General features: G+C 65.7%; 57 protein-coding genes and 3 tRNA genes (2 of these 60 running past the window's edge). 29 read left to right on the top strand and 31 right to left on the bottom strand.

Annotated elements, in window-relative coordinates:
• From ASF31_RS12170 to lipB, 4 genes are all read right to left on the bottom strand, one after another.
• Positions 1 to 474, bottom strand: partial view of a hypothetical protein gene (locus ASF31_RS12170; protein ID WP_235551329.1) — the 5' portion only. 114 nt of this gene lie to the left of the window's left edge; only the first 474 of its 588 coding nucleotides appear in the window; its start codon is at positions 472 to 474; the stop codon falls past the left edge of the window.
• 48 nt (positions 475 to 522) lie between these two features.
• Positions 523 to 1,017, bottom strand: coding sequence for a peptide-methionine (R)-S-oxide reductase MsrB (gene msrB / locus ASF31_RS12165; protein ID WP_055754873.1), 495 nt, complete (start codon positions 1,015 to 1,017; stop codon positions 523 to 525).
• Positions 1,018 to 1,090: 73 nt separating this feature from the next.
• Positions 1,091 to 2,575 carry a hypothetical protein gene (locus ASF31_RS12160; RefSeq protein ID WP_055754872.1) on the bottom strand — a complete coding sequence of 495 codons (1,485 nt, stop codon included), beginning with the start codon at positions 2,573 to 2,575 and terminating at the stop codon, positions 1,091 to 1,093.
• Positions 2,576 to 2,702: 127 nt separating this feature from the next.
• Positions 2,703 to 3,419 carry a lipoyl(octanoyl) transferase LipB gene (gene lipB, locus ASF31_RS12155; protein ID WP_055754871.1) on the bottom strand — a complete coding sequence of 239 codons (717 nt, stop codon included), beginning with the start codon at positions 3,417 to 3,419 and terminating at the stop codon, positions 2,703 to 2,705.
• Positions 3,420 to 3,484: 65 nt separating this feature from the next.
• On the opposite strand from lipB, the gene ASF31_RS12150 reads away from it, so the two are divergent.
• The 7 genes from ASF31_RS12150 to ASF31_RS12120 all read left to right on the top strand — a co-directional run bounded on the left by ASF31_RS12150 (position 3,485) and on the right by ASF31_RS12120 (position 8,908).
• Complete coding sequence (locus ASF31_RS12150) at positions 3,485 to 3,736, top strand: FliM/FliN family flagellar motor switch protein (RefSeq protein ID WP_017505209.1); 252 nt, start codon at positions 3,485 to 3,487, stop codon at positions 3,734 to 3,736.
• Positions 3,737 to 3,822: 86 nt separating this feature from the next.
• Positions 3,823 to 3,907 (top strand) — tRNA-Leu (locus ASF31_RS12145).
• 65 nt (positions 3,908 to 3,972) lie between these two features.
• On the top strand, positions 3,973 to 5,391 hold the full coding sequence (mgtE, locus tag ASF31_RS12140; protein ID WP_055754870.1) for a magnesium transporter: 1,419 nt from the start codon (positions 3,973 to 3,975) through the stop codon (positions 5,389 to 5,391).
• Positions 5,392 to 5,469: 78 nt separating this feature from the next.
• A complete protein-coding gene (locus tag ASF31_RS12135) occupies positions 5,470 to 6,615 on the top strand; it encodes a glycoside hydrolase family protein (protein WP_156356033.1) in 1,146 nt (381 codons plus the stop codon).
• 43 nt (positions 6,616 to 6,658) lie between these two features.
• Entirely contained in the window at positions 6,659 to 7,828 is a 1,170-nt protein-coding gene (locus ASF31_RS12130) for an isovaleryl-CoA dehydrogenase (protein ID WP_055754868.1), read from the top strand.
• 30 nt (positions 7,829 to 7,858) lie between these two features.
• Positions 7,859 to 8,044: a DUF3008 family protein gene (locus tag ASF31_RS12125; RefSeq protein ID WP_055754867.1), complete on the top strand. Its 186-nt coding sequence runs from the start codon at positions 7,859 to 7,861 to the stop codon at positions 8,042 to 8,044.
• A gap of 99 nt (positions 8,045 to 8,143) precedes the next feature.
• Positions 8,144 to 8,908, top strand: a complete 765-nt coding sequence (locus tag ASF31_RS12120) for an exopolysaccharide biosynthesis protein (RefSeq protein WP_200918632.1) — start codon at positions 8,144 to 8,146, stop codon at positions 8,906 to 8,908.
• Positions 8,909 to 9,159: 251 nt separating this feature from the next.
• On the opposite strand, the gene flaF is transcribed toward ASF31_RS12120, so the two are convergent.
• Both flaF and flbT read right to left on the bottom strand, forming a co-directional pair.
• On the bottom strand, positions 9,160 to 9,525 hold the full coding sequence (flaF, locus tag ASF31_RS12115) for a flagellar biosynthesis regulator FlaF (RefSeq protein WP_039247294.1): 366 nt from the start codon (positions 9,523 to 9,525) through the stop codon (positions 9,160 to 9,162).
• On the bottom strand, positions 9,485 to 9,907 hold the full coding sequence (gene flbT, locus ASF31_RS12110) for a flagellar biosynthesis repressor FlbT (protein WP_045811316.1): 423 nt from the start codon (positions 9,905 to 9,907) through the stop codon (positions 9,485 to 9,487). The genes flaF and flbT overlap by 41 nt, the downstream gene beginning before the upstream one ends.
• A gap of 156 nt (positions 9,908 to 10,063) precedes the next feature.
• Between flbT and ASF31_RS12105 the strand changes: the two genes are divergently transcribed.
• The 8 genes from ASF31_RS12105 to ASF31_RS12070 all read left to right on the top strand — a co-directional run bounded on the left by ASF31_RS12105 (position 10,064) and on the right by ASF31_RS12070 (position 16,096).
• On the top strand, positions 10,064 to 10,507 hold the full coding sequence (locus ASF31_RS12105) for a hypothetical protein (protein WP_055754931.1): 444 nt from the start codon (positions 10,064 to 10,066) through the stop codon (positions 10,505 to 10,507).
• Between the two features lie 12 nt (positions 10,508 to 10,519).
• Positions 10,520 to 10,714, top strand: a complete 195-nt coding sequence (locus ASF31_RS12100; protein WP_055754865.1) for a hypothetical protein — start codon at positions 10,520 to 10,522, stop codon at positions 10,712 to 10,714.
• 63 nt (positions 10,715 to 10,777) lie between these two features.
• Positions 10,778 to 11,638 (top strand): MoxR family ATPase, encoded by an 861-nt coding sequence (locus tag ASF31_RS12095; RefSeq protein ID WP_017505219.1) that lies wholly within the window; start codon positions 10,778 to 10,780, stop codon positions 11,636 to 11,638.
• A 73-nt stretch (positions 11,639 to 11,711) separates the two neighbouring features.
• Positions 11,712 to 12,515, top strand: coding sequence for a hypothetical protein (locus ASF31_RS12090; RefSeq protein ID WP_055754864.1), 804 nt, complete (start codon positions 11,712 to 11,714; stop codon positions 12,513 to 12,515).
• 94 nt (positions 12,516 to 12,609) lie between these two features.
• Entirely contained in the window at positions 12,610 to 13,251 is a 642-nt protein-coding gene (locus tag ASF31_RS12085; RefSeq protein ID WP_017505221.1) for a YfbR-like 5'-deoxynucleotidase, read from the top strand.
• Between the two features lie 4 nt (positions 13,252 to 13,255).
• Positions 13,256 to 14,188, top strand: coding sequence for a hypothetical protein (locus tag ASF31_RS12080; protein WP_055754863.1), 933 nt, complete (start codon positions 13,256 to 13,258; stop codon positions 14,186 to 14,188).
• An 87-nt stretch (positions 14,189 to 14,275) separates the two neighbouring features.
• A tRNA-Ser gene (locus ASF31_RS12075) sits at positions 14,276 to 14,365 on the top strand.
• Positions 14,366 to 14,533: 168 nt separating this feature from the next.
• Positions 14,534 to 16,096 carry a carboxylesterase/lipase family protein gene (locus ASF31_RS12070; protein ID WP_055754862.1) on the top strand — a complete coding sequence of 521 codons (1,563 nt, stop codon included), beginning with the start codon at positions 14,534 to 14,536 and terminating at the stop codon, positions 16,094 to 16,096.
• On the opposite strand, the gene ASF31_RS12065 is transcribed toward ASF31_RS12070, so the two are convergent.
• From ASF31_RS12065 to ASF31_RS12055, 3 genes are all read right to left on the bottom strand, one after another.
• Complete coding sequence (locus ASF31_RS12065; protein WP_055754861.1) at positions 16,093 to 17,079, bottom strand: alpha/beta hydrolase; 987 nt, start codon at positions 17,077 to 17,079, stop codon at positions 16,093 to 16,095. The genes ASF31_RS12070 and ASF31_RS12065 overlap by 4 nt on opposite strands.
• Positions 17,080 to 17,175: 96 nt before the next feature.
• The gene (locus ASF31_RS12060) at positions 17,176 to 18,462 is read right to left on the bottom strand and encodes an MFS transporter (protein WP_055754860.1); all 1,287 of its coding nucleotides are present in this window, start codon (positions 18,460 to 18,462) and stop codon (positions 17,176 to 17,178) included.
• 88 nt (positions 18,463 to 18,550) lie between these two features.
• Positions 18,551 to 19,387, bottom strand: coding sequence for a 2-keto-4-pentenoate hydratase (locus tag ASF31_RS12055; protein WP_055754859.1), 837 nt, complete (start codon positions 19,385 to 19,387; stop codon positions 18,551 to 18,553).
• Positions 19,388 to 19,522: 135 nt separating this feature from the next.
• Here ASF31_RS12055 and ASF31_RS12050 point away from each other — a divergent pair, with 135 nt between their 5' ends.
• A complete protein-coding gene (locus ASF31_RS12050; protein ID WP_055754858.1) occupies positions 19,523 to 20,572 on the top strand; it encodes a LacI family DNA-binding transcriptional regulator in 1,050 nt (349 codons plus the stop codon).
• Positions 20,573 to 20,610: 38 nt separating this feature from the next.
• Here the strand turns inward: ASF31_RS12050 and ASF31_RS12045 are convergent, their stop codons facing one another.
• Positions 20,611 to 21,273, bottom strand: coding sequence for an RpiB/LacA/LacB family sugar-phosphate isomerase (locus ASF31_RS12045; RefSeq protein WP_055754857.1), 663 nt, complete (start codon positions 21,271 to 21,273; stop codon positions 20,611 to 20,613).
• 172 nt (positions 21,274 to 21,445) lie between these two features.
• Between ASF31_RS12045 and kduI the strand changes: the two genes are divergently transcribed.
• The 4 genes from kduI to ASF31_RS12025 all read left to right on the top strand — a co-directional run bounded on the left by kduI (position 21,446) and on the right by ASF31_RS12025 (position 25,940).
• Positions 21,446 to 22,291: a 5-dehydro-4-deoxy-D-glucuronate isomerase gene (gene kduI / locus ASF31_RS12040; RefSeq protein ID WP_055754930.1), complete on the top strand. Its 846-nt coding sequence runs from the start codon at positions 21,446 to 21,448 to the stop codon at positions 22,289 to 22,291.
• A 22-nt stretch (positions 22,292 to 22,313) separates the two neighbouring features.
• On the top strand, positions 22,314 to 23,072 hold the full coding sequence (kduD, locus tag ASF31_RS12035; RefSeq protein ID WP_055754856.1) for a 2-dehydro-3-deoxy-D-gluconate 5-dehydrogenase KduD: 759 nt from the start codon (positions 22,314 to 22,316) through the stop codon (positions 23,070 to 23,072).
• 21 nt (positions 23,073 to 23,093) lie between these two features.
• Entirely contained in the window at positions 23,094 to 24,137 is a 1,044-nt protein-coding gene (locus ASF31_RS12030) for a sugar kinase (protein WP_055754855.1), read from the top strand.
• Positions 24,138 to 24,296: 159 nt separating this feature from the next.
• Positions 24,297 to 25,940: a pectate lyase gene (locus ASF31_RS12025; RefSeq protein ID WP_055754854.1), complete on the top strand. Its 1,644-nt coding sequence runs from the start codon at positions 24,297 to 24,299 to the stop codon at positions 25,938 to 25,940.
• A gap of 11 nt (positions 25,941 to 25,951) precedes the next feature.
• On the opposite strand, the gene ASF31_RS12020 is transcribed toward ASF31_RS12025, so the two are convergent.
• Genes ASF31_RS12020 through uxaC form a run of 3 tightly spaced genes read right to left on the bottom strand, consistent with a single transcriptional unit; the run spans position 25,952 to position 30,336 of the window.
• Positions 25,952 to 27,451 (bottom strand): UxaA family hydrolase, encoded by a 1,500-nt coding sequence (locus tag ASF31_RS12020; protein ID WP_055754853.1) that lies wholly within the window; start codon positions 27,449 to 27,451, stop codon positions 25,952 to 25,954.
• A gap of 3 nt (positions 27,452 to 27,454) precedes the next feature.
• Positions 27,455 to 28,924 carry a mannitol dehydrogenase family protein gene (locus ASF31_RS12015; protein WP_055754852.1) on the bottom strand — a complete coding sequence of 490 codons (1,470 nt, stop codon included), beginning with the start codon at positions 28,922 to 28,924 and terminating at the stop codon, positions 27,455 to 27,457.
• A complete protein-coding gene (uxaC, locus tag ASF31_RS12010; protein WP_055754851.1) occupies positions 28,921 to 30,336 on the bottom strand; it encodes a glucuronate isomerase in 1,416 nt (471 codons plus the stop codon). Before uxaC ends, ASF31_RS12015 begins: the two co-directional genes overlap by 4 nt.
• A gap of 210 nt (positions 30,337 to 30,546) precedes the next feature.
• On the opposite strand from uxaC, the gene ASF31_RS12005 reads away from it, so the two are divergent.
• Both ASF31_RS12005 and ASF31_RS12000 read left to right on the top strand, forming a co-directional pair.
• A tRNA-Thr gene (locus ASF31_RS12005) sits at positions 30,547 to 30,622 on the top strand.
• 21 nt (positions 30,623 to 30,643) lie between these two features.
• Complete coding sequence (locus ASF31_RS12000) at positions 30,644 to 31,270, top strand: TetR/AcrR family transcriptional regulator (RefSeq protein ID WP_055754850.1); 627 nt, start codon at positions 30,644 to 30,646, stop codon at positions 31,268 to 31,270.
• Here the strand turns inward: ASF31_RS12000 and ASF31_RS11995 are convergent.
• The 3 genes from ASF31_RS11995 to ASF31_RS11985 are packed head-to-tail and all read right to left on the bottom strand — an operon-like array spanning position 31,267 to position 34,199.
• Positions 31,267 to 32,031, bottom strand: coding sequence for an A24 family peptidase (locus ASF31_RS11995; RefSeq protein WP_055754849.1), 765 nt, complete (start codon positions 32,029 to 32,031; stop codon positions 31,267 to 31,269). The two genes, ASF31_RS12000 and ASF31_RS11995, sit on opposite strands and share 4 nt — an antisense overlap.
• A 33-nt stretch (positions 32,032 to 32,064) precedes the next feature.
• On the bottom strand, positions 32,065 to 33,933 hold the full coding sequence (locus ASF31_RS11990; RefSeq protein ID WP_055754848.1) for a ferrous iron transporter B: 1,869 nt from the start codon (positions 33,931 to 33,933) through the stop codon (positions 32,065 to 32,067).
• Positions 33,933 to 34,199 carry a FeoA domain-containing protein gene (locus ASF31_RS11985; protein WP_055754847.1) on the bottom strand — a complete coding sequence of 89 codons (267 nt, stop codon included), beginning with the start codon at positions 34,197 to 34,199 and terminating at the stop codon, positions 33,933 to 33,935. The genes ASF31_RS11990 and ASF31_RS11985 overlap by 1 nt, the downstream gene beginning before the upstream one ends.
• A 151-nt stretch (positions 34,200 to 34,350) precedes the next feature.
• Here ASF31_RS11985 and ASF31_RS11980 point away from each other — a divergent pair, with 151 nt between their 5' ends.
• Positions 34,351 to 34,854 (top strand): cytochrome c family protein, encoded by a 504-nt coding sequence (locus ASF31_RS11980; RefSeq protein WP_055754846.1) that lies wholly within the window; start codon positions 34,351 to 34,353, stop codon positions 34,852 to 34,854.
• Positions 34,855 to 34,858: 4 nt separating this feature from the next.
• Here ASF31_RS11980 and ASF31_RS11975 read toward each other — a convergent pair whose 3' ends face one another.
• The 4 genes from ASF31_RS11975 to ASF31_RS11960 form a co-directional block, all read right to left on the bottom strand.
• Positions 34,859 to 38,065, bottom strand: a complete 3,207-nt coding sequence (locus tag ASF31_RS11975; RefSeq protein ID WP_055754845.1) for an efflux RND transporter permease subunit — start codon at positions 38,063 to 38,065, stop codon at positions 34,859 to 34,861.
• Complete coding sequence (locus ASF31_RS11970; RefSeq protein ID WP_055754844.1) at positions 38,065 to 39,168, bottom strand: efflux RND transporter periplasmic adaptor subunit; 1,104 nt, start codon at positions 39,166 to 39,168, stop codon at positions 38,065 to 38,067. The genes ASF31_RS11975 and ASF31_RS11970 overlap by 1 nt, the downstream gene beginning before the upstream one ends.
• Before the next feature lie 113 nt (positions 39,169 to 39,281).
• Entirely contained in the window at positions 39,282 to 39,866 is a 585-nt protein-coding gene (locus ASF31_RS11965) for a hypothetical protein (protein ID WP_369814642.1), read from the bottom strand.
• Between the two features lie 185 nt (positions 39,867 to 40,051).
• The gene (locus ASF31_RS11960; protein ID WP_055754843.1) at positions 40,052 to 40,816 is read right to left on the bottom strand and encodes a class II aldolase/adducin family protein; all 765 of its coding nucleotides are present in this window, start codon (positions 40,814 to 40,816) and stop codon (positions 40,052 to 40,054) included.
• A gap of 173 nt (positions 40,817 to 40,989) precedes the next feature.
• On the opposite strand from ASF31_RS11960, the gene ASF31_RS11955 reads away from it, so the two are divergent.
• The 3 genes from ASF31_RS11955 (at position 40,990) to ASF31_RS11945 (ending at position 43,475) form a co-directional block, all read left to right on the top strand.
• A complete protein-coding gene (locus tag ASF31_RS11955; RefSeq protein WP_055754842.1) occupies positions 40,990 to 42,111 on the top strand; it encodes a DUF2336 domain-containing protein in 1,122 nt (373 codons plus the stop codon).
• 73 nt (positions 42,112 to 42,184) lie between these two features.
• The gene (locus ASF31_RS11950; protein WP_156356040.1) at positions 42,185 to 42,937 is read left to right on the top strand and encodes an NAD kinase; all 753 of its coding nucleotides are present in this window, start codon (positions 42,185 to 42,187) and stop codon (positions 42,935 to 42,937) included.
• Between the two features lie 61 nt (positions 42,938 to 42,998).
• Positions 42,999 to 43,475: a hypothetical protein gene (locus tag ASF31_RS11945; RefSeq protein ID WP_055754927.1), complete on the top strand. Its 477-nt coding sequence runs from the start codon at positions 42,999 to 43,001 to the stop codon at positions 43,473 to 43,475.
• 118 nt (positions 43,476 to 43,593) lie between these two features.
• On the opposite strand, the gene ASF31_RS11940 is transcribed toward ASF31_RS11945, so the two are convergent.
• Together ASF31_RS11940 and ASF31_RS11935 are read right to left on the bottom strand one after the other, a co-directional pair.
• A complete protein-coding gene (locus tag ASF31_RS11940) occupies positions 43,594 to 44,733 on the bottom strand; it encodes a DUF2336 domain-containing protein (protein WP_055754841.1) in 1,140 nt (379 codons plus the stop codon).
• Between the two features lie 88 nt (positions 44,734 to 44,821).
• A complete protein-coding gene (locus ASF31_RS11935; protein ID WP_055754840.1) occupies positions 44,822 to 45,619 on the bottom strand; it encodes a transglycosylase SLT domain-containing protein in 798 nt (265 codons plus the stop codon).
• A 166-nt stretch (positions 45,620 to 45,785) separates the two neighbouring features.
• Between ASF31_RS11935 and ASF31_RS11930 the strand changes: the two genes are divergently transcribed.
• Complete coding sequence (locus ASF31_RS11930; protein WP_055754839.1) at positions 45,786 to 46,517, top strand: TonB family protein; 732 nt, start codon at positions 45,786 to 45,788, stop codon at positions 46,515 to 46,517.
• Here ASF31_RS11930 and ASF31_RS11925 read toward each other — a convergent pair.
• Both ASF31_RS11925 and ASF31_RS11920 read right to left on the bottom strand, forming a co-directional pair.
• A complete protein-coding gene (locus tag ASF31_RS11925) occupies positions 46,514 to 47,527 on the bottom strand; it encodes an FAD-binding oxidoreductase (protein ID WP_235551328.1) in 1,014 nt (337 codons plus the stop codon). The genes ASF31_RS11930 and ASF31_RS11925 overlap by 4 nt on opposite strands.
• Before the next feature lie 48 nt (positions 47,528 to 47,575).
• The gene (locus tag ASF31_RS11920; protein WP_055754837.1) at positions 47,576 to 49,423 is read right to left on the bottom strand and encodes a phosphoenolpyruvate carboxykinase (GTP); all 1,848 of its coding nucleotides are present in this window, start codon (positions 49,421 to 49,423) and stop codon (positions 47,576 to 47,578) included.
• 138 nt (positions 49,424 to 49,561) lie between these two features.
• Here ASF31_RS11920 and ASF31_RS11915 point away from each other — a divergent pair, with 138 nt between their 5' ends.
• The gene (locus ASF31_RS11915) at positions 49,562 to 50,254 is read left to right on the top strand and encodes a DUF938 domain-containing protein (RefSeq protein WP_369814641.1); all 693 of its coding nucleotides are present in this window, start codon (positions 49,562 to 49,564) and stop codon (positions 50,252 to 50,254) included.
• Here ASF31_RS11915 and ASF31_RS11910 read toward each other — a convergent pair whose 3' ends face one another.
• Complete coding sequence (locus ASF31_RS11910) at positions 50,255 to 50,746, bottom strand: hypothetical protein (RefSeq protein ID WP_235551327.1); 492 nt, start codon at positions 50,744 to 50,746, stop codon at positions 50,255 to 50,257. It abuts the gene before it with no gap.
• A gap of 279 nt (positions 50,747 to 51,025) precedes the next feature.
• Here ASF31_RS11910 and ASF31_RS11905 point away from each other — a divergent pair, with 279 nt between their 5' ends.
• Complete coding sequence (locus tag ASF31_RS11905) at positions 51,026 to 51,805, top strand: pseudouridine synthase (protein WP_055754836.1); 780 nt, start codon at positions 51,026 to 51,028, stop codon at positions 51,803 to 51,805.
• A gap of 9 nt (positions 51,806 to 51,814) precedes the next feature.
• Here the strand turns inward: ASF31_RS11905 and ASF31_RS11900 are convergent, their stop codons facing one another.
• The 6 genes from ASF31_RS11900 to ASF31_RS11875 all read right to left on the bottom strand — a co-directional run.
• Positions 51,815 to 52,579 (bottom strand): ATP12 family chaperone protein, encoded by a 765-nt coding sequence (locus ASF31_RS11900; RefSeq protein WP_082465133.1) that lies wholly within the window; start codon positions 52,577 to 52,579, stop codon positions 51,815 to 51,817.
• Positions 52,576 to 53,601, bottom strand: coding sequence for an RluA family pseudouridine synthase (locus ASF31_RS11895; RefSeq protein ID WP_055754834.1), 1,026 nt, complete (start codon positions 53,599 to 53,601; stop codon positions 52,576 to 52,578). Before ASF31_RS11895 ends, ASF31_RS11900 begins: the two co-directional genes overlap by 4 nt.
• Positions 53,598 to 53,993 (bottom strand): fluoride efflux transporter CrcB, encoded by a 396-nt coding sequence (crcB, locus tag ASF31_RS11890; protein WP_055754833.1) that lies wholly within the window; start codon positions 53,991 to 53,993, stop codon positions 53,598 to 53,600. The genes ASF31_RS11895 and crcB overlap by 4 nt, the downstream gene beginning before the upstream one ends.
• Positions 53,994 to 54,033: 40 nt before the next feature.
• Entirely contained in the window at positions 54,034 to 54,522 is a 489-nt protein-coding gene (locus ASF31_RS11885) for a hypothetical protein (protein ID WP_055754832.1), read from the bottom strand.
• Between the two features lie 64 nt (positions 54,523 to 54,586).
• Positions 54,587 to 55,312 (bottom strand): RluA family pseudouridine synthase, encoded by a 726-nt coding sequence (locus ASF31_RS11880; protein ID WP_055754831.1) that lies wholly within the window; start codon positions 55,310 to 55,312, stop codon positions 54,587 to 54,589.
• A gap of 16 nt (positions 55,313 to 55,328) precedes the next feature.
• Positions 55,329 to 55,637 carry the 3' portion of a replication-associated recombination protein A gene (locus ASF31_RS11875; protein WP_055754830.1) on the bottom strand. Its footprint extends 1,020 nt past the window's final position, so 309 of the gene's 1,329 nt are visible here — the last part of the coding sequence; its start codon lies off the right edge, out of view; the stop codon is at positions 55,329 to 55,331.

Genomic DNA, 55,637 nt, shown 5'->3' with positions numbered 1-55,637 from the left:
TCGACCGCGCCAGCCGCCGCCATAAGGCGAGTAGAAGCCCGGTCCGCGCAGACCATAGCCGCCGTAGCCATATCCCCAAGGTTCATTGCGGCCTTCGCGGTAGGCTAGGTCCAGGCGGCCGTTCTCGCCGACGGGCAAGGAAACCGCCGCGCCATAGCTGCGATAGCCGCCGGTGCCGATCCCGGCCTCGACCATGCCATGCATCTTGCGCTCGGCCGGCGCGCCCGGCTCTGCGCTTTCGTCAAAGCTGGCGCCCGGCGTGCGCGCGCTGATCCAGTTCTGGATCTGCTGTTCGGTGGTCATGCCGTGCGGGGCGGCGTCCTGGGCCGTCGGCGCGGTCACCGACGCCTCAGGCGTCGCAGCCAGGGCCTGGGCCAGGGTTGGCGCATTTGTCGGCGCCGTCGTGACCACGCCGTCCGGATCACCGTCCGACGCCGCCAGCGCCATACCCGCCAAGAGACTTGCGATCAGCATAGGCCACCTCCATTCGACATCATCCTAGCACAGCGATTGAGGCCAAGGTCAGGCGATGCCGTCGCCGCGGTTGAGGGGGTCCGGCAGGGCCTCGCCCTCGGCTACGAAACTGAGCGCGACCGAGTTGATGCAATAGCGGTTTCCGGTGGGCGGCGGGCCGTCGGGGAAGACGTGACCCTGGTGGCTGCCGCACCGTGCGCATTGGGTCTCAATCCGGATCATGCCGTAGCTGGTGTCGCGGATTGCGTGGACGTGCGCTTCATCGACCGGCTGGGTGAAGCTGGGCCAGCCGGTGCCGCTTTCGAACTTCGTTCCGCTCTTGAACAAGGGCAAGCCGCATTCGCGGCAGCAGAACACGCCGGCTCGCTTCTCACCCAGCAAAGTGCCGCAGAACGGGGCCTCCGTGCCATGAGACAGCAGGACGCGCTTTTCCTCGGGGTTCAGATCGGCTTCGAGCCGGGCGCGTTCTTCCGGGTTCGGCGGGGTCAGGTCATAGCCCGACGGCGAACGGAGGTTTTCGGAGGTTTGGGCGAGATCGGTCATGGACTGCAAATAAGAAGGGCGGGCCAAGGGTTCCACCCCCTGCCCGCCCCTCGTTCATTCGACCGGCTGTTCCTTATTGGAACAGGGCGCCGACCCAGGCGCGCACGGCCGCCTCGTCCGTCGCGGAGCCGGTGTAGGCAAGGCCCTGCGCCGGGGTGAAGGGCGCATCGTTGCCGCGCTGGCGCGTGGTCCAGGCCTTATGACCATAGGTCAGCTCGGCATAGTTCGACGGCAGGCGAAGCACGGTCGGCTCGATGAAGATCGAGTCCTCGGCTGTGACCGATCCGGCCAGGCGCACGTTCGGCAGTCGCGTCAGCAGGTCCAGCGTATCCAGGCACCCGCTAGTGCAGCCGCTATCGACCAAGACCACAACCGGACCCGCCACGGGGTTTGCTGCGCCCGTGTCCGCCACGGAAGGACGGCCCGGCATGGTGAAGGTCGGCTGATTGGCGGCCAGGGCCGAATCGAAGGCGGCGACGATGGCCTGGGTCTGTTCGATCACCGGGCCGGATTCGGCGACGAAGCGCGGGTCGGCCTGCATGCGGGCCAGGGTGTCGGCGAACCACTGACGGTTGTCGGGCGTGGCGCGATAGGTGATCGAGCCGGCTTCAGGCTGACGGCTGACGGTGAACTCCGGCGTCCAGATGCGGTTGGCCAGGCCATAGCCCTTGCCTGTTGCATTCAGCGAAGCGCCGTTTGCGCCGCGCAGATCGATGACCAGACCCTGCGCGCCGCGAATGGCGGGCAGCTGGGCTTCGACCGCGGTGTAGAAGGCGTCCCATCCGGCGTCGTCAGCCAGGGTGTGGACATTGATCCACGGACGGCCGTCGACCGTCTCGACCGACAGGTGATTGGCGCCCGGCGTATAGACGGTCGCGCGATAGGCGGCTTCCAGGCTGGCGGCGTCGGCCGGCTGGGGCTGCATCTGGAAGTCGCGATCGCGACGCCCGACCTTGAAAGTGCACAGCGACGGAACGCCGCCGGTGAACGGGTTATTGCGGTTCCACAGCAGATAGGGGGCGGTACGGACACGTCCGGCTTCCGTCGTCAGGTCGCCTTCCCAGCGGTCCAGCCGCTCTTCGGCCAACTGAGCGGCGGTCTTGTCGCCGCATTTGACCAGGGTCGCGCCGAGCGGCGGCACGTTGCGAACGCCGGGCTTCACATAGGAGACGACATATTCGCCGTTGCGCCACGCCGTGGTGACGCCCGGCCAGCTGGTCGCGAAGAAGGGGCCGAGGCCTTCGTAGGTCGGGCGAATCGCGATGTTCGAATCGCGGAAGCCGTTGGCGTAGTAGCGCATCAGATAGGCGTGGCTGTCGCCGCTGTTCACGCGGCCAACCTTGCCTTGCGCATCGGTCAGGCCGGCATCGATCCAGCTGCGAAACGCTTCGCTGGGCGCGCCGGGAATCACGGCGGCAGGGTGGTTGGCGGCCAGGGCGTCATGCGCGGCCTGGAGGTCTTGCTGCGCCAGAGCGCGAAAATCCTGTGCGACAGCGGCGCCGGCGGCGACGGTCAGCGACAGAACTGCGGCCGATGCGGCGGCGATCATTCGGTTCATGGGGTTTCCTGCGGCCTTTGATTTCAAGCTCGTGGGAAAGGTTAAACCCCATGCGTCCGGCGCTTGCCAACCCCGCCGCGCGGGATTTCGCCCGATTGTCACATGGGCTGCGGCGATGCGGCGCGCATCAAAGCGGCTCCGGCGCTTCGACCGCTGCGCCGAATATTCGATCGAAGCTGCGCCTCAAGGCCTCGTCGGCCTCGTCCATCGTCGCCAGGACGCCGAGATCGACCAGGCTGGTCACGCCGTGTTCCTGAATGCCGCAGGGCACGATGCCGCCGAAATGATCCAGATCCGGCTCCACGTTCAGACTGATGCCGTGGAAGCTGACCCATTTGCGGACCTTGACGCCGATGGCGGCGATCTTGTCCTCACGCGACCAGCCCGCCCCCTTGCGCTCGACCCACACGCCCACGCGACCCGGCCGGATGTCGGCCTTTACGCCGAACGTATCCAGGGCGCCGATCAGCCACAGCTCAAGCCCGCGCACGAAACACCGCACGTCCTTGCCGCGTCGGTTCAGGTCCAGCATCACATAGGCCACGCGCTGCCCCGGCCCGTGATAGGTGAACTGTCCACCTCGCCCCGTGCGATGCACTGGAAACCGGCCGGCATCCAGAAGGTCGTCGTCCTTGGCCGAGACGCCGGCCGTGTAGAGCGGCGGATGCTCGAGCAACCAGACCATCTCATTCGCCTCGCCGGCCGCAATGGCGGCGACGCGCGCCTCCATGAAAGCCTCCGCGGCCGTATAGTCGACGTAGCCTTTCGACACGGCCCATTCGACCGGTCGGCCATCGTCGAGACGCAGTTTCTGAAGGGACGGGCTTAACGGCTCAGCAAGCATGACGCTTCAATGTGGTCGCCAGGGCGTTTCTGCAAGAGACGGCCCTCCAGTGAAGAGAGCTTTACGTGACCCAGATCAACGCCGTCGATGTCGAAATCTCAGTGGTGCTGGGTCGCTCGGTGCTGCCGATGTCGCAACTGCTGCGCATGGGTCGCGGCGCGGTGATTCCCCTGGACGCCGCAGAGGGCGACGAGGTCTGGATCCTAGCCAACAACTATCCGGTCGCGCGCGGCGAAATCGAGATCCGAGACGACCGTATCGCCATCACCGTCACCCGCCAGGCGGACGTGTACGACTTCATGGCCGGGTCGGCCTGAGGCTTTGATCCGCGACGTCTTTGCGTCGTTCATTTCGCCCTTTCCTTTTCCAACGGCTTCGTCTATTCGCCGCCGCTCCGATGCGAGCGGTCGTGGCGGAATTGGTAGACGCGCAGCGTTGAGGTCGCTGTGGGGCAACCCGTGGAAGTTCGAGTCTTCTCGACCGCACCATCTGGCTAAACAGGGCGATTCATCGGCTAAGTACGGCTGGACATTCTACCAAGGGAGGCGACCACGTGAGCACCACGGACACCGCCTTTGCTCCAGACGAGACGCTCGATAACGAAGACCACGCCGCCCTGGACGAGGACTATGTCCTCACCCCGCAATTCGTCGAGAAAGTCGTGGACGCCGCCGACGACGGCGACGGGATGCGGCTGCGCTCGCTGCTGGAAGACCTGCACCCGGCCGACGTCGCTGACCTGATGGGCTTTCTGACGGCGGAACACCGCGCCGTCGTCGTGCTGTGGTTGCCGCCCGAGCTTCTGGCCGAGACCCTGCCCGAGCTCGACGACAATATCCGCGAAGAGGTGCTGGAGCGGGTCCCGCACGGCACCCTGGCCGAGGCGCTGCAGGAACTGGATTCCGACGACGCCGCCGCCGTCGTCGAAGACCTGGAAGACGACCAGCGCGAACGCGTTCTGGCCGCCATGCCCGAAGTCGATCGCGCCGCCATCGAAAGCAGCCTGGGCTATGCGGAAGAGTCCGCCGGCCGCCTGATGCAGCGCGAGGTGATGGCCGCGCCCCAGTTCTGGAGCGTGGGCGACACCATCGACCACATCCGCAAACAGGGCGACGACCTGCCCGAGCTTTTCTTCGACATCTATGTCGTCGATCCGCTGAACCGTCCGGTCGGCGGCGTGCCGATCAGCGGTCTTCTACGCGCCGCCCGAACCGTCGCCCTGACCGATCTGATGGAGCCGATCAACGAGATCGCCGTCGATCAGGATCAGGAAGAAGTCGCCTACATCTTCGAGAAATACCACCTGATCTCGGCGCCCGTCGTGGACGCGGCCGGGCGGCTGGTCGGTCAGATCACCGTCGATGACATCGTCAACATCATTCAGGAAGAAAACCGCGAGGACATTCTGCGTCTGGCCGGTGTCGCCGACGAAGACCGCGGTTCGTCCGTCCCCGAGATCGTGCGCGGTCGCGTGCCCTGGCTGGCGATAAATCTGGCGACGGCGGCGCTGGGCGCCAGTGTCATCGGCCTGTTCGAGGCCACCATCCAGCAGATCGTCGCCCTCGCCGTCCTGATGCCAATCGTCTCGGCCATCGGCGGCAACGCCGGCACCCAGGCCCTGACCGTGACCGTACGCGCCCTGGCGACGCGCGAGCTGAACAGTTCGAACGCCCCGCGCACCTTCTGGCGCGAGATGATGGTCGGCCTGGCCAACGGCGTGATCCTGGCCCCCCTGATCGGCATCGCGGCCGGCTTCTGGTTCCGGGACGAAGACTGGAAGATCGGCCTGGTGATCGGCGCGGCCATGATCCTGAACCTGCTGGTCGCCGCTTCTATCGGGGTCCTGACGCCCCTGACGCTGTCCAAGTTGAAGTTCGACCCTGCCGTGTCGTCGGCCGTGTTCGTCACGGCGACCACCGACTTCTTCGGCTTCTTGATCTTCCTTGGTCTGGCCACACTGGTGCTGCTCTAGACACGACGCGGACGATCCGGCGCGGCCCTTGCTGGAAGCGGTGCGAGCGCCGCGCGCCTGTTTCCAATTGGGTCAACTGTGTCTGACGTCCTCCCCAAACCCAGCAAGGTGTCCCGCGAGGGCGTCCTGCTGATCAAGAGTTTCGAAGGCTTCCGGCCTCGGGCCATGCAGCGCAGCGACGGTCGATGGGTCATCGGCTATGGCCACACCCAGTCGGCCCGCGAGGGCGCGAGGGTGTCCGAGGCTGAGGCTGAACTGTTGATGCAGTACGACCTGATCCCGGTCGTGAAGGCCGTGACTGAGCATGTTCGCACGCCTCTGAACCAGCATCAGTTCGACGCCCTGGCCAGTTTCGCCTTTTCCATCGGCGCGGACAGGTTCGCCGCGTCCGACGTGGTCGAGCAGTTGAACGCGGGGTCTGCGCGTCAGGCGTCCGCGTCTTTGAGCGCCTGGGCCGATGAGGCCGCAGCCGAGACCCCGACCCGCCGTCGCTCGGCTGAACACGCCCTGTTCAACGCCGCACCCGGCGCGCCGGTCACCTTGGCGGACCTTCTGGCCGCACCCCTGCCGTCTCCTTTCGAGACGGATGAGCCGACTTTGCCCGCCGTGGACGGCGCCCTGGATGAAGCCGTCGCCCCCTTCCCGGCTCAGAACGACGTACCGCTGGCTCAAGCGACCACCGCGCCTCAGCCCCACGCCGTCTATGCCGCGACGGCTGTCGGCCCGGTCCCGGACGTCGTGCCGCTGACAGGGCAATCGGAGACCGTGTCCGTCGCTGCGCCGATTATCGCGGCCAACGACATCCACGCGCCGGTCGAGACCCAACAGCCGGAGACGCCGTCGGGCTTCGCGGGTGCGCAGAAAACCAGCGTGGTCCTGACCGCGCCGGGACTGGCCGAAGCCGCGTCCGGCGACAGCGCCGCCGCACCGGCCATCGAGGGTGATGCGGCAGCCAGCGAAGACGTGCTGAGCACGCGCGAGGTCGTGGCCCGCGCTCGGGCCAAGCGGCGTTCGGGCCTGGGGGAAACCCTGACCTTCTTGATCATGGGCGGCTTGGGGGCTCTGTGCCTTGGCGTCGCCATGGCCGCCTTTCGCCGCGCGTCGATATCGAACAGCAGCGACACCGCCACGGTCGCCTGGGTCCTGATCCTGGTCGCCGCCGCCTGCCTGGGGGTGTCGGGCTACAACTGCTATCGGCGCTGGGGACGGGCTGACCGCGTCTGACAGCGCTTGGCGAAAGGCCGTGCGCGATGCTACGCCCTAGCGCATGAGCATTCCCTTCGCGCCCCAATCCATGGAATTCGGCCTTGGCGATAACGCCGACGCCATCCGCGACACCACCGCCCGCTGGGCCGCTGATCGCCTGGCGCCGCTGGCCGCCGAGATCGACGAAAAGAACGAGTTCAAACGCGAGCTCTGGCCCGAGATGGGCGAACTGGGCCTGCACGGAATCACCGTCGAGGAAGAGTTCGGCGGCCTTGGCCTGGGCTATCTCGAACATGTCGTGGCGATGGAGGAAGTGTCGCGCGCCTCGGCCTCGATCGGCCTGAGCTACGGCGCCCACTCCAACCTGTGCGTCAATCAGATCCGTCGCTGGGGCACGGCCGAGCAGAAGCAGAAATATCTGCCCAAGCTGATCAGCGGCGAACATGTCGGCTCGCTGGCCATGTCCGAGGCCGGATCAGGTTCCGACGTCATGTCGATGCGCACCCGCGCTGAAAAGAAGGGCGATCGCTACATCCTGAACGGCACCAAGTTCTGGATCACCAACGCGCCCCACGCCGACACCCTCGTCGTCTATGCCAAGACCGATCCGGACGCTGGATCAAAGGGTTGCACCGCCTTCCTGATCGAAAAGGGCATGAAGGGTTTCAGCGTCAGCAAGAAGCTGGACAAGATGGGCATGCGCGGCTCGGACACCGCCGAACTGGTTTTCGAAGATTGCGAAGTGCCGGAAGACGACATCATGGGTCCGTTGGGCGGCGGCGCCGGCGTGCTGATGAGCGGCCTGGACTATGAGCGCGCCGTTCTGGCCGCTGGCCCGCTCGGCATCATGCAGGCCGCGCTGGACGTGGTCCTGCCCTACGTCCGCGACCGCAAACAGTTCGGAAAGCCGATCGGCTCGTTCCAGCTGATGCAGGGCAAGATCGCCGACATGTATGTCGCCCTGAACAGCGCCCGCGCCTATGTCTATTCGGTCGCCCGTGCCTGCGACGCCGGCCTGACAACGCGCTACGACGCGGCGGGTGCGATCCTGCTGGCGTCCGAAAATGCGGTGAAGGTCACGATGGAGGCCGTTCAGGCCTTGGGCGGCGCCGGCTACACCAAGGAATGGCCGGTTGAACGACTGGTCCGCGACGCCAAACTCTATGACATCGGCGCCGGCACCAACGAGATTCGCCGCTTCCTGATCGGACGGGAACTGCTGGGCGGCTGACGGCTTGTCCCCGCACAAGGGAGACAGACCATGCCCGCCAAATCCGCCGCTCAGCAAAAGGCCGCCGGCGCGGCCCTGTCGGCTAAGCGAGGAGACACGCCAATGTCGAAGCTTAAGGGCGCGTCCAAGTCCATGGTCGAGTCCATGACGGAAAAGCAGCTGCAAGACCTTGCCGAAACCAAGCGCAAGGGCAAACCCGAGCACGTGCAGGACTGAGACACAGTCGATTTATCTCATCGCCTGTCCGTTCTGTAAGTGGCGATCCGCGCGCCGACCGCCTAGATGGGCGCAATCTGCAGCCGAGCGCCCCGCCTGATGCCCGCCCAACCGCTTCCGAACGACGACCTGCGGCGGTTCTCCGACGTTCTTGAAGACCTCGGCCACGCCCCCGAACCCAAGCTGACCATGGCCGAATTAGTCGCGTCGTTCGGCGAGCGCGGCTTCGGGGCTATGATCCTGATCCTGTCGCTGCTGGCGCTCTTGCCCTGGCCGCCCGGCGGCAAGGCGGTCTTCGCCGTGCCGATCATCCTGATGTCTCTTGAATTGGCCTTCCAGAGACAGAGCGTGTGGCTGCCGCGCTGGATGTTGAAGGCCTCGGTGTCCCGCGCCGCCTACACGTCCTTGATCGCCACGCCGTTCGCAGCCCCGGCCTGGCTGCGTCGCTGGGTACTGTCGGCAAGGGTGCGGATCGCCGGGCGCCGCTACATCTTTTCCGACGGCGTGAGGCGCGCCGTTCGCAGACGCCCGAATGGCCTGAGCGTCTTGAAGATGGTCCGCGCCATCGAACGCTTGACCCGCCCGCGCCTGCCGCTGCTGACCGGCGATGTCGCCGACACCTTCACCGGCCTGGTCTGCGTCGTGTTGGCCCTGATCATGGCCTTGCCCATCCCATTTGGAGACGCCCTGCCCGGCATCGCCCTGGTTCTGTTCGCCCTGGGCATGATGCAGCGCGACGGGGTCGCCATCCTGCTCGGCGTCGTCGCCACCGCAGCCAGCGCTCTCTATCTGTTCCTGATATGGGCGACGGTAGTCGAGGTGGCCCAGCACGTGACCGGCTGGTTCGCCAAACTGCTGCACTGACGGCGACAAAAAGGGCCGCCGGGTTTCCCCGGCGACCCTTCATTGCCTGACCGCGAACGGTCCGGCCGCAACTCAGTCTGAAAGGCTCAGACCAGACCCTCTCCGAGGGCCAGGGTCGCGGTCGCCGCTCGCGATTGATGACAATGAGACACTGGATCACCTCCTTTCGACTGTTGAACAGGGAGGTGAAACATAAGACGGCTCAACGCCTTGCGCCAATGGGCTTCGCGCTTTCGTGAACGCGTGCCGACCTACTGCGTCGGTGACGCCCCGCCGGACAGGCCCTGCATGATCATGCGATTGATATCGATCAGATCCTGAAAGCTCTCTTCACCCCGCATGATCGCCGAGGAATGGCGATTGATGAACAGGCTGAGGGAAATGATCTGCGCGCGCATCGGAGCGCCCAGGGCGTTGCCGGGATCGCTGCACTCGCCAGCCAGCGTTGACCAGAGACGCCGGTTCCAGTCCAGCGCGTCGATACGGGTGGCGATGTCGGATTCGTCGACGGTCGAGGCGTGAACCAGAGCGCGCGTGACCTGACCGAACAGACGGTACTCCAGGTCGCGCGGGCTCTCAGCCCTCGCTGTCGCCGCTGTGTAGGCCTGAAGCGACATTCAGCACTCTCTCTTCATACTCGACAATCTTACGCGCCGACATCAGGGCCTTGTAGTATTCGCGCGCCAGCACATGACGCGAGGCCGAGACGCATTCGGCCAGGATGTCCGGATTCTGCGTCGCGCCCATGAATTCGGTGATCCGCAGAGCGAGTTCGTCGAAGAACTTCGACGCCGAACTCTCGTCCAGATACATCATCATGATCGGGAAATAGATGCGGCGTGCGGGCGTGGTGACATCCTCGGCCTGCATGATGTCCTTCTCGCGCAGGACGCTGGCGCGGTTTTGGAGGATCAGCACGCCGCGACGATCGCCGTTCTGGACCACGGCGCCATTCAGAACGAACTTCTCGCCGGGTTTCAGCGACAGCTTCAAGGCCATTGAGGACCGTACTCCAGTCGTGGTCGAGCCGGTCGCGCACGACAGCTCCGAGTGAATCAGACCCTACCCCGGCATCAGTTAACCATCCCTTGTGAGATCGATCCGCTGGAACGCGTATCGTCGCCGTTGCGTTGGCTTGTCGAAGAGGAGACCACCATGCCGGACAACGACTATCAGGACGATCAGGAACAGTCTGAGACGTTCGACGAAACCCATCTGGACGACGAGGGCGACGGCGAATTTCTGCTGGATGAAGCCGACCAGGTGCTGGACGTGACCCAGGCTGACGGCGACGCCGACGAAGAGGAGTTCGACGAGGAGGCCGAGGTCGATCTCGACGACCAGTTAGCTCTCGACGGCATCGAACGCGAAGCCGACGCCCTGTTGGGCGTCGATGGCGAAAACCGCGATCAGATCGACGCCGACGGCGGGCCTCCGTCAGCACCAGATGAAGTCGAGCTCGTCTATTCGGGCCTAATGGAAAACGAACGCGGCGCACAGGCAAGCGCCGCCCACTGGGAGGCCAAACGGCTCTCGGATGACGATATCACGGACCTGGGATACGGCCCGGACGGCGAGCAAGACGCTCCGGCGCGATAAGGAGAGAATGACATGACCGACGACAAAGCCCGTCACGACGCGTCGCCCGACGCCCCGCACGCCAAGCGCACGACCTCGCAGGACGGCGTGCCGGACCAGCTCGACAAGATCGACAAGTTTGAAAGCCGCCAGGAGGCGCTGGTGGATGAGGGTCTGGAAGAGACCTTCCCCGCCAGCGATCCAGTCTCGGCGAAGCGCATCACCTGATCGCTGTTCACGACGCAAGTGATCCGCTAACCCACTTCGTGGAAACACGGAGTGGGTTTTTCTATGAGCCGTTTCGAAGGCACGGACCGTTATATCGCCACGAGCGACCTCAAGGTCGCGGTGAACGCTGCGGTCGCGTTAGAGCGTCCCCTGCTGATCAAGGGCGAGCCCGGCACAGGCAAGACGGTCCTGGCCTATGAGATCGCCAAGGCCTTCGACGCGCCGCTGATCACCTGGCACGTCAAATCCACGACCAAGGCCCATAACGGCCTGTACGAGTATGACGCCGTCAGCCGACTGCGCGACAGCCAGTTGGGCGAGGAACGCGTCCATGACGTTCGTAACTATCTGAAAAAAGGCAAGCTGTGGGAAGCCTTCACCGCCCCCGCCCGCCCCGTCTTGCTGATCGACGAGATCGACAAGGCCGACATCGAGTTTCCCAACGACCTGCTGCAAGAACTCGATCGGATGGAGTTCTACGTCCAGGAAACGGACGAGACGATCCGCGCCGAAGTGCGCCCAATCGTCATCATCACCTCCAACAATGAAAAAGAGCTGCCCGACGCCTTTCTGCGCCGCTGCTTCTTCCACTTCATTCGCTTCCCCGACGCCGAGACCCTGTCCGCGATCGTCGATGTGCACTTCCCCGGCATCAAACCGCGCCTGGTTTCTGAGGCGTTGAAGACCTTCTACGAAATCCGCGATACGCCGGGCCTGAAGAAGAAGCCGTCGACCTCAGAGCTTCTGGATTGGCTGAAGCTGCTGCTGGTAGAGGATATCGATGCTGAGACCCTGCGTGAGAAGACGCCGAACAAGCTTATCCCGCCGCTGCATGGCGCGCTGCTCAAGAACGAGCAGGACGTGCATCTGTTCGAACGCCTGGCCTTCCTGAACCGCCGCGAAGGCTCGCGCCCCGGCGGCTGACCCTGTGATTACCGCGATTTCACTGGATCACGCGGCCGCAGCGCGCAGAATGGGGGCCAAGAGAGGTTCGACCATGCGTCATGTCCTGCTTTATCTAGTCCTCAGCGCCAGCTTGGCCGCCTGCGATGGCGACAACTCGGTCCGCATCACCACCACCTCCTCCAGCGACGATCAGGGCGCAGGCGTATTAAAGGTGATCGACGCCCTGCAATGCCCCGACAATCTTGGCGTCCTGACGCGAAAGGGCCTAGCGGCGGCAGGCGGCGCGAACTGCGTCTATGGCGGCCCCAAGGGCGCCGACGTCGTGCTGCATCTGGTCAAGCTGGACGGGCGCTCAGTCGATGATGTGTTGCGGGACTTCGAGGCGCGCGCCAGCGCCGATCTGCCTCATACAGTCGCGCGGCTGGCCCCGGGCGCAGGCGATGCGCCGCCGCCGCCTCCATCAATCGAGGCAGGCGATACGACTTCCGTCCAGGCGCCTGGCGTCGACATCAAGACGCGCGGCGAAGACGCCTCGGTCCGACTGCCGGGCCTGAAGATCGAGACCCAGGGCGATAACGCCAGCGTTCGCATCGGCGGCATCAACATCCAGTCCAAGGACGGACAAAACGTCCGCACCGAAACCTCGACGGTCAGCGTGGACGCCAACGACAACTCCACGCGCGTGCGCACCCGTGCGCCGGGCGCGGCGACGCGCATGACCTATATCCTGGCTGACGATCAGCCCGGCGATGCGGGCTGGCGCCAGGTCGGCTTCGAGGCGCGCGGCCCCAGCGGCGGCCCGATCGTCATCGCCGTGGTCAGGTCCAAGGATCGTAGAAACGACGGCATTTTCGACGACGCCAAGGAACTGGTCACACTGAACGTCGGACGCTGACGCGGCGATTTCGTGCGCCGTCTGGTGCCTCCCGCTTGATCCCGGCGTGTCTTTGCGTCACCTGACCAGCCGACAAGCGATCAGGACACGCGATTTGGCCGAGCGCCCCACCAAGAAGAACGCCCCCCGCGCCTGGCAGCGCATGCTGTCCGGTCGTCGCCTGGATCTGCTGGACCCGTCGCCGTTCGACATCGAGATCGAGGACATCGCTCACGGCCTGGCGCGCGTCGCCCGCTGGAACGGTCAGACCATCGGCGAACACGCCTTTTCGGTCGCCCAGCACTCGTGTGTGGTCGAGGAGATCGCCGCCCACATCAAGCCCGGTCTGGATCCGAAATGGCGTCTGGCCGCCCTGCTGCATGACGCCTCGGAATACGTCATCGGCGACATGATCTCGCCGTTCAAGGCGGCGCTCGGGGCCGGGTACAAGGACTTCGAGGCCAAGCTGGAAGCTGCGATCCATCTGCGCTACGGCCTGCCGCCCAAGACGCCGCAAACGATCAAGACCCTGATCAAGAAGGCCGATAAGGCCTGCGCCTTCTTCGAGGCGACGCAGTTGGCAGGTTTCACCGAAAAGGAATCGCTGGGCTTCTTCGGCAGCCCGCCCGAGGGCTACAGCCTGACGATCGAGCCGCAACCCGCCCCGGTCGCCCAGGCCCGCTATCTGGAGCGCTACCGTGTCCTGGCTGGGGCTGTCGGCCTGATCCCCGCCGACGACGCCTGGCACACGGAATAGCGCAATGACCCAGGGGGCGGAGGATGGCGTTCGCATCGGTCTGTCGGCGGTCGTGATGACCTTGAAAGACCGACAGGCCGTCGTCCTGACGACCCCGACCGAGGACGGTTCACGCGCCCTGCCCTTCGGGCCGTTTGATCCCGTGCGCGACCGCACCTTCGAGCGCGCCCTGCGGGATTTCGTGACCGCCCAGACCGGGTTCCGGCTCGGCTTTGTCGAACAGCTCTACACATTCGGCGACGCGGGCCGCGCCTCGCCCCGCGCTACGCCCGGCCCTGGCCGTCACAGAGAGGTCTCCGTCGGCTATCTGGCCCTGACGCCCGACGCTGCCGAAGGCCAGACCCACGACGCCCGCTGGGACGCGGTGTTCGAGTTCTTTCCCTGGGAAGATCGGCGCGGCGGTCAGGACGCGCAAATCACGGAAGGCCTGCACGCCTGGGCCGATGGCGACGAGCACCGCCTGGCCCGCGCCCGCGCCCTGTTCGCCCTGACGCCCGATCACCGCTGGAACGAGGAGCGGGTGCTGGAGCGTTATGAACTGCTCTACGAAGCGCGTCTGGTCGCCGAGGCGTGGCGCGACGCCGACCTGTCGCCCACGCAGCCCATGCCGGGCCGCATCATGTCCTCGGATCACCGTCGCATCCTGGCGACCGCGCTTGGCCGGCTGCGCAGCAAGCTGAAATATCGTCCGGTCCTGTTCGATCTGACGCCTGGCGTCTTCACCCTGTCCCAACTCCAGGCGGGCGCCGAGGCCGTCTCGGGCCTAAGCCTGCACAAGCAGAATTTCCGGCGCGGCGTGGAGCGGACAGGGCTGGTCGAAGCCACCGGACAGCTCTCTTCCACCACGGGTGGCCGACCCGCCGAACTGTTTCGATTCAAGGGCGTGGACGCCCAGACCGGCGCCGCGCCGGGCCTGTCTTTGCCCGCGCAAAGATAGCGTCGGATTTCTTTCATAGACGGGTTGCGAAGCGCTGCGGCTCCGACTAGAGAAGCCCCTCGCTCGACCAAGCGATATCGGCGCCGCGGAGAGGTGGCAGAGTGGTCGAATGTACCGCACTCGAAATGCGGCGTGCCTGGAAGGGTACCGTGGGTTCGAATCCCACCCTCTCCGCCATCGGCCTGACGAAGGCCTAGGCCAAGTTCCGACATTATCGAAACGAGGTTTCGGCCTTTGTCGTCGGGTTTCTGCGCCTGCATCTCGACCTCGCAAGTATTGCGCATTGAATGATGATGATACCGGTGTCAGGATCGCTCTCGCTGGATATCAGATGGGCGACGATCGATGATCACGCGACGTAAGGCGCTGCTGAGCAGCATGGCGACCGCAGGTTTGCTTTCGGCGTCCTCCGGCGTGCTTGCGGCCACGGCGCCGAGTAACGTGATGACCACCGTCGGGCCGGTCATCGGTCTGCGGCAGGACGGGATCAGCGTCTTCAAAGGCGTGCGATATGGAGCGCCGACGCGACGGTTTCAGCCGCCAGAGAAGCCGACGCCATGGCGCGATCCGGTTCGTACAACAAGTTACGGCGCGGCCAGTCCGCAGCGCGGCGATGAGCCGAATCAAAGCGAAGACTGCCTGTTCCTGAACGTCTGGACGCCGGGGACCGACGCGGGTCGGCGACCGGTGATGGTCTATATCCACGGCGGCGCCTATTCGAGCGGATCGGGATCGGACCCGCTGTATGACGGCACGCGTCTGGCGGCGCGCGGCGATGTCGTGGTGGTGACGCTGAACCACCGGCTGAATGTTTTCGGCTATGCCTATCTGGCGCGACTGGCCCCGGGGTTCGAAGATTCGGGCAACGTCGGCCAGCTGGATCTGATTCTGGCGCTGCAATGGGTACGGGACAATATTGCCGCGTTCGGCGGCGATCCGTCCAGGGTGATGCTGTTCGGTCAGTCCGGCGGGGGCGCCAAGATCGCCACCCTGATGGCGACGCCGGCGGCGCAAGGTCTGTTCCACCGCGCCGCGACCATGAGCGGTCAGCAGGTGACGGCGTCCGGGCCGATCAACGCCACGACGCGGGCGGCGACCTGGCTGAAAGCCTTGGGCCTGACCCCGGATCGGGCGGCCGAGGCGGCGACGATGCCTGTCGAGCGGCTCCTCGAAGCGCAGAGCGCCGAGGACCCGATCCTGGGCTTTGGCGGCCTGTATTTCGGGCCGGTGCTGGATTTCCGCACCCTGCCCCGCCACCCCTTCTATCCCGATGCGGCGCCGCTGGGCCGGTCAATCCCCATGATCATCGGCAACACGCGCGAAGAAACGCTAGGATTTATGGGCAACGATCCGAAAAACGTTGGCCTAACGTGGGACACCTTGGCGGCGCGACTGTCGCCCGGCGTCATGCGAATCGACATCACGCCCGAAGCCGTGATCGCCGGCTATCGCGCCATGCATCCTGAATGGTCGCCCGACCAGGTGCTGATCGCCGCGACGACAGCGGGCCGGTCCTGGCGCGGCGCGGTGATCGAGGCTGAAGAGCGGGCCAAGGCCGGCGCACCCGCCTGGGTCTATCAACTCGACTTCCCTGGAGAGTTGGCCTCGGGTCGCAAGGGCGCCTTCCATACCGCCGACATCCCGCTGGTGTTCGACAATGTAGAGGCGACAGGCTCACGGACGCGTGGGCCGGATGCGCAAATCATGTCGGACCGGATGAGCGACGCCTTCATCGCTCTGGCCCGCGACGGCGATCCCAACCATGCGGGACTGCCGCGCTGGGACCGCTATGAGCTGCCTCGCCGTCAGACGATGTTGATGGATGTCCAGCCGCGCATGGTCGATGATCCGCGTGGCGACGAGCGGGCCTTCTTCTCGGCCATTCCCTATATCCAGCCGGGAACCTAGAGCGGAAAATCCAGCCGGGCGGCCCAGGCGCGCACCAGATCGGGCCAGACCTGGGCGGGTTTGCCCTGGATCAGGCGGATACCGAATCCGTGGCCGCCTTCCTGAAACAGATGCGCCTCGGTCGGGACGGCGGCGGCTTTGAGCGTGGTCAGCAACTTCAGGCTGTTCTCCATCGGCACGGACGCGTCGTCCATGGCGTGCAGCAGGAAGACGGGCGCCGCATTGCGCCACTCCATCTGCTCCAGAGAATAGGCCGCGATCCGCTCGGCCGAAGGCGTCTCGCCCAGCAGGTGCGTCCGCGATCCGGCGTGGACGTACGGGTCCGCCATGGTCGCGACCGGATACATTAAAACGGTCAAATCTGGTCGCAAGGATGCGCTGTCGGCGGCGTCGACCGGTTCATAGGTCGGGTCCGTCCGGACACTGGCCAACCCCGCCAGATGACCGCCGGCCGAGGCGCCCAGTACGGCGATCTTTTGCCGATCGACAGCATAGTCGGCGGCGCGGCTGCGTATCAGCCGGATCGCACGCTGGGCGTCCTGAAGGGGTGCGTCGGCCCCGGCCGCCCAGCCGTCAGCCGGCAGGCGATAACGCAGGACGAAACAGGTCGTGCCGCTGGCCGCGAAAACGCGCGCAACGTCATACCCCTCCTTGTCCAGCACCACCCAGCGGTAGCCGCCACCGGGTATGAGGAGCATCGCCGAACCATTCGGCCGCTCGGGGCGAAAGACGGTCAGGATCGGATCGGTCGTGTACTGGGCGTAACGGTCGTGGAAGGCGGGATCGATCGACCGCTCTGGCACGACCGGCGTGACAGTCACACCCTGCCCGCCCGGCGCGCCGTCGGGCCATAGGCGGATGATCTCGGTTGGGTCGGCCGGACCGGCGCGCCCGCCGTCCGCCACTGTCTGCGCCCTCGCTCCGGATGCGCCAACCACGGCCCCCATCGCCAGACCTAAAAGCGTCCTGCGTTCCAGATCCATCGCGGTTCTCTCTTCCTGAAAAGACGACGGCCGGACGATCGCTCGGCCGGCCGCAATCCTTGATGACGTCGCGGCGCTGAGCCACGCAGTCTTTCGTCAGACCTTGGCCAGTTCGTATTTCGGCGTGATCAGATGAATGACCAGAAGCGCGATCAGATAGGCCGAGGCCGCCACGATGAAGATGGGCGTATAGGTGCCGATCTTCTCCAAGACGTAGCCGGCGTATTTCGCCATGGCCATGCCGCCGATGGCGCCCAGCATTCCGCCGATGCCGACGACCGATCCCACCGCCGAGCGTGGGAAGACATCGCCTGGAAGCGCATAGAGATTGGCCGAGAAGCCCTGGTGCGCGGCCGTCGCCAGTCCAATGATTCCTACCGCGACCCAAAGGTTTGACGCCTCGGCCGCGAAGGCCACCGGCACGGCGCATAGGGCGCAGATCAACATGGTGATCTTGCGGGCCTTGTTGATGCTCATGCCCCTATGCATGAAGCGCGACGACAGCCAGCCGCCGCCAACCGACCCGACATCGGACAGCAGATAGATGGCGACCAGCGGCGGGCCGAAGGTCTTTAGGTCCAGCCCATAGGTTTTGCCGAGGAAGTCCGGCAACCAGAACAGGAACATCCACCAGATCGGATCAATCAGGAACTTGCCTAGAGCGTAGGCCCAGGTTTCCTTGACCGTCAGCAGTTTGGTCCATTTGACCTTTTCGACGACGTCGGCCGGGTCCTGTTCGATGTAGGCTAGTTCGGTCGCGGACAGCTTCTTCTGTTCGCGCGGGCGGCGATAGACCAGCAGCCAGATCGGAAGCCAGATCAGGCCCAAGGCCCCGGTGATGACAAAGGCCATCTGCCAGCCGAAGGCCAGGACGAGGCCTGGAACGATCAGGGGGGTGACGATGGCGCCGATATTGGTGCCGGCGTTGAACAGCCCCGTGGCGAAGGCGCGTTCCTTCTTCGGGAACCACTCCGCGACCGCCTTGATGCCGCCGGGGAAGCCGCCGGCCTCACCGACGCCCAGCACCATCCGCGCCATCATGAAGTGCGACAGATCTCGCGCCGCACCGTGCATGATATGGCCGATCTGCCAGATGCCGAAGGCGATCCCCAGACCCCAACGCGCGCCGATCTTGTCCATGATCCGGCCCCACAACAGGTAGGCCACGGCATAGGACGCCTGGAACCAGAAGACGATGTCGGCATAGTCCGTTTCGGACCAGCCGAACTCGGCCGACAAGGTCGGCTTGAGGAAGCCGATCATCTGGCGATCGACGTAGTTGATGACCATGGCTGCGAACAGCAGCCACATGATGATCCAGCGATACTTGCCGGGAGATGGCGCCTTGATCTGGATCGGCGGCGCGACGGAGGCGTCTGACATGGTTATGAAAACCCGTTCCTGAATATTCCTCAACGCGTCCCTGCTCTTTTCCGTCCCTGAACGGCGGCGGGGTGGGCGTCCGATGATGTTACTGGGCCTCGGCCCTGACGACCGAACAGTGAAGTTCTGCAATACCCTTGAAGATGCACACGGCCTCGTCGCCCGCGTGGACACGGTGGACGCCGGTGACAGCCCCGGTCGAAACCAGCGTGCCCGCCTTCAGCGGACGGCCCCAGCGCGCGCAATGTTCAAACAGAAATCGCACGGATTCCATCGCGCCGCCGGCCAGGGACTGCGACCCGCCCGTGCCGACACTGGCGCCATTGATCACCGTCTCGACCTCAATGCCGTCCAGGCGCTCGCGCCAGTTCTCAACCTCGGGACCGATCATCAGTCCGCCATTGTTGCCGAAATCGGAGGCGACCACGGCTGATCCCAGGTCGTTGATCGTCGAAAGCGGACTGCCAGCCAGCTCGACGCCGATGAAGACCTTGTCCACGACGCCCATCGCGTCTTCGATGGTCCAGTCGGTCTTGGCTGGATCGGCGTCGGCGCCGATCCGAGCAATGAACTCGGCTTCCACCGCTGCAAACCCGCCCTCGATTTCGGGCAAAGGCACGACTGTATCGCCGGGCGCCGGCCAGACATTGCGCGCGAAAATGGCGCCGGCCAGACGATGGATCCCCAGCTTCGGCTGCTGCTCGAGCGGCACACCGCCCACCTTCCAGCCCACGACCTCATCGGGAAACAAACCGATGGCGACGTCCTGGATGGCGTAGGATTCGGCCATGCTCTGCGGAATCACGCCCGGATAGCCTGGCGTGTTGCGCGCCGCCAGACGCGCGGCGACGAACTGCTGTGCGATCGCCGCCGGGTCGGCCGACAGCGCGTCGTCCTGGCTCGCAAGAGAGGGGGTCGAAGTCAAAGGTGTCGCCTCGTGAATAGGCTGCGATAAGAGCGATGAAGGAAACCGGTGTCAATGCGCTTTAACTGAGCCCCATGGCGTCGGCCGCGAGTCGCGGCTATGCCTTCAAGCTGCACATAGGGAAGGAGCCGAACCTTGGCTCAAGACGATCCGCGATCCGGCAAGCCGGGCAAGCGGGCAACCATCAATGATGTCGCCCGTGAGGCGCAGGTCTCCAAGAAGACCGTCTCGCGGGTCATCAATCAGTCGCCGTTCGTCAAGGAAGACACGCGCGAAAAGGTCAACGCCGTCATCAAGGCTCTGGGTTTCACGCCTGATCCACAGGCGCGCGGCCTGGCTTTCAGGCGTTCGTTCCTGGTCGGTCTGATCTACGATAACCCGAGCCCGACCTATGTCGTGAACATGCAGCAAGGCGTGCTGGATGCGCTGAAGGGTTCCGGCCTGGAACTGGTCGTCCATCCTTGCAATCGCAACTCCCCTACCCTGCTGGAAGACATCAGGGGCTTCGTCGAGCGCCAACGTCTGTACGGCGTCATCATGCCGCCTTCGGTGTCCGAGGACGAACAGGTCATCGACCTGCTGCGCGATCTCGACTGCCCCTATGTCCGCATCGCCTCAGTGGCCTTGGATGAACCTCAGGCGATGGTGGTCACCAATGACTGGCTCGGCGCGGCTGAGGCAGCGGCACATTTGGCCGATCTGGGACACAGACGAATCGGTCTGGTGCGCGGGCCGGACCTGTTCCGGTCGTCGGCCGTGCGTGGCAAGGGGTTCCTGGACGCTCTGGCCGAGCGCGGGATCCCGCTGGACCCGGCTTACGATTTCAAAGGCGCCTATACGTTCGAATCAGGCGTGGAGGCGGGCCACGCCCTCCTGGCGCTGGAAACGCCGCCGACCGCGATCTTCACCCTCAACGACGACATGGCCATCGGGGTGATGCAGGCGGCGCGAGATCGCGGGCTGGAACTGCCTCGCGACCTGTCCGTCGTCGGTTTCGATGATTTGCCGATGGCGGCGCGGGTTTGGCCCAACCTGACCTCGGTGCGCCTGCCGATCCGAGACATGGGACGGATGGCGGCCGAAAAGCTGCTGGCGCCGATGCGGGGCGTGGATCCGGCCACGATGCAGCAGCCCGAAGTTCGACCGGCTCTGGTGGTGCGCAAGTCGGCAATCCCGGCAGTCTGAGTTGGGTCGGCGCGCGTGATCGCGCCGACCTCTTTGCCTCAGGCCGTTTCGAGCGCAGGCTTGGCGGCGAGAACGCCCTTCAGATAGTCGCGAATGCCTTCGTCCGTAGCATTGGCGAAGAAGTAGTCCTGGAATTTCTCGCCGGCGATGGCGGCCTTCAGCAGATCCTGATCCATTGTCTTTAGAACCGTCAGCATGTCGTGGCAGGTCACCGACTTCAGGTCGCTGAGCACGCCGCGATTCTTGCGCATGATCTCGGCGCGTTCCTTGGGATAGCCCAGGCCGCGCTCGCCTTCGAACAGCTTGCGATAGACGTCCTGAAGGTTCAGTTCCGCCGCCCAGCCGAAGCCCTTGGCGTAGGGCATGGCGATGGCGTTGCCGTCGTTGATCTGGCCGAACAGGAAGGCGTCGGTCGGGTCGATGATCAGGCCGCAGAAAACGCCCGGCATGGCGTTGGCGGCCAGCATCGAGCCGGTGCCCGTGCCGCACCCGGTGACGACGAAATCAGCCGCGCCGGAGTTCAGCAGGATGCCCGTCAGCACGCCGTTCATGACGTAGGTCAGCGACGCCTTATCCTCGGCCGCATACATTCCATAGTGAAAGACTTGATGGCCCAAGGGCTCTGCGACGGCGGTCAAGGCGGCATGCACCGTCTCGCTTTTGGCGGCCTGGCTGTTTTCAATGATGAGAGCGATCTTCATGGGGGAATCCTCAAGACGGTGGCGAAGCGAAGCCGACATATGTGTGCGGCGTTGGTCTAATCCATTGCATCATAATATGACACCGGTTACCTAGTCCACAGAAGGACGGACGCAAGATCCGTCACTGTGGCTCGCTCTGCGAGCTTCCAGGGAGAGCCGCATGTACGACCCCATGTACGACAAGGTCTATCAGGCCACCCATCCCGACATGATGGACGGCGCCTCGAACCAGCAGCTGCGAGATCGCTATCTGATCGAGGGACTGTTCGTTCCGGGCAGGATCAGCCTGAACCATTCTCACCACGAGCGCATGATCATCGGCGGCGCGACCCCGGCTGAGACCGCCCTGAGCCTGCCCACCCATTCGGAACCCCCGTCCCTGGTCGGCGCGCCCTTCCTGCAGGCGCGCGAACTGGGCGTGGTCAATATCGGCGGCGCCGGTTCGATCACCGTCGACGGCGAGACCATCGAACTGGGCTTCCGTGACGGTCTGTATGTGCCGATGGGATCGCGCGACGTCCGCTTCGCCTCCAAGAACCCCGCCGAGCCCGCGAAATTCTATCTGGTCGCTACCCCGGCTCACGCCCGTTACGACCTGACCAAGATCTCTATCGACGATGCCGTGCCGCTGGAAATGGGCGCGCTGGAGACGTCGAACGAACGGACAATCTACCAGTATGTCGTTCCGGCCAAGGTCAAGTCCTGCCAGCTGCTGCTGGGCGTGACGGTGCTCAAGCCCGGCTCGGTGTGGAACACCATGCCGCCGCACATTCACGACCGCCGCTCGGAAGCCTACCTCTATTTCGGCCTGGGCGAGGACGACCGAGTTTTCCACTTCATGGGCGAACCGGACAAGTCGCGCCACATCGTCATCGCCGACGGCGAGGCCGTCATCTGCCCGCCGTGGTCGATCCACACAGGCGCAGGCACGTCGAACTACACCTTCATCTGGGGCATGGGCGGCGAGAATCTCGACTACACCGACATGTACAAGCTCGACATCTGCCAGTTGAAGTAATCAGGACAAGAGGAAGAAAAACATGAGCAATCCGTTCGACCTGACCGGCAAGGTCGCCCTGGTGACTGGCGGCAACACGGGTCTGGGCCAAGGCATCGCCCTGGCTTTGGCTGAGGCGGGCGCTGACATCGTCTCGGTCGCCCTTTCGGACTCCGACGACACGGTCGCCAAGGTCCAGGCGATGGGCCGGCGCGCCCACGCCATCAGCGCCGACCTGACCTCGATCGAGCCGGTCGAACGCGTTGTTCAGGAAGCCCTGGCCGCCATGGGCCGGATCGACATCCTGGTGAACAACGCCGGCCTGATCCGTCGCGCCGACGCCGTCGACTTCACCGAGGCGGACTGGGACCTAGTGATGAACATCAACCTGAAGACCGTCTTCTTCATGAGCCAGGCGGTCGCCCGCCTGTTCATCAAACAGGGTGACGGCGGCAAGATCATCAATATCGCCTCCATGCTGTCCTTCCAGGGCGGGATCCGCGTGCCGTCCTACACGGCGTCCAAGTCGGGCGTCGCGGGCCTTACCAAGCTGATGGCCAACGAATGGGCGCCGCACCGCATCACCGCCAACGCCATCGCCCCCGGCTATTTCGCCACCGCCAACACCCAGGCTCTGCGCGAGGACCCGGTGCGTTCTGCCGAAATCCTGGGCCGCATCCCGGCCGGGCGCTGGGGCGAGCCGTCGGACTTGGGCGGTGCGGCTGTCTTCCTGGCCAGCCGGGCCTCCGACTACGTCCAAGGCGCCATCCTGCCGGTCGACGGCGGCTGGCAGGCGCGCTGATCCGGGGCTAGCGTTGCGATCATGACCCAGGCTGCATCTTCCCGCCGCATTCTCTGCTTCGGCGAGATGCTGCTGCGGTTTTCGCCCAACGCCAACGAGCTGCTGATGCAGTCGCCTGCCCTGACCGTGCGTCCGGCCGGCGCCGAGGCCAATGTCGCCGTGTCGCTGGCCCGCTTCGGCGCGCCGGCCGGCATGGCGACGGTCCTGGCCGACAATGCGCTAGGGCGGGGCGTGCGCGACGAGGTGCGCAAGCACGGGGTCGATACCTCTCAGGTCGTCTTCAAACCCGGCCGGATGGGTCTGTATTTCCTGACCCCAGGTGCTGTGCGTCGTCCGTCGGAAGTCCTCTATGACCGCGCCGGATCGGCCTTCGTCGAACATGTCGATACGGCCTTCGACTGGGACCAACTTCTGGACGGCGTCGAATGGCTGCACGCCTCGGGCGTGACCCCGGCGACGGGGCCGAACGGCTCGGCCGCCGCCGTCGCCATCATCGAGGCTGCCGTCCGCAAGGGCGTCAAGGTCAGCTACGACGGCAACTTCCGCGGCAAGTTGTGGGAACAATGGGACGGCGATCCCCCGGCCACGCTCGGCAAGATGCTGGCCGGCGCCACGGTCGCCTTCGCCGACGACCGCGACTTCGCCCTGGTGCTGAAGACGACGTTCGACAGCCCCGACCCGAATGTGCGTCGTCGTGAAGCCGCCAAGGCCGCCTTCGCCGCCTTCCCGCGCCTGCAACGCATCGCCTGCACCCTGAGGGTTCAGGAAAGCGTCGCCGACCAGGCTCTGTCCGCCGTCATGCTGACGCGCAATGGCGGGGAATTGATCGAAACCAAAGCCGAGGCCATTCATATGGCCGGCGTCGTGGACCGGGTCGGCGGCGGCGACGCTTTCGCCTCTGGCGTCCTGTTCGGTCTATGGAGCGGATGGTCGGATCAGGAGGCCCTCGACTTCGGCCTCGCCGCCGCCGGCTTGAAACATTCCGTGCCCGGCGACTTCAACCTTTTCACCGCCGACGAGGTGCGCGCAGCCATGGCCGACGGCGGCTTCGATATCAGGCGCTGAGGCTGCGAGCACAAAGATTTGGTGGAGGCCGCGTGGAGACGCCCATGCGGCCTTCTTCATTGGCGACGAGGGACTAGGAAACCGGTGTCAATCATGCTTGAGTGACTCTTCGAAACGGTCAGAAGAAACCGTGCGAGAGAGGTCACACCAGGAGTTTCCATGTTCGCCACGTCCTTGAACCGCCGTGCCCTTCTGGCCGCCGGCGCCGCCGCCACCTTCGTCGCCGCTTCAGGGCCCGTCCTGGCCCAAGCGTCGCCAGAGCGCGCCGCCATTCTGGACACCATGAAGCGCGCCGCTCGGTTCATGAGCGAAGAGGCCGCCGTCGAAGGCGGATACGTTTGGCAATATCTGCCCGACTTCTCACGCCGTTGGGGCGAGCTTGAGGCTAACCCGACCATGATCTGGGTCCAGCCGCCGGGCACCGCGACCGTGGGCCATCTGTTCCTGGACGCCTATCATGCCACCGGTGACGCGTTTTACTATGAAGCGGCCAAGAAGGCGGCAGACGCCCTGGTCAAGGGCCAGCACCCGCTGGGCGGCTGGAACTATGTCATCGATACCGCCGGCGAGGAGTCCCTGAAGCAGTGGTACGGCACGGTCGCCGCCAACGCCTGGCGGCTGGAGGAATTCCACCACTATTACGGCAACGCGACGTTCGACGACGCGGGCACAGCCGAGGCGTCGCAACTGTTGCTGCGGATCTACCTTGAGAAGAAGGATCGCAAGTATCTGGCGCCGCTGAACAAGGCGATCAGCTTCGTGCTGGAAAGCCAGTACGAGAACGGCGGCTGGCCCCAGCGCTATCCGTTCGTCGAGAACGGCGGCCTGCACGGCCATGCGGACTATACGCCCTACATCACCTTCAACGACGACGTGGCCGGCGAGAACCTGGAGTTCCTGATCTACGCCTATCACGGCCTGGCGCGGAGCGGTCGGGGCGATGCGAGGATTCTGGACGCCATCAATCGCGGCATGGACATCTTCGTAAAGACCCAGCAGCCGCAGCCGCAACCGGCCTGGGGTCTGCAACACTTCCCCGACACGCTGAAGCCGGCGGGCGCCCGGACGATCGAGCCGCAAGCCTTCGTCACCCACACGACCGGCACCAACATCAAGTCGATGATGGGCTTTTATCGCCTGACGGGCGACCGCAAGTATCTGGCCCGCCTGCCCGAGGCGATGGACTGGCTGGATCAGGTCGCGGCCAAGCCGCCGCTGAACACGCCGGGCCGCACGCACCCGACCTTCATCCTGGAAGGCGCCAACACCCCGATCTACATCCACCGGCGCGGGTCCAACATCGCCAACGGCCAGTACTACGCCGACGACAACCCCACCAATCTGATTGTCCACTACGGCTCGTTCCGCAATGTGGACACCGCGGCCCTGCGCGCCGAATACGCGCGTCTGTCGGCTATGCCGATCAATGAGGCCACGCGCGGTTCGCCGCTGAAGGCTCGCCCCGGCTCGCTGAACCTGCCCAAGTACTTCACGCTTCAGGATGTGGACGTGTGGGACATGTCCAGCGACGCTCGTCGCCCGACCGCGCCTCACGCTGGTCGCGCGGCCGAAGTCATGGCCGGGCTGAATGCGCGCGGCTATTGGCCCACGCCGCTGACCACGACGTCAAACCCGTACAAGGGCCCCTCGCCCACCGCCGTGACCGGCGGCGAATACCAGATGACCCGCGTCGGCGACCTGTGGGACACCTCGCCTTACAACACCGACTTCCCGGTCGAGGGCGTCTCCACCTCGGTTTTCATCCGCAACATGGGCGACCTGATCGAGGCGCTGGGGTCTTAAGGTTGCGGAGCCTAGAGATACGCTCCGACCTGCCAGGGCACGAACTCGTTGTCGCCGATGCCGAGGGCCTCGGATTTGGACGGCTCGCCTGACGCGACATCAAGCATTTTGCGGAAGATGACCCCGCCGACCTCGGCCAAGCTGGTTCCCGTCAGGACGGGCGAGGCGTCGATGTCCATGTCCTCGTCCATCCAGTTCGCCAGCCTGGCGTTGGAGGCGACCTTGATCGACGGGGCGGGCTTGGCTCCGAAGACCGAGCCCCGGCCCGTGGTGAAGACGATCAGATTGGCGCCCGAGGCGATCTGGCCCGTCGCCGAGCACGGGTCGTAACCGGGGCTGTCCATGAAACTGAGGCCCTTGGCCTGAAGCGGTTCGGCGTATCCGATCACGTCGTTCAGCGGGGTCGAACCGGACTTGGCCACCGCACCCAGCGACTTTTCCAGGATGGTGGTCAAACCGCCCTTCAGATTGCCGGGCGACGGATTGTTGTTCAGCTCCATCTGATGGCGATCCGCATAGTCACGCCACCACGCCAGACGCGCGTTCAGCTTGTCCGCAACGTTCTGCGACGCCGCGCGCCGGAGCAGCAGATGTTCCGCACCCCAGATTTCGGGCGTTTCCGACAGCATGGCCGAGCCCCCGTGCGCGACCAGCAGATCGACTGCGGCGCCCAAGGCCGGATTGGCGGTGACCCCGGACCAGCCGTCCGAACCCCCGCATTGCAAGCCGACGGTCAGGTAGGACGCGGAGACAGGTTGGCGCTGGACCTTGGCGGCGTCCACGACCAGATCGCGTACGATCTCGATCCCGGCCTCGATCGCCCGGGCCGTGCCGCCAGCCTCCTGGATCGTCAGGGCGTGCAGATGCGGGCCGGATTGAAGGCCTTCGTTGGCGAGCCAGGCGGGTATCTGATTGGCCTCGCAGCCCAGGCCTACGATCAGGATGGAATGGAAGTTCGGGTGCCGGGCATAACCGGCCAAGGTCCGCTGCAGCAGGGTGACGTCGCTGCTGAGCGATGAGCCGCCGCAACCGCCTTGGTGAGTGAAAGCGACCACGCCATCGACGCCCGCAGGCAGGATGGAATCCGGGAAGGCGTCGGCGATGCGGCGCGCCACTGTGGCCGAACAGTTCACGCTGGTCAGGACGCCGATATAGTTGCGCGTGCCGACGCGGCCGCCTGGGCGAACGATGCCGCTGAACGTCACGCCCGACAACGCCGCAGGCGGACGCAGGTCGGCCCCGACCTCGGCTTCACGCCCGTCCTCCGCCATGGCCAGGTTGTGGACGTGGACGTGAGCACCGGCGGCGATAGCGGTCTTGGCGCGCCCGATGACCTGGCCGTAGCGGCGGACCAGACCGCCCGCCTCCATCGCATGACGGGCGATCTTGTGGCCGGTGGCGATGTCGGCGCGCGCCGGCGCGGTCAGGCCATCAGGCGTATCGCCGCTGGCGATGTCGTCCAGGGCGATGGCGACATCGTCGGCGGAGTTCAGGATCAGGACGCGAGACATGGACTACTCCGCGACCAGACGCGCGGCCTCGACCGCGCCGTTCTGGCTGACCGACAGATAGGTACCCGTGACCGCTGCGACGAACCGGTCGTCGGCGGCCAACGCAGGCGGGAAGACGGCGGACAGGCTCAGCAGAGTCGAGACCCGCGCCAGATCATTGTTGGCGCCGGCCAGAAGTTCGGCGGTCTTAGCCGCCAGCGGATCGTCGACGACGAAGGCCTCGCCGCTCTCGGTCACGCCCGACTGCCATCTCATCCAGGCGGCGATTCCCAGGGCCATGGCCTCGATCCCCTGCCCCGCCGCCAGACGTTCGGCGGCGCCGGCCAGCAGGCGCTGGGGCAGTTTCTGCGAGCCGTCCATGGCGATCTGGCGCGTGCGGTGCATCAGAGCCGCATTGGAGAAGCGGGCCATCAGCGCCCCGCGATAGGCGGGGATGTCCAGGCCCGGCGGCGGGTTCAGCGTCGTTTCGGCCTCGTCCCACAGGGCCTCGACATAGGCGCGGAACGCGGGGACGGCGACGGCCTCGTGGACATGCTCGTAACCCGACAAAGCGCCCAGATAGGCGATCGCCGAGTGGGCGCCATTCAGCAGGCGCAGCTTGGCGTCCTCCCAAGGCTCGACCGCGTCGGTCAGTTGCACGCCGAGAGACGCGAAGTCGGGCCGATCGCCGGCGAACCAGTCCTCGATCACCCACTGGGTGAAGGGTTCGGCCTTGACCATGCCCCGGTCCTCGACTCCGAGACGCGCGGTCAGGCGGACGATGTCGTCGGAGGTGGTCGCCGGGACAATCCGATCGATCATCGTCTGGGGGAAGGCGCCCTCGGCTTCGATCCAGTCCGCCAGCGACGGGTCGATCCGGCGCGCCATGGCGATGACCCCGGCACGGATACGCTTGCCGTTGTGGGGAAGGTTGTCGCAACTGATGACGGTGAAGGGCTTCAGCCCCGCCGCCCTTCGCGCCTGCAACGCCGCGACGATGAATCCAGGCGCGGTGCGGGGCGCGGCGATATCAACCAGATCGGCCGCGACATCAGCGTCGCTCAAAAGCAGGTCGCCGGTCGCCGGATCGAGGCGATAGCCCTTCTCGGTCACGGTCAGGGTGATGATGTGGACATCGGCGTCGGCCATGGCGGCGACCAGGGCGGCGGGGTCATCCGGCCCGACCATCACGCCTGCGCAGGCGCCGATCACCCGCAGATGATCGTCCGATCCGTCACGCACGACCAGGGTGTACAGCCCGTCCTGCGGATTCAGCTGATCGCGTACGCCGGGCGACCGAAGCGAAGCGCCCAGCACACCCCAGCGCGGATCGCCCGACCTGATCGCATCGTCGAACACGACCGCCTGGTGGGCGCGGTGGAAGGCGCCGATGCCCAGATGGACGACACCCGTCTTCACCTGGGCGCGGTCGTAGCCGGGGACGGCGATGTCGGCGGGCAGCCCCGTCAGGCCGGCTTGGTTCAGTCTACTCACAGCTTGTAGGCCGCCTTGACCAGGCCATAGGTCAGGGCGTGGGCCAGTTCGTGGGCCTCGTCCTCCTCCATCCGGTGTTCGACCACCAGCTTGGCCAGGAAGCCGCAGTCCATGCGCCGCGCCACATCGTGGCGGGCGGGTATGGACAGGAAGGCGCGGGTGTCGTCGTTGAAGCCGACCGTGTTGTAGAAGCCAGCCGTCTCGGTGACCTGCTCGCGGAAGCGACGCATCCCTTCGGGACTGTCGTGGAACCACCAGCTGGGTCCCAGCTTCAAAGCCGGATAGTGACCGGCGAGCGGCGCCAGTTCGCGGCTGTAAGTGGTCTCGTCCAGGGTGAACAGGATCAGAGACAGACGGCTGTCCGAGCCGAACCGATCCAGCAGCGGCTTCAGCGTGCGGACGTAATCGGTCTGGGTCGGGATATCGCAGCCCTTGTCACGACCGAACCGGTTGAAGACGGTGGCCGAGTGGTTACGGAAGCTGCCGGGGTGAAGCTGCATCACCAGACCATCCTCGACCGACATGGCGGCCATTTCGGTCAGCATCTGGCCGCGGAACAGTTCAGCGTCGGCGGCGCTGGCGGGTGCCGTCGACACACGCCGGAACAGGGCCTCGGTTTCGGCCTTGGGCAAATCGGCGGTGAAGGCGGTCGGGTGGCCGTGATCGGTCGAGGTGGCGCCCATTTCGATGAAGAAGGCCCGCCGGTCGCGTAGGGCCTGTAGGTATCCGTCCCAGCTCAGCGTGTCGCGGCCGGTCTGTTCGGCCAGGATTTTCAGATTGTCGCGGAAACCCTCGTAGTCGGGATCCAGAACCGGATCTGGGCGATAGGCGGTCAGCACCCTTCCCTTCCAGCCCGAGGCTGCGATGGTATTGTGATGCTCCAGCGTGTCCAGCGGGCTCTCGGTCGTGGTCAGGACCTCGATATTGTAGCGATCGAACAGGGCGCGCGGCCTGAAGGCGTCGGTCTTCAGCGCCGCATCGATCACGTCATAATAAAGATCGGCCGTCTCGGCCGACAGGCGCACGTCGATGCCGAAGGCCTCAGCATAGACCCAGTCGTGCCACATCCGCGAAGGCGTCCCCCGGAACAGGTGATAGTTCTCGGCGAAGCGCCGCCAGATCTCTCGCGGATCGCTCTCGACCGGCCCGCCATCGGCGCGCGGCACGCCCAGATCCTCCATCGCCATGCCCTGCGAGTGCAGCATGCGGAAGACGTAGTGATCGGGCGTAATCAGAAGTTCGGCCGGATTGGCGAAAGGTTCGTTCAGCGCAAACCAGCTCGGGTCCGTATGGCCATGCGGGCTGATGATCGGCAGCCCCTTGATCTCACCATACAGACGACGCGCGATCGCCCGGGTGTCGGCGTCCGCCGGAAACAGGCGATCAGGGTTCAGTTTGAGCGGATGAACCATAGCGTTTCTCATTGCCTCGTGGCGGAGGCTTGGTTCGCCTCTCGATCTTGATCCAACAAGCCTACAACATGGACCGCAAAAAGACACCGGTTACCATCATCGAACCTCAGCTTGTTTTCGGCGTCGGACGTCGGATTTTAGGCAAGGCGGCGCTGGCGCCTTGCGTCCGGGCGCGAGGCTGGACATAAGGGCCGCTCACCGCCCGTGCGGGCCGGCTTAGCTCAGTTGGTAGAGCGCCAGTTTTGTAAACTGGATGTCGCGGGTTCGATTCCTGCAGCCGGCACCACGCCTTTCGACCATCGGGGACATGGCCGACACAACCAACAAGCTGGGCCACAAGATCGGTGCGCGAGGCGGCAGAACCCGCCAAGCGATCCTCGACGCTACCCAACGCCTGTTGAACGAGCGGCATTACGGGGAAATCCGCGTCGCCGATCTGGCCTCGGCCGCCGGCGTGTCGCCGTCCAACTTCTACACCTATTTCAAGACGGTCGAAGAGCCTGTTCTGGCGCTGTGCGAGGTCGCCGCGACGGATTTCCAGGGATTGGCCGCGCATTTCCAGGCCGACTGGCCGGGCGACAAGGCCTTCGTCATCGCGCGCGCCTTTATTCTGAATGTGATGGCCATCTGGCGCAGCCACGGTCAGGTGCTGCGTGTCGAACATATGCTGGCGGACAATGGCGACGCGGCCTTCGTCGAAAGCCGGGTGCGCCGTTTGCGCCGGCTTCACCTGTCCATCGAACGCCGCGTGGCCCAGGCCCACGCCAGCGGTCTGCACCCCAAGGACTACAATCCGCGTCTGGCCTCTTACCAGATCGCCTCCATCGCGGAGTCGACGGCGGCCAGTTTCGATCTGTTGCGACGGGCCGATACGCCCGAAGCCATCCTGGATACGGCGGCCATCATCATCGTCAAGCTGACGACGGGGCGTTAGAGGCCCAACGGCCCATACAGCCAGGTCATCCAGATCCCGACGGCCAGGAAAACGCCGAACGGCAGCTTCTCCGATCCGCTGACGCTGCGCCGGACCACCAAAATGCCGAAGACCAGACTGAGCCCGACCGCGCAGGCCCACAGCAGCACGCTGGGCAGGCCCATCCAGCCGACCCAGGCCCCTGCCCCCGCGAACAGGAAGGGGTCGCCTCCCCCCAGTCCCTGGCGCTTGCGGACGAGTTGATACAGCCAGCCGACCAGCCACAGACCACAAAACCCGACGGCAGCGCCAATCAGATGGGAAAAGCCAAGGCTCCAATCCAGAATTAGCGCGACCGTGACGCCTGTCGAGATCAAGGGCAGCGTCAGACTATCCGGCAGCCAGAAGTGTTCACCGTCGACGATGGCGATCAGCAACAGCTGCCAACCCAGAACGGCCGTGACGGCGATCATGAACGTCGAGGCGCCGCCTGTCGCGCCCCACACGCCGGCCCAGATCCCGACGCCGGCCGACGCCAGTTCGATCAGGGGATAACGCGGCGAAATCCGGGTGTGGCATCGCGCACAACGCCCGCGCAAGGCAAGCCAGCTGAAGACCGGCACAAGCTCCCAGGGAGGTAGCGTCTGATCGCAGCCCCGGCATCGCGAGCGGGCGACGACGATGTCCTCGTCGCGCGGCAGGCGAACGCTGACGGCGGCGATGAAACTGCCGACGATCAGGCCCAGCCCGCCCATGACGGCGGCGGCGAGTACAGGATTCATCAAGACGTCCCGAAGGCGGCGAACCGCTCAGGCTTAACCGCCTCCGAGCGCCACCGCCACATGATAGGTCACCAGCGACGCCAGATAGGCCAGACCGAACATGTAGCCGATCATGATCCAGGTCCATTTCAGCGAGTTGGTCTCGCGCCGCACGACGCCCAAGGTCGCTACGCACTGGGGCGCAAAGATGTACCAGGCCAGGAAGGACAGCGCCGTCGCCAGAGACCAGTGCGACGCCAGGGTCGAGGCCAGAAGCCCCGTCGCATTTTCGGCGTCTGCGATGGCGTAGGTGGTCCCCAGCGCAGCCACCGCGACCTCGCGCGCCGCCATGCCGGGGATCAGGGCGATGACCATCTGCCAGTTGAAGCCGATGGGGGCGAAGATTGGCTCCAGCGCCCGACCCAACATGCCGGCGAAGGAATAGTCGATGGCCGGCAGGGTCGCGTTCTCGGGCGGGTAGGGGAAGGTCGCCAGCACCCACAAGATGATCACCAATGGCAGGATGATGCGGCCGGCGCGGTTGAGGAAGATCTTGGCCCGGAGCCACAGATTGAAGCCGACGCTGCGCAGGTCCGGCGTCTTGTAGGCCGGAAGCTCCATCATGAAGGGCTCGACCGCACCGCGCCAAAACACCTTGCGGATCAGCAGGGACACGATCAGGGCGCTGACGATGCCGGCCGCGTAGAGGCCGAACATCACAAGGCCTTGCAGGTTGGCGAAGCCCCAGACCGTCTCGTTCGGGATGAAGGCGGCGATGATCAGCGTATAGACCGGGATGCGCGCCGAGCAGGTCATCAGGGGGGCGACCAGAATGGTGGTCAGGCGGTCGCGCCGCGAATCGATCACCCGCGCCGCCATCACGCCGGGAATGGCGCAGGCGAAACTGGACAGCAGCGGGATGAAGGCCCGGCCGTGCAGCCCCGCCCCGCCCATGATCTTATCCATCAGGAAGGCCGCGCGGGCCATATAGCCGAAGTCTTCCAGCGCGATGATGAATAGGAAGAGGATCAAAATCTGCGGCAGGAACACTAGCACGCTGCCGACGCCGGAAATGATGCCGTCCACGATCAGGCTTTGCAGCAAACCGTCGGGCAGCACATTGGCGACCAAGCCGCCCAACCAGGCGATGCCGGCCTCGATGCCGTCCATCACGGGCGCGGCCCAGCTGAACACGGCCTGGAACATCACGAACAGCAGGGCGAACAGGATCAGCAGCCCGCCGACCGGATGCAACAGCACCGAGTCGATCCTGCCGGTGAGTGTGTCGGGCCGTTCGGGGGGGCGGACACAGGCCTTCATGATCCGCTCGGCTTCGCGGGCGGCCGTTCGCAACTCGGCGGCGTCCGGACTGCGCCATTGGCTTTCGGTCACGGCGGCGACGGCGGCCTGGTCCTCAATGGCGGCGACCAGATCGTCGATGCCGCGCTTGCGCGTGGCCACGGTGGTGATGATCGGCACGCCCAGTTCGGCGCGCAGTCGCTCCAGATCAATGCGCAGGCCCTGGCGCTGGGCGATGTCATACATGTTCAGCGCCAGAACCATCGGCCGACCGACGGCCTTCAGCTCCAGAATCAGGCGCAGGACCAGACGCAGATTAGTGGCGTCCGCGACGCAGACCACCACGTCGGGCGGCGTCTCGCCGGCCAATCGCCCCAGGACGGCGTCGCGCGTGACCTCCTCGTCCGGGCTGCGCGCCCGCAGGGAATAGGTGCCGGGCAGGTCCAGCACCGACATCGTGCGGCCCGAGGCGGCGCGGATCAGGCCTTCCTTACGCTCCACCGTCACGCCGGCGTAGTTGGCGACCTTCTGGTGAGCGCCGGTCAGGGCGTTGAACAGAGCCGTCTTGCCGCTGTTGGGATTGCCGACCAGAGCGACGCGAGCGGTCTTCAGCGCAATGTCCATCAGGCGGCGCCCAGCCGGATCGACAGGCTTTCCGCCTCGTGACGACGCAGGGCCACGCGCATGTCGTCCACCTTCATGGCGATGGGGTCGCGTCCGAACAGACCTTCGTGCAGCAGTTCGATCTGCGCGCCTTCGACAAAGCCCAGTTCCAGCAGACGACGTTCCAGCTCGACCGCCTCGCCCTGATGGTGACAATGGGCGCCCACCTGAACGATGACGCCGCGATCGCCGCGTCGGGCTTGGCTCAACTTGATGGTGTCGGTCAATTCTACGCTCGCACGGGCGAGGCCGCTCCCCAACGGCTCCGCGTTTCTTTGACACTGATTATCAGGTGCGAGGGGGCTACGTCCAGCAGGACAGCTTGACCAATTGCCGCGCCGGCGCGTTGCGGTATCACAAGGCAAACAGGAAGCCGCCATGACACGCCACGCCCTCGTCGCACCCCTTCTTCTGGCGCCGCTTTTGACCTTGGCCGCCTGTGGTCAGGGCGAGCCGTCCACAACTACGCCTGCCGCGCCGGTTCACGTGCTGACGGATGCAGAAAAGGCGACCCTGCTGGCCTCCCTGCCCGCCCCCTACAATGCGGGCGATCTCGAGAACGGGCGTCGGGCGTTTGCGCGCTGTCGCGCTTGCCACACCATCGGCGAAGGCGGCCCGGACATGGCGGGGCCAAACCTGTACGGTGTGTTCGGCCGCAAGGCGGGCGATCGCCCGCGCTACAACTATTCCAACGCCATGCGTACGGCGAACTTCACCTGGGACGCCGAGAAGCTGGACCACTGGCTGGAAAACCCGCGCACCTTCCTGCCCGGCAACAAGATGACCTTCCCTGGTCTGCCCGACGCCACGGATCGCCGCGACGTCATCGCCTTCCTGAAGGTGGAGACGGGCTACAAGCCGGAGCCTGCGCCCGCCGCCTGATCCGTCAGGCCTCGGGCAGTTCCTTGGGGCCGCCTTCGCGCAGTTCCTGAGCTTCCCACTCCTCGATCTTGCGGGCGGTCCATTCGGGCGACTTGGTGAAGCGCGCCAGGACGCCATAGATCACCGGTACGACGAATAGGGTCAGGACGGTGGCGAAGATGGCTCCGGTGAAGATCACCACGCCGATCGTCTGACGGCTGCCGGCGCCGGCGCCTTGCCACAGCACCAGCGGCAGAGCGCCGAAGGCGGTTGCGATCGAGGTCATGATGATCGGACGCAGACGCAAGGACGACGACTCGATGATCGCCTCACGGATCGAGCGTCCCTGGTCGCGCAGTTGGTTGGCGAACTCGACGATCAGAATGCCGTTTTTAGCCGCCACCCCGATCAGGATGATCAGGCCGATCTGGCTGTAGATGTTCAGGCTGGAGCCCGCCATCAGCAGGCCGAACAGACCGCCCGCCGCCGCCAGCGGCACCGTCAGCATGATGACCGCAGGCGTGATCCAGCTTTCGAACTGGGCCGCCAGAACCAGGAAGACGAGCAACAGCGCCAGACCGAACGCCGCGAACACCGCCCCGCCCGCCTCCTGCTGATCGCGCGCCGCCCCACCCCACTGGGTGACGACGGCGCCTTGCGGCTGCTTCGCCGCCTCGGCGTTCAGAAACTGTATCGCGTCGTCGATCGTGGTGCCGGGATTGAGGTCGGCCTGCAGGGAGATCGCGCGCTGCCGATCCAGACGGCGACGGTCCGGCGTGTCCCCGCTGGTCTTGGTCGTGACCACGGCCGACAGCGGCACGAGTTGGCCGCCCCCGGTTGCAACATACAGGGCTTCCAGGTCGGCGACCTCGCGACGATTGTCGCGCTCGGTCTGCAGGATGACATCGTATTCCTGACCACCCTTGATGTAGGTCGTGGCGCGGCGAGAGCCAAACATTGTCTCCAGCGTGCGGCCGATCGACTGGGAGGAAACGCCCAGCGCGGCGGCTTTTTGCGGATCGACATCGACCAGCAGACGCGGCGAGTTCGGCTCATAGTTCAGGCGTGGACGCGAGAAGCCGGGATTGGCTTGGGCTGCGGCCAGCATCGGCTGGAGCCAGGCGTAGATCTGCTGGTAGTCGCTGCCGGTCGCGATCAGTTCAATGGAGTTGGAGTTGCCGCCGCCGCGCTGGAAGGCGCCAGGGGTCGAGGCATTGACCTGGGCGCCCGTCTGGCCGCGCAGCTTGCCGTTCAGTTCTTGAGCGATCTCGGCCGCCGAGCGGTCGCGCTTGGACCAGTCGGCGAGCGTGAGGACCGCATTGCCGGAGTTGAAGCTGCCGCCGCCGAAGCCTGGCGCGGACACCAGATAGCTGTCGGCCTCGCCGCTGGTCTTGTATTCGGCCAGCAGAGGCTCCAACCCCAGCATGATCTTGCGGGTATAGTCGAAGCCCGCGCCTTCGGGCCCTGCGACGCGCACCGTAACCCGGCCGCGATCCTCGTCCGGCACCAGCTCGTTGGGCAGGGTCAGGAAGATGCCGCCCGCCCCCGCTGCGACCAGCAGGATCAGGGCGCCGACGCCGATCACGGCGATGCGACGACCCAACAGCATATCCAGCGACCGGCCATAGGAAGACTTCAGCCGGTCCATGCCCCAGTCGACTTTGCGCGCCACCCAGCCACCGCCGTGTGCGGGTCGCAGAATTTTGGAGGCCAACATCGGCGACAGGCTGAGCGCCAAGAAAGCCGAGAAGGCCACGGCCGCCGCGATCGCTGCGGCCAGTTCGACGAACAGACGTCCGACATAGCCCGGCAGGAACAGCAGCGGCGCAAACACTGACAGCAACACGATGGTGGTGGCCACGACCGCGAAGAAGACCTGGCGCGCGCCGCGTTCGGCGGCGACCAGAGGCGGCTCGCCCAGATCCAGACGACGCTGAATGTTCTCAACCACCACGATGGCGTCATCGACCACGAGGCCGATGGCCAGCACCAGGGCCAGCAGCGTCAGAAGGTTCAGCGAGAAGCCCAGCGGCGCCAGGACGATGAAGGTCGCCAGCAGACAGATCGGCGCCACGATGGACGGGATCAGCGCGGCTCGCAGGCTGCCCAGGAAGATGAAGTTCACCAGGGCCACCAGGGCCATGGAGATGCCGATGGTAATCCAGACCTCGTCGATCGCGTGCGAGGTAAAGACCGAGTTGTCGGATCCGACCTCGATGGTCACGCCCGGCGGCAATGTCGGCCGGATTTCCTCGATCATCTTGTGGACGCCGTCCGAGATGGCGAGGTCGTTGGATTGCGCCTGACGGGTCACGGCCAGGCCGATCTGATCCATCCCGTTGCCGCGGAACAGACGCCGGTCTTCTTCCGGCGCCTCCTCGACGCGGGCGATGTCGCCAAGGCGCGTCACATAGGTCGGCTGCCCCTGGATGATAGCCGACGATCCGCTGCCCGTGCCTGTGGCGACCGTCGCTGAGGCCGAGGCCGAGCCTCGCGTGCCGATGGGCAGTTGGCGGAAGTCTTCCGGCAGGGCGTAGGTGCGCGCCACGCGGACGGTGTAATCCTTGTCCGTCGATTCCAGCGAGCCGGCGGGCAGTTCGACGTTCTGGTTCGTCAGGGCCGTCTCGACGTCGTTGACCGTCAGGCCCCGCGCCGCCATGGCGGCGGAATCCAGCCAGATGCGCATCGAATAGCGCTGCTCGCCATAGATGTTGACCTGGGCCACGCCGGGCACCGTCGCCATCCGGTCGATCAGATAGCGGTCAGCGTAATCGGTTAGCTGCAGCCGGTTCATGCTGGTCGAGCGCAGGAAGACGATGATGATCGGCTGGCTGTCGGAATCAGCCTTGGCCACTTCGGGCGGGTCTGCTTGATCGGGCAAGCGGCCGACCACGCGGCTGACGCGGTCGCGCACATCGTTGGCGGCGTCGTCGATATTGCGGTCCAGCGAGAACTCGATGTTCACGTTGGACCGTCCGTCGCGGCTGGTCGAGTTGATGCGTTCGACGCCCTGGATGCCGGCGATCTGCTGCTCCACCGGCTCGGTGATCCGGCTCTCGATCACCTCGGCCGAGGCGCCAGCGTAGCTGGTGTTGACCGAGACGATCGGCGGATCGACGTCGGGCAGTTCACGCACGGGCAGGAAGAAGAAGGCCGCCGCGCCAATGACGCACAGCACGATGGCCGCGACGGCCGCGAAGACGGGCCGCCGGACCGAAACATCGGACAGCATCATTTGGCGGCGCCCGACTTGCGACCCTGGCCGCCCACGCTGACCGGTGCGCCCGGCTGAATACGGTTCAGGCCCGATCCGACGATGCGGTCGCCGGCCTCTATGCCGGACAGGATTTCAACAAAGCCGTTCTCGACGGCCCCGGTCTCGACCTCGACCCGCTGCGCGGTGGAGCCGTTCTGGCCGGGCGCGATGCGATAGACGAAGGCGCCGGCGCCTTCATATTGCACGGCCGACTCGGGCACGGCGGCGCTCTGACGCTGGCCCTGCTGGACCGCCACGCGCATCAACATGCCGGGACGGATGCGACCGCCGGGGTTGGGGAACTCCGCGCGCGCGGTTGCGGCGCGGGTCGTTTCGTTGACGCGCGTGTCGATCAGGGCGATCCGCCCAGTGAACGGCTCGTCGCCATAGGCGTCTGCCGTCGCCGTCAGCTGGGCGCCCGGACGCAGCAGGTTCAGATAGCGCTCAGGCAGGGGGAAATCGACGCGGATCGTCGACGTGTCGTCCAGCGTCGTGATCACCGCGCCCGGGTTGATCAGCGTGCCGGGCGTCACCGTCGTCAGACCGACGCGCCCGGAGAACGGCGCCCGGATCACCCGGTCGCCCCGACGCGCCTGGGCCGCCTGCAACGACGCCCGCGCGGTTTCCAACCCGGTCTCGGCCTGTTCCAGCATGACCTGGGGCGCAACGCCCCGATCGGCCAGGGCCTTGTAGCGATCGTATTCACGCTGGGCCTGATTGACGTTGGCGCGAGCCTCGATAATGGCCGCGTCTTCTTCACGCGCTTGGAGTTCGACCAGTGGCGCGCCGGCCGAGACGTACTGGCCGTCCGCGAACAGGACGCGGGTGATCAGTTCGGTGGTCGAAGAGGTGACATTCACCGACCGCTCGCCGCGCGCCACGCCCAAAACGCGAATCTGATCCGAGAAGGGCCGCTGCGCGACAACGGCCTCCGACACCTGCTGCGCCCCGCGTCCGCGACCGCCGCCCGGCCCTGCCGCCTTCTTTTCATCTCCCGCGGAGACTTTGACGATGGCGGCGACGACCATCAGGGCAAGCAGGACAGCGGCGGCGACGAGGAAGAAGTGACGTTTGATCACGCGGGGGTCTCTCGGTCAGGGGGGACGCCGCATGCATTACCGGGTAATGAAGTGCGCGCAATGTTACGTATCAGTAACGTGTCGGATCACATTTTCCGTCGCGGAAATCTTGCCTAAAATCGTCTCCAGATCGAAAGAACGGGCCCGCGGCTGATGGGGATCTCCTGGCCTGCGACGGTTTGTCTCCATCCGGCCTGCAAGCTCCAGGCGCCGAAATCACGCACCACCGAGGCTTCCAGGGACAGCCAGCGCGCGCCGCCATCGGCCGCGCCGCCGAACGCCTGACCCAGCATCATCCAATCCTCGCCGATCCGGGCGCCCGCCGTGGCGTCGATGCGGGTTTCGTCCGGCAAGCCGTCCCGCAGACGGCGTGCGGCCTGAAGCTCGACGAATGCGCCGTCCATTCCCCAGCGCTCGCCCATCTCGCCGAGGGACCGGCCGACCGACACGCGCGCCTCCCAATCGTGATCGCCGACGCCCGGCGCGGCATAGCCGGCGTTGCGCCCCTCCCCGGCCTGGGTATAGCCGCCGTAAAGGCTGACGGCGTTCTGGTCGTCGCGCCAGACCTGCCAGGTCGCACCGATCTCGATTGGGCCGCGCCCGCTGTAATCGACGAAGGCGTCCTCGCCGTCCTGCCGGTCCGCCTTCAGCTGAAGCGTCAGACGATCCGCCACGCCGTATTCGGCGAACAGACCCAATGTCGCGTCGCGCCGCTGGCCAGGCAGATCACGCTCCTCGCCAGCAGCGTCGAAGCCCGTGTCGGCGCTCAGCCGCTCGTATTTGACGATGGCTTGGCCCTTGCCCTTTGGCTGGGCCCAGGCGCCGGCGACGACTTCAGTCGGTGTCAGCGCCGCAAGGACCAGCGCCCCCGCGACAACGGGAACTAGGCGTCGTAGCCCGGCGACTTGCGATCCAACTGTCGCAGAGCGCCCGGCCAGGCCAGCGACGAGATGAACCCAATGCCGCGCCCCTGCTCCTTGGTTTCGGCCTGCGCTTCGTCCGGCGCCAGCAAGATGTGCTCGCGCCCGCCAGACAGCGCTGCAACCTGCTGCGCGCAGGCCCTTTCCAGGAAGAAGATGCCGATCCATGCCTGAGCCGCCGTTTCCCCGACCGCCAGCGTGCCATGGTTTCGCAGCAGCATCAGCGGTTTGTCCCCCAGGTCGGCGACCAGACGTTCGCGTTCGTCATGGTTCAGGGCCAACCCCTCATACCCATGATACGCAACCTGATGCTGTAGTAAACACGCGTTCTGACTGACGGGGAGCAAACCCTCGGCCTGAGCGGCGACGCCCACGCCGTTCACTGTATGCAGATGGATGACGAACTTGGCGTCTTCGCGCGCGGCGTGGACGGCCGAGTGGATGGTGAAGCCCGCCGGATTGATGAAATAGGGCGTATCCTGGACGATGTTCCCTTCCAGATCGACCTTCACCAACGACGAAGCGGTGATCTCGTCGAAGTAGAAGCCATAGGGATTGATCAGGAAATGATGCTCCGGCCCGGGCACGCGCGCCGAGATATGGGTGAAGATCATGTCGTCCCAACCGTTCAGGGCGACGAGCCGATATAGGGCCGCAAGCTCGACGCGGACCTGCCATTCGGCCTCGGACACGCGCGACTTGATCGAGGGACTGGTTCCGTCCGCCATGATTTCCTCCTGCCTCTGGATGGGCTTTTACAAACCGTCACCCCGCGCGGTCGCGTCGTCAAGCCGACAAGGCCGCCGTTGACGTGACGTCACCCCGTGAAGCGGCCTTGCTTAACCCGGTCTTCATCACGCAAGCATATGGTTAAGCATCGTAGCCGGTTCGGGGAGCCGCCTTGTCTGTCGTTCAACTGGAGCCGCCCCGCGACGCCTGGGACGACCGGACTGTGTCTGAGCTTCTGGCGCTGGCCAGCAGCCGTTCGGCCGACGATCGTCAGCGCCTGCTGCTGAAGGTCACCTCGCTGTGTGAATCCAATCCGCCGCCGCCCAAGGTCGCGCCGCTGCTCAGCGACATCTTCCTCGCTCTGACAGCCCAGGCCGAGCGGGATATTCGACTGGCCCTGTCCGAACGGATCGCTGGCGTCGATTGGGCCCCGCCAGCGCTGGTCAATATGCTGGCGCTGGATGAGATCGAGATCGCCCGCCCGGTCATCACCTCCAGCCCGCTTCTACAAAACGCCGACCTGATACGCCTGCTAATCGAGGCGACGCTGGAGCATCAGATCGCCGTCGCCCGGCGCCCGCAGCTGGCGCGGCCGGTCGTGGACACGATCGTCGATCGCGCAGAACCCGTCACCATGACGGCGCTGGCGTCCAACCGTACGGCCGACATTGGCGAAGACGCCATGCGCAAGCTGGTCGATCATTCGCGCCGCATAGCGGGCCTGCGGGCGCCGTTGACGCGTCACCCCAGGCTGAACGAACAGTTGGCTCAGCAGCTTTATCAATGGGTCGGCCAGGCTCTGCGTCAGTCGATCGGCGAACGCTTCCGCATCGACGACGCCCAGTTGAATGCGGCGGTTCAGGACGCGGCGGCGAAGGCTGTCGGCAGCCCGGAGTGGCGCGCCATGTCCGCCCGGACCGAGGATCGCGCACGCATCGACGCGGAACGACGACTGGTGGAAAAACTTCAAGCCGCCGGCCAGCTGCGCCCCGGTCTGCTGGTCCGCGCGCTACGAGAACAGCGTTTCGAACTGTTCGAACAGACCCTGGCGGCCCTGGGCGGCTTCAGTGAGGCTCAGGTGCATCACGCCATCCGCGCGCCGACCGCCGAACCGCTTTACCTGGCCTGCATTGCCGTAGGCGTGGATAAGGCCGTCTTCGCCTCTCTTTTGGTGGAAGTGCGCAAGCTTTCGGGCGGAATGCCTGCCGACGGCGGCTGGAAGGCGACGCCGATGAGCGCACACGCCGCCTCTCGCGCCTTCCATCAGATGATGCAGAAGCCCGCGACCGTTTGACTCTCGCCCTAAGCTCGGGCCACGTCGCCAAGTGACTCAGTCAAGCCCCACCCCCCTGCCGTCATCGCCCCGATTGGCCTTCGTCGCCAGCGACCGGCCCGAAGCCCAGGCGGCACGCAAGGCCTTGATCGCCCGCTATGGCGCCGTGTCTGAAGACGAGGCCGATGTAATAGTGGCCTTGGGCGGGGACGGGCAGATGCTGGAAACCCTGCACGGCAACCTGCGCCAGCGCACGCCCGTGTACGGGATGAACCGGGGATCGGTCGGCTTTCTGATGAACGACTACGACGACAACGGTCTGCTGGAGCGGATCGCGACGGCCGAAAGGACTGTCATCCACCCTCTGCAGATGGACGCCTGGACCGAAAGCGGCGAAGTCCACACCGGCTTGGCCATCAACGAGGTGTCGCTGCTGCGCCAGACGCGCCAGTCGGCCAAGCTGCGCATCACTGTCGATGAACGCGTGCGGCTGGAAGAACTGTCCTGCGATGGCTGCCTCGTGGCGACGCCTGCGGGATCGACCGCCTATAACCTGTCGGCGCACGGCCCGATCATTCCTCTGGACGCCCGCATCCTGGCCCTGACGCCGATCAGCGCCTTCCGTCCCCGTCGCTGGCGCGGCGCCCTGTTGTCGCACGGCGCCAAGGTGCGGTTCGAGGTCCTGGAGGCCGACAAACGCCCGGTCTCGGCCACCGCCGACAACTTCGAGGTCCGCCGTGTCGCACGCGTAGAGGTGCGCGAGCGTCGTGACGTCACCCTGACCATGCTCTTCGATGCGGGCCGGTCGTTCGATGAGCGGGTGATGGCCGAACAGTTCGCGAACTGATCGGTCACGGCTTCTTAAGCCCGCTACCGTATCTTGGCGTGAACGTCCTATGGAGCCCGCCATGAGCAATCCGGCGCAGATCACCCCTCCGACCAACTCGCTACGTCTCAAGGTCGGCGGCGGCTTCGGCATCAACGCCGACGCCATCGCTCGTGCAGAGGAGGCGCTGAAAGCCATGTCGGCCCAGTTCGGCCAGTGGCTGAACGACGAGATCGTCAAGCTGGACAAGGCTCAGGCCGACATCCGTGAGCAGGGCTACACCCCCGTCACCGCAGAGGCTCTATATTTCCGCGCTCATGATCTGAAGGGCTTGGGCACGACCTATGAATATCCGCTGGTGACGCGCATCGCTGGTTCGTTGTGCAAGATGCTGGACGACGCCGATCGCCGAATGACTGCGCCGATCGCCATCCTGGACGCCCACATCGACGCCATCCGCGCCGTGGTCCGCGACCAGATCAAGACTGACGAACATCCGACCGGCCGCGCCTTGGCCGAGACCCTGGAAGCGCGCGTCGCAGATCACCTCGCAGGCTGAAGTCCCTCCAGCCGTTTGCGAAGGCCCGTCGTCTCTGGCGGGCCTTTTTCTTTGAGCCTGATCGGTCGAAACAAATCGCTTCGCGATCTCGTCGATGCCGTGAATCAAGCTCTCAGGATCAGGCCGCGTTGGCGGCGGTCAGGCTAAGCGACGGCGACTGATCCAACCGCTCCATCAGATAGGCCAGATCGTCGCGCAGTACGGCCGGACGCTGGGTCAGGAACCGCTCCAGCATCTGATCGCGGAAATAGGCGCTCGACGTATCGATCCCCTCCGCCGCCAGCGCACGCCAGGTGTCGACCCCCGCGCGGAAGGCTTGGAACAGGCGCGGCGGCAAACCCGCGCGATCATAGATTGCCTTCAGCCCCAACGGACCGGCGTCATGCACCATCAGCCAGGCGCGGTGATGGGGCGTGTTTGCCAGTTCGGCCAGCCCATATTCGAACATCGCCATCTGACCCCGCGCCAGTCCGCGCAACAGCAACGATGCATTCAGGACGCGACGGGCGTTCAACTGGGTCATGAAGGCCGCCAGATCGGTGCTGACGCTGGCCTGATCGACCAGATCCACCGTCATCCGCTCACGAGAGTATTGGGCCAGACGGATCGCAGTTTCCGGGGCCACAGCGTGATGGCTGATCAGATGTTCGCGCACCGCCTCGCTGGCCAATTGGATCAACCGCTCGGTCACATGCAGCGGCAGGACCTGGCGATAGGCCACGGCGGTCAGCACTTCGGGTGCTTCGGCGAAACGATCGACGACGGTCGCCAGCGCCCCTTCGGACAGGTCGGCGTTGTCATTCGCCGCCAAGGTGCGAACCGACTGCTCACATCCTTCGGCCGCCAACACGGTTGCGACATCGCGCGACACCCGCGCCCGCCCCGCCACGGCGACCTGACGCACGACCGATCCGGCGCGCACGATCTCGATCAGATCCTCGTCGCTGAACGCCGGCGAGGAAGCGATGATCGGCAGGGCGATGCTGTCCAGATCGCCGGCCAGTTTGCGCGCCACGTCGTTGGGAATCAGATCGGACGCCTTAAGCGTCACGGCCATAGCGCGACGCACCAGTTCGGCGGCGTCATTGGCCAGCAGACGCAGGATTTTCTGCGCCGCCGCCCTGTCGTCCTCATTCAGTTCCGCGCGCTCCATGTTGCGGCACAGCTTGTGCGCCGCCTCGGCCCGCTCATCGTCGTCCGTCGCCTTGATCAGGCGTCGAATGTCCACTTCTGTCAGGCGGGCGCGGAAGGCGGTCATGGACGGCTCGTGATGGAATCGGACGTTGATCCCAGAATGAGACTGCCATGCTTAACGGGCGCTTTACCATCGGTTGCAATGCAACGACTCAGGTCGATTCCTTGCCATTTGGCGAGAAAGCGCCGCCGAAGCCGCTGCTGGATGATCCATCCTGACCGAGCAATAGCGCCAGAAGGCCTTGATCCTGCTTCAGCCGATCCAGACGTGCGGCCAGCATCTGGTCCTTGTCGCTCAGGTTCGGCACGGCGTATTTCGTCTCGCCGGCTCCGGCGGCGGGTGCGCCCTCGCCTGCCGTGCGCTGCAGATTGGCGTGGACCTCGGCGACCGTGGCGGCGCGTCCATTGCGATAGAAGATGCTGCGGTTGGCCCGCGCAGCGTCGGGGAACAGCGCTGCGGCGCTGCCGCCCGGATTACGATCCATCGCCTCCATCAAACCGGCGGCCCCAGCCGGCCCCAGGAAATGAGCCGCATACAGATCGCCTGCGCCCGGTTCCTTGCCCGTACGTCCGCGGAGATAGGCGGCATTGGACGCCGTCAACTCAGCCGCCATGGTCGAGGCTGCATGGGGATCGAACCGCAGGTCCAGCACCACGTTGCGCGCCGAACCCTCGACGCGCCAACGTCCGTCCGACCCGCGATGGATCAGATCGGCGTATTGGCCGTAGCCGTGCTGGGCCCCGTGCTGCTTGACCGTGCCCAGCCAAGTCTGTTCGATGAATTGAAACAGGCCGGCGGCCGACGAGGTCGGGGCCTTGGCCGACGGGTTCATCGCGCTCTCGCGCCGCGCGGTCTTGACCAGGAAGTCATAGTCCACGCCAACGGCGTTCGATGCGCGCCGGATGGCCGCCTCTACCCCGCCTGTCGATGGAATCGCTCCGATACCCATGTGCGAAGGGTCGGCGAACGTAGTTAACCAACTCTTAATTCTTAACGGTCGCGTTAACGCCTCGACCTTCGTCGAACGGGAAAACTTCGCCGTAAAGCCGCCACAACCTGCGCGCTCAACTTCCAGTTACGGGCGCTGCGGGGGCGGTGAACGAGGGAGTGACGTTATGATGATCCGTGCTGCCGGTGGTCCCGGCTTGATCAGCCCGATCGACTTCGGGGAACGCAAGAAACCCATCCCGCGCTGGATGCTGGGCGCCATCGGCGTGTCGGTGGTCCTGCACGTTGCGGCGGGGGTGGCGCTTTATAATCAACGGTTCGAGTTGAGTGCGCCGCCCATCGAAGACATCCTCGACCCGCCGGTCTCGGTGATGATGGCGCCGCCCAAACCCAAGCCCTTGCCCACGCCTGAAACGGCGGCGCCGCCCACGCCCATTCACAAATCGGCGATCCCCGTGCCCTCGACGGTGCAGACGATCCCGCTGACGCCGCCCGAGCCCGGCGTCGTTACCGCTCAACCTGGTCTGCCGACCATCAGCGTCGCTCCCACCGGCGTTGAGGGCGGCACGGCAACCGTCGAGACGCCACCGCGCCCGCCGTCGGTGATCAACAATCCATCTTGGGCCAGCCGGCCTTCGGCGGCGCAGATGGCGCGGGCTTATCCGACCCGCGCCGCAGAGAACGGCACGCCGGGTTCGGCGACGCTCAGTTGCGTGGTCAATGCGGACGGCGGCCTGAACGGCTGCCGGGTCGTGGGCGAGACACCGAGCGGCCAGGGCTTCGGCCGCGCCGCGCAGAGCCTGACGCGGTCGTTCCGCATGAACCCGCGCACCGTTGACGGCCGGCCTGTCGACGGCGCGACCGTCAACTTCACCGTCCGGTTCGCGATGGAAGGCTAGAACCGACCAGGGTCGAGGGCGCGGGCGTGTGGCGACGCCGTCCGCCCCTCGATCGCATCGGCGACCACGGCGCCGACCAAGGGCCCCAGCAACCAGCCGTTTCGACGCGGCGCCAAGGCCATAAACAGACCCTCTTCACCAGGCGCCGCGCCCGCGAGGGGCAGACCATCCGCCGTAGCGCCCCGGATGCCGACGCGCCATTCGATAGACAGCGGCTCAGGCGACCGACCCAGCGCAGCCCACCCCGCTTGGGTCAGGCGTTCGGACGCCTCGGCATCCGGCGTCGTATCCCGCCGCCCCGGCTCCATCGTCGCTCCGATGACCGCGCCCGAGGCCATTGGCGCGACATAGGCGCCCGGCCCGCGCACAACATGATCGACAAGATGTCCGGCTGCCACGCCGATCTGTCCGCGGATCGGCTCGATATCTGCGATCAAACGGCGCGCGGCCTCGGGCAGACCAATGATGGCGTCACCGGCGCCGGTGGCCAGCACGACCGCGTCCGCATCCAGCCATCGATCACCGACTTTGAGCCGCCAGCCGCCATCGGTGCGGGCGATCGTCGTCACCGTCCCCGCGATGACAGCCGCGCCCAGCGCCTGCCTTAGCGCCGCCACGGCCTGTGTTGGCTCAACCTGATAGTCCTCTTCGGTCGTGACGCTGGCGCCATCGCGCCGCGCGTCGAAGCCCAGCGCGCCCAGCCGCGCCTCCATCGCCCCCACATCGCCGCCTCGCCATTCGGCGCGTCGACGCGCCAGAGCGATGCTGGCGGCGCTCGCGAACTTGGGCCACAGGTCGCGTCCCGCCCGAAACAGCCGCGCGCGATCAACCGACACGTCGTCGATGGCTGATTCCATCGCCGGGGCGATCATCCCCGCAGCCACCAAGGAGGCGTTCACCCAGCCTGGATCGACCACCAACACCGCCCAGCCACGCCGATGCAGTTCGAACGCCGTGCAAAGCCCCAGCACGCCGGCGCCGACGATCACGATGGGAGAGGAAGATGTCACGGGCCGTCTGATCGACCCGTGACGCCCCTATTGCAAGATGGCTTTCGCCTATTCCGCGGCCATTGAGGCCGCGCCGGCGTCGTCCAGGCGCGCGACCAGGGCCGCATGCTGGTCCCACAGGGCGGTCGGCAGTCGATCGCCGAACTGGCGGTAGAAGTCGGGGATCAGCGCCGCCTCTTCGGCCCAGACGCCTGCATCCACGTCCAGCAGGATCGACAGTTGCGCCGGCGTCAGGTCAAGGCCTGACAGGTCCAGCGCGGCGACGGACGGCACGCGCCCGACCGCCGTATCGAGCGCCTCAGCCTCGCTGTCGATCCGTTCGCTGATCCATTTCAAAACACGAACGTTGTCGCCGAAACCGGGCCAGACGAAGCGGCCGTCCTGATCCTTTCTGAACCAGTTGACGAAGAAGATGCGCGGCAGTTTCGACGAGTCTCGCCCATGGCCCATCTTCAGCCAGTGGGCGAAATAGTCGCCCATGTTGTAGCCGCAGAACGGCAGCATGGCGAAGGGATCGCGGCGCAATTCGCCGACCTTGTTCTCGGCCGCCGCCGTGCCTTCGGACGCCACGGTCGAGCCCATGAAGACGCCGTGCTCCCAATCGAAGGCTTCGGTCACCAACGGCACGGCGCTGGCGCGACGACCGCCGAACAGAATCGCGTCGATCGGCACGCCCCTGGGATCTTCCCATTCCGGCGCGATGGCCGGGCATTGGCTGGCGGGCGCCGCGAAACGGGCGTTGGGGTGCGCGGCGGGTTCGCCGGACGCGGGATCGTGCGGATGTCCCTTCCAGTTCGTCAGGCCCTCAGGCGCCTGTTTCGTCAGCCCCTCCCACCAGACGTCGCCATCGTTGGTCAGGGCGGTGTTGGTGAAGATGGTGTTGGAGGCCAGAGTCTCCAGCGCATTATGATTGGTGTTGCGGCTCGTGCCCGGCGCGACGCCGAAGAAGCCGGCTTCGGGATTGACCGCATAAAGCCGCCCGTCGTCGCCGAACCGCATCCAGGCGATGTCGTCGCCGATGGTCTCGGCCTTCCAACCCGGCAGGCTGGGCTGCAACATGGCCAGGTTGGTCTTGCCGCACGCGCTGGGGAAGGCGGCGGCGACGTATTTCGCCCGGCCTTTCGGATCCGTCAGCTTCAGTATCAGCATGTGCTCGGCCAGCCATCCCTCATCGCGAGCCATGATCGAGGCGATGCGCAGAGCGTAGCATTTCTTGCCCAACAGGGCGTTGCCGCCATAGCCCGAGCCATAGGACCAGATTTCCCGCGTCTCGGGGAAATGCACGATCCATTTGTCGTCGTTGCAGGGCCAGGGCACGTCCGCCTGACCGTCGGCCAGCGGCGCACCCAGCGTATGGACGGCCGGCACGAACACGCCGTTATCGCCCAACTGATCCAGCGCCGGCTTACCCATGCGGGTCATCACCCTCATGGACAGGGCGACATAACCGCTGTCGGTGATCTCGACGCCCAGGGCGCTGATCTCCGACCCCAGCGGACCCATGCAGAACGGGACGACATACATGGTGCGGCCGGCCATGCAGCCTTCGAACAGACCATCCAGACGTTCGCGCATCTCGATCGGATCAGCCCAGTTGTTGGTCGGGCCGGCGTCAGCCTCGTCGTCCGAGCAGATGAACGTGCGGCTCTCGACGCGCGCCACATCGCGGGGATCGGAGGCGGCGTAGTAGCAGCCCGGCCGTTTGGTCTGATCCAGCGCCTTCAGCGTGCCCTTGGCCAGCAGGTCGGCGGTGATGGCCTCTTTCTCGGCCTCGGAGCCGTCGCACCAATGGACCTTGGCGGGCTTGGTCAGGGCGGCGATCTGCTCGACCCAGGCGATCAGCCCGGCATGGGCAGTGGGCGCCGGGCGCAAGCCGGGCGTGGAAGGATTGGACAAGGACGTCTCCTGAGCAAAAAGAGCCCGGCGATCTGACGCCGCCATGACCCGACACATAACGATCACGCACTGTTACAAGCGAAATGCGCCGTCGTTTCCGCCGCGTCAAACCGCGCACGAAAGCGCCGATGTCTACCGGTGTCGTGGGCAAAAGATCGCAGATGCGATCGCGGCGTCAGAGCGGTAGAAGGGCCTGTGCAAGCACTGGATTCACTCACTGTCCTGCCTGACGGCGCGCTTACCTCGCCTGCCGCGCGCCGAAACGCCGAGGCGATTCTTCGCGTCCTCCGCGCCCATCTGCCGAGGCGCGGATCGGTGCTCGAGATCGCGTCCGGATCGGGCGAACACGCCGCCGCCTTCGCCGCCGCCATGCCTGATCTGGACTGGACGCCCAGCGACCCCAGCGATCAGGCCCGCGAAAGCATCGCCGCCTGGAGCCGCCAGCTTGCTCTGTCGAACCTGAAGCCGCCGTTGGCGATCGACGCAGGCGACCTCGCGACATGGCCGACCGACACCTTTGACGCCCTATATTGTGCGAACATGACGCACATCAGCCCCTGGTCGGCGACCGAGGGGCTGATGCATCTGGCCGGTCGCGTCCTGCGACGCCCCGGCGCTCTGCTGGCGCTCTACGGCCCCTATCGTGAGGCTGGGATTCCGCTGGCGGAATCGAACGCCGCCTTCGACGACAGTCTGAAGGCGCGAAACGCGGAATGGGGTCTGCGTGACCGCGAGGCGGTGGAGGCCCTCGCCCGCTCGCATGGCCTTGCGGCCACGCTGCGGGTTCAGATGCCGGCGAACAACCTCATCCTGCTGTTCCGCACCGTCTAATCAGGCGATCGCGCCGACAAGCTTGGACAGTTCGTTCCGGTCGTTCAGCAGGGTCACGGCGCCGTCCTTAAACACCGCCCCATCGGCCTCGGCCGGTACGCCGAAGCTTTCCGCCGCCAAGGCCACACCATCGGCGAAGGCGATGACCGTCAGGGCGTTTGCACGCGCCAGGTCAAGCAGTGACTTGACCGCCGCCAGCGACGCCTCGTCCGTCGAACCGCCCGGAACGACCAAACCCTTCAGACGGCCTTCGGCGATGTCCTTGGCCGTTGCGGTGGCCAGCACGGTCACGCCGCCGGCGATCAAACTGGCGTCGCCCGTCGAGATCGGGGCCAAGCCCACGCCTTCGGCCCGCAACGCGCCCTCCACGTCGCCCAACTCGCCGAACGCCATGTCACGCCGCATCACCAGCCCCATGCGCAGACGGGTGGGAACAGGACGGTTGTAACCGGTGCGACGGGGGCCTGCGGAAGATTTGTTTTGAGCGAACAAGACGTCTCCTTGAAATGTTTTAATACTAATCCAGATCCGACAAGCGACGCTGTCGAACCACCCACGCCGATGACCAGAAAAATGAAAATCGACGGGTCCGACGCGTGTCGTCCCGCACTCTGGGTCATTTGTGGAATGCCGTCAGATATAGTGACGATCCCGGCCGGATCAACCTACCAGTTCGAACAGACTGGCCTTGCTGATCCTGAAAACGGCGACCCGCTTGCTCGCGATCCCGCCCAGCTCTAGACACCCGCATCGACTGGACGACGGAATCGCATGGCCTTCACCCGCACCTATGACGGCGACGAACCCGTTCGCGTGAACAAATGGCTGGGCCAGACCGGCGTCTGTTCGCGGCGCGAGGCGGATACCTTGATCGCCAATGGTCTGGTCTCCATCGATGGCGAGACGATCAGCGACGCCGGCCGAAAGATTCAGCCGGGCGAGACCCTGACCCTGAACGACACCGCCCAGGCGGCGCTGGCGACCGGCATGACCCTGGTGCTGCACAAGCCGATCGGTTACGTCTCGGGCCAGCCCGATCCCGGCAAGATCCCGGCCGTGCGCCTGTTGAAGACGCCGAACCGCATCGGCGAGGGCGAGACGCCTGCCCGCGACGCCTCCCTGCCCCCCATTGGCCGGCTGGACGAGGATTCACGCGGCCTGTTGCTTTTGTCGTCGGACGGCGTCGTCGCCAAGGCGGTGATCGGCCCGGCGTCAGAGCTCGACAAGGAATATCTGGTCGTCGTCGATGGTTTGATCACCGAAGGCAAGCTCAGCAAGCTGCGCCACGGCCTGTCGCTGAACGACAAGCCGCTGAAGCCCGCCCGCGTCACCCAGACGGGTCCGCAAAGCCTGCGTTTCATCCTTACCGAGGGCAAGTATCGCCAGATCCGCCGCATGTGCGAACTGGTCGGGCTGGAGGTCGTGGATCTTTATCGCATTCGCATCGGCCCGCTGGAACTGGGCGACCTGCCCGAGGGTCGCTGGCGTCACCTGACCAACCAGGAACGCGCGATGCTGATCGCGGCCTCGACGACGCCGCCCGCGCTCTAATCGAGCGCCCTAATCGAGCGCTCTGAACCACAGATCCAGCAGTTGGGCCTCCGCGCGGCGCGCCTCGGTGCGTTCGGCGGCCTCGGCGTCCACGCCCCACTGCTCTTCTTGGAACAGCTCGTCGATCCGCGACAGGTCGAACGCCTCCGCGCCATCCAACGCCCCCTGTTCCACCGCCAAAGCCAACACAGCCGACCCCAGCAGAGGCACGGCCGTCGCCAGTCCGGTCAGGCGGAAGTCGTCCAGCGACAGGGCATGCGCCTTGACCCGCGCGATGGCGTCCGGCGACTGCGGCAGATGCACGATGCCGGCGACCGGCTCCAGCGCCACGCCCATCTCGCGCGCGGCCCAATCGCGCCAAGGCCCCCACTGCCGCGCCTGCCGTTCGACCAGCGGCGTCGGATGCTCAGCCAGATAGCAGACCACGTCCGACCCGGCATAGGCGGCGATCTCGTCCGCCACCGCATCGCGCGCCTGCCCGATCCGGTCGATCGCGGTGGAGGCCAGCCGCGTCGCCGGCATGGTCGACGGATCCAGAAACTGCCCCTGCGCCGCCCATTCGTCCGCGACCAACTGCGCTGCAGCCTGCGTCGGCAAGACTAGCGCCGCCTTGTCCGGGGTCTTCGGCGTACGCCCGTCCAGCAGCACGGCCCAGCCGCCCTCGGAATGCGGAGCGACGACCGCCTCTTTCCAGAAGCGTGTGATCCGAGCTTCCGTTTCGCGAAAGCCCTTTCGCGCGGCGACCATCGGGTCGAGCGGGGGGATATGGCTCATCGTATTCTCTTCACGCCAAGGAAGGGATCATCCTCCGCCTCGTCTTCAGAAAAGCCGAAGTGGGCGAAGCCGGCTTTCATCTCGGGGCTCAAGGGGGAGGTGACCTTCAGGACGCCGCCGCGCGGGTGGTCCAGTTCGATGCTGCGAGCGTGCAGTTGCAGCTTCAGGGGGCCCGACAGTTCGCGCGATTTCTCGTCGCCGTATTTCGGATCGCCCAGGATCGGATGGCCGATCCCCGCCATATGGGCGCGTAGCTGGTGCGTCCGTCCGGTGAAGGGGCGCAGGGCCATCCAGGCCGCCCGGTGCGAAGCGCGGCTGATGGTCGAGAACGCCGTCTCGGCCGGTTCGGCGCGCGGGTCCTTGCGCTCGGCCGGTCGCATCATCTCGAAGTCGTTGATGCCGGTCTTCTTCAGCGGCATGTCGATCTGGCCCGAATAGGGTTTAGGATTGCCGATGACGATGGCCCAATAGGTCTTCTTGGCCTGCCGACGGGCAAAGGCGCCCGCCAGTCGCTTGGCCGCCTCCGGCCCCTTGCCCAGCAGCAGGACGCCCGAGGTGTCGCGGTCCAGCCGGTGGACCAGGCGCGGTCGCTCCAGCCCTTCGCCCCAGGCCGACAGCAGGCGGTCCACGTGACGGCTCGTCTTGGTCCCGCCCTGCACCGCCAGGCCATGCGGCTTGTTCAGGGCGATGACCATGTCGTCTTCGTAAAGCACCAGCGACTTGGCGAAGGCGATGTCCCTTTCGGACAAGGTGTGGGCGTCGCCGGCCTGGCGAGAGGTGTCGTCGGGAATCGGCGGCACGCGCACGGCGGCGCCGGCGGTCAGTCGGCCTTCGGGCTTGATGCGGGCCCCGTCCACGCGGATTTGACCGCTGCGGGCCATCTTTTGCACTTGGATGTTGGACAGGTGCGGCCAGCGACGGCGGAACCAGCGATCCAGCCGGATGCCGTCCTCATCCTCGGCGACATAGATCGTCAGGACTTCGCGCTTGGGCGCATCGGCTGCGGGCGGCTGATCGGTCAAGCGGGAACTCCAAAGGCGCGGCGGGCGACCATCAGGCCGACGAACAGGGCCGCGATGGCCAGAACCACCGAGCCGATCACATAGGCGGCGGCCAGGCCCATCTCTCGGCGCTCGATCATCTGTACCGCTTCCAGCGAATAGGACGAAAAGGTCGTGAACCCGCCCAGCACGCCTACCGCCGCAAACAGGCGCACCATCTCCTGCTGCGCCCCGCCCCGGAATGCCAGCCAGCCGACGAGCAAACCCATCAGCAGACCCCCGGCGACGTTTGTGGCGAAGGTGCCCACGGGCCAGCCGGCATTTGGCGCGAGTCGCCCGGCCGCGAGGCCCAGGCCATAGCGCGCCATGGAGCCGATGGCCCCACCTGCCGCAACGAGAAGAAAACGTGTCATCGTGCGGCGATATATACGCCGCCCGCGCCGAAAGCGATGGTCAGCGCGGGATGGAACTCTGGACAGAGCGCGCATCATAGGCGTTGGGCCGATCCGGCTTCTGGCCGCGTCCCAAAACCACTTCCAGCGTCGTCGAGGTCGGCTGTGGTCCGCTGAAGTTCAGACCGACGCCCACACCGACGCCCGAGGCCGAATAGCCGCCATATCGGCTGCTGCCGCCGCCGATGGAGACGCTCGGGCTGACCCCGCCCGCGCCCCCCAGCCGGCCATCGGTCCAGCTCTGTGTCACCTCGAACCAGTCGTAGCCTTGTTCGGTGGTCAGGTCGGCGGCGCGCACAAGCGCCCAATCGGCGACACGGCCCGCCGCGCCGACGCCGTTGTAGGTGACCCGATAGCGATTGGATTCGATCCGCTGCTCGGAATACCCCTGCCCGTTCGGCCCCATTTGGGCGCCATAGGGCGCCAGGCTAGCGCAGGCGGTCAGGGCCAGGGCGGAAAGACCGGTCAGGGCGAGGGCGAGACGCTTCATCAGAGGTATCCTTTCAACGACATAGCGCCAAAACGCGCACGCCGTTCCCTGAAGCGCCGTTGACCTAAAGACCCAGCGCCGTTCTCAGCTTCGCGAAATCCTCGGGCGGCGGCGCTTCGACCGTCGTCGTCCCGCCCTCGGGATGCGGAAAGCTCAATTTGGCGGCATGCAGCATCAGACGCGGCGCCGGCCCGACCGGCGTGGTCAGGGCGCCCCCGTAGCGCACGTCCCCGATCAATGCCCGGCCGATATGGGCCATATGTACACGCAGCTGATGCATCCGCCCGGTCAGCGGCTCCAGCTCGACCAAGGCTCCTTCCGGTCCTGCGGCTAAGGTCCGATAGCGGCTCTGCGACCCTTGTGCGCCCGGCGCGTCAAAGGCGACGACCCGCATATAGCTCTCGCGCCCGATCTCTTCGCGACGCAGCGGCGCGTCGATGGTCGCCGCCTTGGGCTCAGGCGCCGCCGACAGCAGGGCCAGATACTGTTTCCTGAACCGCCGCATCTGCAACGCCTTGCCCAGAAAACTCGCCGCCGGCTTGGTCTTGGCCGCCAGAATCACGCCGGAGGTGTCGCGATCCAGCCGATGAACCAGCTCCGGCCGCTTGCCGTTCGAACGCGCAAACGCCCACAGCAGATCGTCCAGCGTATGCGCCTTGATCCGCCCGCCCTGGCTGGACAGGCCCGGCGGCTTTGAGAAGGCGATGACGTGCGCATCCTCGTGGATCACCCACGACCGGACGGCGGCGATTTCGTCTTCGGACAGGACGACAGGTTGGCGGTCGGACATCGGGCGCTTCTAGAGGTCAGTCGCCCGCCGCGTCCACAGCGCTGTCCACCGCCATCCGCGCCCGCATCTCGGCCCAGCGTTCCAGCCGCGCCTTGACCTTCTCCTCGTGCCCCTCGCCCTTGGGCTTGTAGAAGGTGCGACGTTCCATCTCGTCGGGGAAGAATTTCGCGCCGGAGAAGCCCTCGGGCGTGTCCGGGTCGTATTGATAGCCCTTGCCGTACCCCAACGACTTCATCAGTTTGGTCGGGGCATTGCGGATGTGGGCGGGGGGCATCAGCGAGCCCGTCTCATAGGCCGCCTTCTTGGCCGCCTTGAACGCCTCATA

The organism is Brevundimonas sp. Leaf280, assembly GCF_001422455.1.
GTDB lineage: Bacteria > Pseudomonadota > Alphaproteobacteria > Caulobacterales > Caulobacteraceae > Brevundimonas.
This window is presented reverse-complemented; position numbering and strand designations above follow the sequence as displayed.

Coding starts and splice junctions, on each gene's coding strand:
- ASF31_RS12130 (WP_055754868.1), top strand. CDS start 6,659: ATGAGCATTCCCTTCGCGCCCCAATCCATGGAATTCGGCCTTGGCGAT.
- ASF31_RS12065 (WP_055754861.1), bottom strand. CDS start 17,079: ATGGATCTGGAACGCAGGACGCTTTTAGGTCTGGCGATGGGGGCCGTG.
- ASF31_RS11880 (WP_055754831.1), bottom strand. CDS start 55,312: ATGTCCGACCGCCAACCTGTCGTCCTGTCCGAAGACGAAATCGCCGCC.
- ASF31_RS12080 (WP_055754863.1), top strand. CDS start 13,256: ATGACCCAGGGGGCGGAGGATGGCGTTCGCATCGGTCTGTCGGCGGTC.
- ASF31_RS11990 (WP_055754848.1), bottom strand. CDS start 33,933: ATGGACATTGCGCTGAAGACCGCTCGCGTCGCTCTGGTCGGCAATCCC.
- ASF31_RS11975 (WP_055754845.1), bottom strand. CDS start 38,065: ATGCTGTCCGATGTTTCGGTCCGGCGGCCCGTCTTCGCGGCCGTCGCG.
- ASF31_RS12090 (WP_055754864.1), top strand. CDS start 11,712: ATGCGTCATGTCCTGCTTTATCTAGTCCTCAGCGCCAGCTTGGCCGCC.
- ASF31_RS11945 (WP_055754927.1), top strand. CDS start 42,999: ATGAGCAATCCGGCGCAGATCACCCCTCCGACCAACTCGCTACGTCTC.
- kduI (WP_055754930.1), top strand. CDS start 21,446: ATGTACGACAAGGTCTATCAGGCCACCCATCCCGACATGATGGACGGC.
- ASF31_RS12095 (WP_017505219.1), top strand. CDS start 10,778: ATGAGCCGTTTCGAAGGCACGGACCGTTATATCGCCACGAGCGACCTC.
- ASF31_RS12160 (WP_055754872.1), bottom strand. CDS start 2,575: ATGAACCGAATGATCGCCGCCGCATCGGCCGCAGTTCTGTCGCTGACC.
- uxaC (WP_055754851.1), bottom strand. CDS start 30,336: ATGGTTCATCCGCTCAAACTGAACCCTGATCGCCTGTTTCCGGCGGAC.
- kduD (WP_055754856.1), top strand. CDS start 22,314: ATGAGCAATCCGTTCGACCTGACCGGCAAGGTCGCCCTGGTGACTGGC.
- ASF31_RS12105 (WP_055754931.1), top strand. CDS start 10,064: ATGCCGGACAACGACTATCAGGACGATCAGGAACAGTCTGAGACGTTC.
- ASF31_RS12020 (WP_055754853.1), bottom strand. CDS start 27,451: ATGTCTCGCGTCCTGATCCTGAACTCCGCCGACGATGTCGCCATCGCC.
- flbT (WP_045811316.1), bottom strand. CDS start 9,907: ATGGCCTTGAAGCTGTCGCTGAAACCCGGCGAGAAGTTCGTTCTGAAT.
- ASF31_RS11995 (WP_055754849.1), bottom strand. CDS start 32,031: ATGAATCCTGTACTCGCCGCCGCCGTCATGGGCGGGCTGGGCCTGATC.
- ASF31_RS11900 (WP_082465133.1), bottom strand. CDS start 52,579: ATGAGCCATATCCCCCCGCTCGACCCGATGGTCGCCGCGCGAAAGGGC.
- ASF31_RS12070 (WP_055754862.1), top strand. CDS start 14,534: ATGATCACGCGACGTAAGGCGCTGCTGAGCAGCATGGCGACCGCAGGT.
- ASF31_RS12000 (WP_055754850.1), top strand. CDS start 30,644: ATGGCCGACACAACCAACAAGCTGGGCCACAAGATCGGTGCGCGAGGC.
- ASF31_RS12125 (WP_055754867.1), top strand. CDS start 7,859: ATGCCCGCCAAATCCGCCGCTCAGCAAAAGGCCGCCGGCGCGGCCCTG.
- ASF31_RS12025 (WP_055754854.1), top strand. CDS start 24,297: ATGTTCGCCACGTCCTTGAACCGCCGTGCCCTTCTGGCCGCCGGCGCC.
- msrB (WP_055754873.1), bottom strand. CDS start 1,017: ATGACCGATCTCGCCCAAACCTCCGAAAACCTCCGTTCGCCGTCGGGC.
- ASF31_RS12060 (WP_055754860.1), bottom strand. CDS start 18,462: ATGTCAGACGCCTCCGTCGCGCCGCCGATCCAGATCAAGGCGCCATCT.
- ASF31_RS11935 (WP_055754840.1), bottom strand. CDS start 45,619: ATGGGTATCGGAGCGATTCCATCGACAGGCGGGGTAGAGGCGGCCATC.
- ASF31_RS11980 (WP_055754846.1), top strand. CDS start 34,351: ATGACACGCCACGCCCTCGTCGCACCCCTTCTTCTGGCGCCGCTTTTG.
- ASF31_RS12100 (WP_055754865.1), top strand. CDS start 10,520: ATGACCGACGACAAAGCCCGTCACGACGCGTCGCCCGACGCCCCGCAC.
- ASF31_RS11905 (WP_055754836.1), top strand. CDS start 51,026: ATGGCCTTCACCCGCACCTATGACGGCGACGAACCCGTTCGCGTGAAC.
- ASF31_RS12120 (WP_200918632.1), top strand. CDS start 8,144: ATGCCCGCCCAACCGCTTCCGAACGACGACCTGCGGCGGTTCTCCGAC.
- ASF31_RS11960 (WP_055754843.1), bottom strand. CDS start 40,816: ATGGCGGACGGAACCAGTCCCTCGATCAAGTCGCGCGTGTCCGAGGCC.
- lipB (WP_055754871.1), bottom strand. CDS start 3,419: ATGCTTGCTGAGCCGTTAAGCCCGTCCCTTCAGAAACTGCGTCTCGAC.
- ASF31_RS12030 (WP_055754855.1), top strand. CDS start 23,094: ATGACCCAGGCTGCATCTTCCCGCCGCATTCTCTGCTTCGGCGAGATG.
- ASF31_RS11930 (WP_055754839.1), top strand. CDS start 45,786: ATGATGATCCGTGCTGCCGGTGGTCCCGGCTTGATCAGCCCGATCGAC.
- ASF31_RS11940 (WP_055754841.1), bottom strand. CDS start 44,733: ATGACCGCCTTCCGCGCCCGCCTGACAGAAGTGGACATTCGACGCCTG.
- ASF31_RS11885 (WP_055754832.1), bottom strand. CDS start 54,522: ATGAAGCGTCTCGCCCTCGCCCTGACCGGTCTTTCCGCCCTGGCCCTG.
- crcB (WP_055754833.1), bottom strand. CDS start 53,993: ATGACACGTTTTCTTCTCGTTGCGGCAGGTGGGGCCATCGGCTCCATG.
- ASF31_RS12045 (WP_055754857.1), bottom strand. CDS start 21,273: ATGAAGATCGCTCTCATCATTGAAAACAGCCAGGCCGCCAAAAGCGAG.
- flaF (WP_039247294.1), bottom strand. CDS start 9,525: ATGTCGCTTCAGGCCTACACAGCGGCGACAGCGAGGGCTGAGAGCCCG.